This window comes from Armatimonadota bacterium, assembly GCA_023511795.1.
GTDB lineage: Bacteria > Armatimonadota > UBA5829 > DTJY01 > DTJY01 > JAIMAU01.
In genome coordinates this window covers 57,672-99,230 of record JAIMAU010000009.1, presented here as the reverse complement: position 1 = coordinate 99,230, position 41,559 = coordinate 57,672, and the positions used below count along the sequence as shown (strand labels likewise).

The following is a 41,559-nucleotide window of genomic DNA, read 5'->3' as shown; positions in this document are numbered from 1 at the left end:
TAGCGGTGGTCAAGGTAAGAAACGACCTCTGCTAGTGCCGTTTTAATGCGACGGAAGTCGAGGAGTATTCCCATTTCGTTTAGTTCTTTGCCGCGAACACAAACCTGAACTTTGTATGTATGGCCATGGATGTTTTCGCATGGCCCCTGATATTTACGAAGATTGTGAGCGGAATCGAACTGAGATTCCACGCAAAGCTCGAACATTCGCCGCCTCCCAATGCCGCCTCATTATATTAACCTACCAACACAGCTGTCAACGAAGTGAGCCAGCCTATAATCATCAGTCACACAACTGCTGCATATAAAATGCTTACAATTCAGAGTTCATTTCACCCAAGGTTCGCGCCTTGCTCGCGAAGCCTGGATTGAAGAATGGAAATATCAAGATTGCGAGGTGAGACGCCGCTTGTAGCGCATAGTGCTGCTGCAGTACCTGCCGCCTGACCAATAGTAATGCAGATTGGCATGATTCTGAGCGAGGAATGTGCTTCATGGGTCGCTGAGATTGGCCTTCCTGCGATTAGGAGATTCTCGACCCCAAGTGGAACAATACAGCGATAAGGAATGTCATACGACTCTCCTCGGGGGAGGTGCTTTATGATGGTGCCTGCACCAGTTGGATTGTGAATATCTATTGAATACGAGCCACGTGCAATGCAATCATCAAACTTCTTTGCCCCAAGCACATCTTCTGCGGTGAGTACATACTCGCCAATTACGCGTCGAGTTTCTCGAACACCAACTTGAGGACCACTAATTAGAATCTCCGCCTTTTCAAAACCAGGAACATCTTTTCTCAAGAATTCAAGGAATTCCCATGCTTGACACCTGCCCTCGATTTCAGCGCGAGTTAAATCCTCCGAAGAAGTGCCGTCGGCATGAGTAATGCGGGTTTGGTTAAAGTGGATTTCTCCCTCTCTGGTTGTATAGAAAAAGAGAACATTTTCGCGAGGGCACGTCAGCCTTCCCTCCGCCTTTGCTTTTTCATATAAACGATTAAACTCATCACCTCTAGAAGGCATCCGCGACTGGTCTACATTTACAACTCTAAAGTTGAGCGTCATTGGCTGCGTTAGTCCATCCTCCGGCCTCCCTTTTTCACACCTGGCACCCGCAAGAAAAGCGAGGTCGGCGTCTCCTGTGCCATCAACGTAAATTTTCGCTTTTACCAGGAGCTTTCCTGACTTGCCGCAAGTCTCGACAAAGGAAATATAAGAGGAATCAACCTGTGCATCGCTTAGGAAAGTATGGAGGAGCACACGCACGCCAGCTTCTTCACACATGCGGTCAGCAACAAACTTGTATGCTTCTGGGTCGAATGCTGTCCGGCTACCCTTGCCGTATGCACCCAGGGCGGTAAGACGATCAATGATTTCCTGGTGGATGCCATGGATAATCTGCTCTTCTCCTGCCCAGTACGTCATATATGGATTTACTAGGCCTGCAGTCGCCATGCCACCGAGAAAGCCATATCTCTCAATCAGGAGGGTATCTGCACCGTTCCGAGCGGACGCAATTGCAGCAGCCAATCCTCCTGGGCCCCCACCGGCAACAAGTACGTCACATTCAAGCATTGATAGTGGAGTTTTCATATTTAAAAAAGTCCAAGGTCATTCGCTAGCAACGGATAAGCTAAAATCAAAAACTTCATAGCTCAAAGTTGCATTATCTTTCTGATAAGCGCTGAGCAAGGAGCTTGTTGACAAGCTGCGGGTTTGCGCGGCCTTGGGTATACTTCATTACCTGACCCACTAGGAAGCCCATTGGCTTTTGATCGCCGCCTTTTATCTTCGCAACGACATCGGGATTTTCGTCGAGCACGCGGTCAATCACGGGAATGAGCTCTTCCTCGCCAGTAATTTGGGTCATTCCTCTTGCTTGCACGATTTCTTTCGGTGACTTACCGGTCGCAAACATTTCCTCAAAGACTGTTTTTGCAATTTTGCCGCTAATAGTACCATCGGAGATCATTTTGAGCAAAGTGGCAAGGTCTGAAGGCTTGACTTTGGACTCTTGTATCTCAATCCCAGCGGCGTTCAACATGCGAGTGAAGTCGCCCATAATCCAGTTGCTGACAGTTTTGGGTTCGGGAAACATCTTCACAGTTTCCTCGAAATACTCTGCCATTTCGCGCGTATCGGTAAGGATTTCAGCATCATAAGCTGGGAGGCCAAATTCTTCCATAAACCGAGATTTCTTTTGATCGGGAAGTTCCGGCAGAGCCCTCCTTTGCTCCTCAATGAACTCTGGGGAAAAGTACATCGGCACAAGGTCGGGTTCAGGGAAGTATCGGTATTCTTGTTCGTATTCCTTGCCTCGCATTACGGTTGTAATGCCTTGTTCGTCATCCCAGCGCCGGGTTTCGTGAACTATCTTACCGCCCTCCCTTAGTACTTCAATCTGGCGTCTTATCTCATAATCCACACCACGATAAACTGCGCGGAACGAGTTTAAATTTTTGAGCTCGGTGCGCGTGCCAAGCATCTCAGTACCTTTGGGACGGACAGATATGTTTGGTTCGCACCGCATATGGCCCTCTTCCATCTTGGCATCGCTTACGCCAAGATAGGTAAGTATTGCTCGAAGACGAACCAGATACTCCCGCGCCTCTTCAGCAGAATGTATGTCAGCCTCACTAACAATTTCCATGAGGGGAACACCGCTTCGGTTGTAGTCTATGAAGCTTTCATTTCCGCCAGCGTGAATCAGCTTGCCAGTATCCTCTTCGAGGTGAACACGCCGAATGCGAATGCGTTTAGTAACGCCGTTTACTGTTATGTCGATATGTCCCCTTCGCCCAATTGGATAATCATATTGAGATATCTGGTAATTTTTCACTAAGTCAGGGTAGAAGTAATTCTTCCGATGGAAAATGCTGTAACTGGATACCTCGCAATTAAGTGCAAGGGCTGTTCGAATGACGAACTCCACCGCCTTTTTGTTCGCAACAGGAAGCGATCCAGGGAGTCCCAGGCACACAGGACAGGTCCGCGAATTCGGCTCTCCGGCAAAGGCATTCGGACAACTGCAAAACATCTTGCTTTCGGTTAGCAGTTCGGCATGAACCTCCAAGCCGATTACAGGTTCGTACTCTATTGTCATGATGACTTCTTACTCCTATTTCTAAAGGAGTGGCTTCTTTGTATGGTACTCCGTATTCTGCTCGAAAGTATACGCTACGCGAAGAATGGTTTCTTCATCAAATGGCCTGCCCATAATCTGCATTCCGATAGGCAAACCCTCACTAAAGCCACATGGCACTGAAATTGCTGGAATTCCTGCCAAATTTATGGGTATTGTGCAAACATCCGCCAACTTCATTTCAAGCGGGTCATCAACCTTCTCACCAATCCCAAAAGCAACTGTCGGCGAAGTTGGGCTGATTAGCACATCGAATTCTTTGAACGCCTCGTCATATGCTTGGCGTACAAGAGTGCGAACTTTCTGCGCTTTCAGATAGTATGCATCATAATAGCCGGCGCTTAGAACATAGGTACCAATCATTATCCTTTGCTTAACTTCGGCGCCGAAACCCTCTTGCCTTGTCTTTGCGAACATAGTGAGCACATCAGGCGAGTGCTCGCTTCGATAGCCATACCGGACGCCGTCATAACGGGCAAGGTTCGAGCTAGCCTCTGCGGGTGCAAGGATGTAGTAGGTTGGGAGCGTATACTCCATTATTGGCATAGATAGTTCACGAAAATCGGCGCCTAGGCTGCATAACAACTCCACGCCTTTCATTACTGCATCTGCAATTTCAGGGCGAACCCCCTGCGCAAAAAATTCCTTCGGGACGCCGATCTTGAGTCCTCTAACGTCGTTTCTCAGTGCCCTTGTAAAATCGGGCACAGGCAGGTCAACCGACGTCGAATCAAGCGGATCTTTGCCGCAGATGGCATTGAGTAGAATTGCAGTATCGGTGACATCCTTCGTCATAGGGCCAATTTGATCAAGAGATGAAGCGAAAGCTACTAAACCATAGCGAGAAACCCTGCCATAAGTTGGTTTCATTCCAACAATGCCACAGAAAGAAGCCGGCTGGCGTATCGAACCGCCCGTATCCGAGCCAAGAGCTAGAATCGCCTCATCGGCTGAGACTGCAGCTGCCGAGCCTCCACTTGATCCACCGGGAACTTTAGAAAGATTCCATGGGTTCCTTGTTGCAAAAAAAGCAGAATTCTCGGTCGAAGAACCCATTGCAAACTCGTCTAAGTTCGTTTTCCCGATTACGACTGCCCCGCTGTCAATCAGGCGCTTAACAACGGTAGCACCGTACGGCGGAATGTAGTTGTAGAGAATTTTAGAGGAACATGTTGTGAGGACCCCAGCGGTACACATGTTATCTTTGATAGCAGTGGGGATGCCAGCAAGTGGGCTAATCTCTTCCCCGCGAGCGATTTTCTCGTCAACAGCATTCGCCGCCTCGAGCGCCGATTCGCCAACAATTGTTACATATGCCTTAACTTTATCTTCAACCGCCGAAATGCGTTCCAATACCGCCCGAGTGAGTTCAACCGAGCTTACCTTTCGGGCTTTAAGCATTTCGTGCAGCTCATGGGCTGTTAGAGTATGTAGGTGCAAATCGCTCTCCTCCTGTGTAGTACCGCTAGCTCTATGCCTCAGGCTGTCTTTATTTTGCATAGAGACCTTGGCTACACTTACGTCTCTACAACTTGTGGGACGACGAAATAATCATCGCGCGCCTCAGGAGCATTTGAAAGAGCTTGGTCCGCAGACAAACACTGCCCAACAACGTCTTCACGATATATATTTTGCACAGGTATCGAGTGCGAGGTGGGAGCCACTTCATTGGTATCCAATTGTTGGAGCTTTTCAAAGTGGACCATAATCTCATTAAGATGCCCTGTGAGCCGCTGTTTTTCCTCATCGGAAAGCTCAAGCCGCGCAAGCCAGGCAACATGTTCAACCTCTGCCTTGCTTAGCCTCATAATTTCGCCTCCTCACGAATGCGCCCATCCGCTACTTGCGGACGGGCAGACGCGTGAATTATACCACTTGCCAACAGTACATGCAAGACCAGGGAAAAGGATTTATGAGACGCCATTTAACAAAAAATTAGTAAAAGTAATAGATACATCTAATTGCCGCCACCTGCGTTGCCTTCCTGACAAATGCAATCTATAATGCAAATAAGGGGAATGAAATGATTGGGATATTAATGGGGGTGGCGATATTGGCAGCCTTACAGTTGGCAAGCGGGGCGAATATTACGACCGGCGAGATTGTAACTGCACATCGCTGGGCGACGGCGAAGTTCCAAGGCATTGTAGAAAAAGCGAGCCCTAAGTCTGGTTTGCTAGTTCTTGCAAACCACGACCCAGTGCAGAGAAATGCCCGAGCTGGCCGCCCTCTGAACATTGCTGGCACCCAGTACAGCCGAGGCCTTTATTATCATGCTACTAGCAAGGTTGTTGTGCGCCTTCCTGGTCCAGGAGCAAACTTCACAGCATTTGTCGGCGTTGATAGTAACGAGCAAACCAGCGGCGGGCGCGGGAGCATTATATTCTCCGTTAAAGCAAACGAGAAAGAACTCTTCAATTCTGGTATCATGCGGGAGGGCAATGATCCTATCGCTGTCAATGTGCCTTTAAATGGCTCAACCGAGTTCACGCTGGAGGTAAGCGATGCCGGCGATGGAATAGCTTGCGACCAAGCAGACTGGGCCGATGCAAAAGCCACCATGGAGGATGGGTCCGAAATATGGTTAGGAGATTTACCAATTGTAGGAAATGACCAGGCTCAAATGTTCGACTCAGAGCCTCCGTTCTCCTTTACCTACGATGGCAAGCTTTCCTCGGAATTCCTCAAAACATGGACGGTTGAGCGAAAGTCCAAAAATCTCGATAATCATAAGGTTGAGCACACGACCGTCTATAGAGATAAAAAAACTGGTCTGGTTGTTCGGCTTGCGGCAATAGAATATAAGTATTTTCCCATTGTTGAATGGATAATCTACTTTAAAAATACCGGTTCAGCTGACACGCCCATTATTTCAGACTTGAAAGCATTAGATTGTCTATTTATCAGAAGTGGCAGTGAGAACTTTGTCCTCCACCATCACGTTGGAAGCCCATGCCTTCCCAACGACTACCAGCCACTTGCTGACATACTTCCAGCTGGTGCACATAAGCATATTGCTACCTCAGGTGGACGCTCATCTAATAGCGATTTGCCTTACTTCAACATTCAATCAGGCTTCGATGGAGTAATAATGGCAATAGGCTGGCCTGGGCAATGGGCGGCGGATTTCATACGCGAAAGCGAGAAATGTCTTCGAGCGAGGGCAGGCCAGGAGCTGACACACTTCAAACTCCATCCTGGCGAGGAGGTTCGCACGCCCTTAATTGTACTCCAATTTTGGCAAGGTGACCGCCTTCGCGCTCACAACATTTGGCGTCGGTGGATGCTCGAACACAACCTTCCTAAACCTTATGGCAAACAAGTTCAGCCTCAGATGGCTGGATGCAGTTCCCACCAATATGGTGAAATGGTCTATGCAGACAGCGAAAGCCAGAAGTTTTTTATCGACCGATACATAGAGGAAGGCATTCAAATTGATTATTGGTGGATGGACGCCGGGTGGTACGTAAACGAAACCGGCTGGCCCAACACTGGCACTTGGGAAGTGGATACTAAGCGATTTCCAGGAGGGCTCCGGCAAATTAGCGACCATGCTCATGCTAAGGGTGTTAAAACAATAGTTTGGTTCGAACCTGAGCGAGTAACACCCGGAACATGGATTTATGAGAAACATCCTGAGTGGCTTTTGGGGCCCGATGGTAATCAGAAGCTCCTAAATCTTGGCAACCCTGAGGCTTTAAGATGGCTCACGGAACATGTGGATAAGCTTATTGTCGAGCAAGGAATTGATTTGTATCGAAACGACTTTAATATTGACCCACTGCCCTATTGGCGAGGAAATGATTCCGAAGATAGACAAGGCATAACTGAAATTAAATATGTAGAGGGATTTCTTGCATTTTGGGACGAGCTGCGGCGGCGGCATCCGAACATGCTAATTGACACTTGCGCATCTGGCGGACGAAGGAACGACCTAGAGACTCTGCGGCGGGCCGTGCCTCTCCTCCGAAGTGATTATATTTTGGAGCCAATTGGTCAGCAATGCCACACGTATGGAATCTCGTTCTGGATTCCTTTCTTTGGAACAGGTGTAAACCAGTTTGACGCTTACAGTTTCAGAAGTGCCATATGCCCTCATATAACAGGATGTTGGGATATGCGAGTAAAGGATTCTGACTACAAAATTGTCAGAAAACTTGTCGAGCAATGGCGAAAGGTTGCGCCGTATATGCTCGGAGATTACTATCCGCTAACATCCTACAGCTTAAATACCGACGTATGGATAGCTTGGCAATTCGACCATCCCGACCTTGGCGAAGGTATGGTTCAAGCATTTCGCCGTCCAGCTAGCCCCTATGAATCCGCAAGATTCAAGCTTCACGGACTTGATCCAAACTCTGAATATATCATTACAAACCTTGATACAAATCAATCATCAATTAAAAGAGGATGCGACCTTATTGAAAGGGGCTTGCAAATCTTTCTGAAAAACCAGCCCGATTCTGCAATTGTTTCATACAAGCGCAAATCTTCAAAATGAGCGTTAAATCAAAGCTCTTTAGTATAATCTTCATTTCTCAGCAAGCTTACGGTTAATGCCGAAAGGAGGCTTTCCCCAATGGAAGACAAAAGAAGGCGAGTACAAGAAATTCTAGAAATCCTAAAACGCACACACCCCAAGCCTGAAGTAATGCTTAATTTCACGACACCCTTCGAGCTGCTGGTCGCCACAATCCTTGCCGCCCAGAGCACCGATGTGAAGGTCAACGAGGTGACGGCAAGGTTATTCAAAAAGTACAGATCGCCCGAAGACTTTGCAAACGCTGATCCAAAAGAGCTTGAAACAGACATCCACGAGACTGGATTTTTCCGCCAAAAGGCCAAATCAATAATAGAAGCCTCCAAGGAAATCGTCAGCCGCTATGGCGGAAAAGTACCCGACACCATTGAGGAACTAACAAAGCTTCCTGGTGTAGGGCGCAAGACGGCAAACGTCATTCTAGCGCGTGCTTACGGTAAGCCGGCAATAATAGTAGATACGCACGTCCTGCGTGTCTCAGCACGATTGGGGCTGGTGGACCCCATACTTGCCGAGAAAAAGGAAGCGGACAAGGTTGAAATGGCGCTACGGGAAATAGTCCCCGAAGAGGATTGGGTTGCATTCAGCGATGCAATCGTCGCTTTAGGACGTACAATCTGCACAGCTCGGTCGCCAAAACATAGCATTTGTCCCATTTTGCATCTTTGTCCCACTGGCCAAGCTGAAATTAAAGCGAAGAAGGATTGTAAGTGAGCTTTAGCCTTTTATCCTCTCTAAAAATAGCCGTAAGAAGCGGTGGGCGTCTACCTCAGTGCATATTCGCGCATTAGGCGGATTCTCAACCAAAGGTTGAGGACGAAGATCGCAAACAGTCATGCCTGTAGTGATATTTCCTGCCGTCTCAATCTGGACAAAGCCCTCTCTCATCCCAACAATTGTCGGGTCAATTGCCACTCCAACAGCAAGCGGGTCGTGAAGATAGCAACCAGGAAAACCCTCGGTCTTCATGTGATATTGGATATATTCCCTTGTCAAATCCGACAGAAATTCAGACAACTTAGTGCCAAGCGGCTTTATTTCGCGGGTAACGTAGCCCATCTCAAGGCAAACTTGTTCCGTAACGTCGAGCGGTACAAAGGTAATTGGAACACCTACATCTAGCACAACTTCAGCTGCATGAGGATCAACAAAAATGTTGAACTCGGCAACTGTCGTAGTATTTCCATAAACGCGAAAAGCACCGCCCATAATAATAATTTCCTTTAACGAAGCCATCGCCACCGGCTTGTCGAGGATTGCCCTTGCAACGTTTGTCAGCGGGCCTAAAGTAATTAGTGTTAATTCGCCCGCATACTTTTCTGCAAGCTCAGGAAGCAATTGTACAGCTGGGGTTGAAATTGCCATTCTAGAGGGCTTTGGATATTTATATTCACCAGTTTTGACTATTAAAGAATGAAGACCACCAAGCCCATCTACTCCGTGGACCTCAGGCGCGGTTACCAAGCGCTTTACCAATGGCTCGGCCTCTCCCTTTGAGACAGGAGGAGGCTCATCTAGCTCTAGAACATCCAGTACACGCAAGACGTTCTCGGTACAAAGATCAACATGGGCATTGCCGCTCACTGTTGTTATTGCCTCAACGCTAAACTCGGGTGATCTAAGCGCAAGTATGAGGGCTAAGGCGTCGTCGACCCCAGCATCTGTGTCAATAATTACTCGCTTCATTTGTGAAGATGTTCTATGGTAGCCAAGGTTTGTCCTGCACCAACGAAGCAAAACCGCTAAGCAGCAAAAATAAGGGCCCTGTAGCATTCCTCAGGGCCCTCGGAGACTGTCTATTAGTTGGAAGACTATACCCAACCTCTGAGTTTCATCGCTTCTGCAACTCGCTGGATTGCAACCATGTAAGCCGCCGTGCGCATATCCACCTTACGCTCTAGCGACACAGCCAACGTATCGTGGAACGCCTTCGTCATCTTTTTATCTAGCCGCTCGTGGACGTACTCCTCTTCCCAATAGTCGCCTGTAATATTCTGCACCCATTCGAAGTAAGATACGGTCACACCGCCGGCATTGCAAAGAAAATCGGGGATAACAAAACGGTCATTTTTATATAGTATATCGTCTGCTTCTGGGGTTGTAGGACCATTCGCCAACTCACCGATAATCTTTGCCTTAATTCGCCCAGCGTTCTCGCCAGTAATCACGTTTTCCAAAGCACTTGGAAGAAGGACGTCAACGTTTAGCTCCAAAAGACCTTCGTTTGAAACCTGCTGGGTGCCAGGGAATCCGACTACGGAACCAGTCTTATTCTTATGGTCGAGTACTGCCCGCGCACTAAGGCCATCGGGCTTATAGATGCCACCGCGGGAATCGCTTACGGCGACAATTTTTGAGCCGAACATCTGCTCGGCAAGAATTGCCGCGAAAGAGCCTGCGTTTCCAAATCCTTGGATTGCAACGGTTGCCTTTGAAAGATCAATGCCTAGGAATTTCGCAGCTTCACGAAGCGTATACATCCCGCCGCGTGCTGTGGCATCGCCCCTTCCTTCTGAGCCACCAAGTTCCAGTGGCTTGCCAGTTATGACGCCAGGACAATAGTAGCCCCTCAACTTGCTAAATTCATCCATCATCCATGCCATAGTCTGCGGATTTGTATAGACATCTGGTGCTGGAATATCCTTCTCGGGGCCAAGAATTCTACCGACAGCATCGATATACGCTCTGCTAAGCTGTTCGAGCTCGCGCTGAGACATTTCTTTGGGATTGCAAACAACGCCGCCCTTGCCGCCAAGGGGAATATCCACAATTGCGCACTTCCAGGTCATCCATGCCGCCAATGCACGGACGGTATCTATGGTTTCATCAGGATGAAACCGAATACCACCTTTGTTTGGACCACGGGCGTCGTTGTACTGAACCCGGAAGCCCTTAAAAACCTTAGTGCTGCCGTCATCCATCTTAACAGGGAGGCTCACATGCAATTCACGCATGGGCTCCCGCAGCATTGCGTGTACCCCAGGCTCAAGGTTTAGCAACTTTGCTGCACGATCAAGCTGAGCCTGAGCAATTTCAAACGGGTTACGTTCCGCCATCCACTGCCTCCTGTTCTTCAAGTTTTTAAAAATCAAAGATTTTTCTGCTTGGAATTATATAAGCACCTTATGCGCAACCACCTCCTCAAACATTTGTAAAACGAAAACTACAGCACAAACAAAAGCCCGCACGATCGCAATCGTGCGGGTCCAGCGCCAACTATAGTAGGGAAGCGGCTTTGCATCCCTTATTGTGCCAATTTCGGCATCGGGATTATAACAAAACTACAATTCTAAGTCAAGGCAATGCTTACCATCTGAAAGGCCTGGCTAATAAAAACTCAACGCTTAGTATAAATAACATAACTAGTGCGCCAAAGACAGTAATTTCGTATGAAAGATTGGGCTTAAGAAACTTACTATTTTTTTATTCTGACAGTCTTTTTCTCTTGACGAAAAGAAAACTGCTTTTGTATAATGTACTTGTCGAAATAATTGTAGGGCATTGATGCCCATAGAAAATCACAGAAAGATTCTTTCACGCAGAAGTGGTCGCAGAGACACCAAGTGGTGTATCCGCGGCTTTTTTATTTTTAGTCGAGAAAGGAGCTAGTATGAGCAAGAAAGACAAAGAATCCGTACTAAGAATGGCGAAGGAACGCAATGTGAAGTTCATAAGGTTTTGGTTTACGGACATTCTTGGATTTCTAAAGAGCTTCGCCGTTACATTCAACGAACTAGAAACAGCACTTGAAGAGGGGATTGGCTTTGATGGCTCGTCCATCGAGGGATTCGTTCGCATAGACGAAAGCGATATGATTGCAATGCCCGATGTGAGCACTTTTCAGCTTCTGCCTTGGAGGACAAAACCTGACATTGGCGTTGCACGCGTTTTCTGTGATATCTATCTGCCGGATGGAACGCCTTACGAAGGTGACCCTCGGTATGTACTCAAGAAGGTACTTGAACGAGCCAGTAACATGGGCTATACCTTCTACGTCGGTCCGGAGCTAGAGTACTTCTACTTCAAAAACAACAAAGGGACGCCAGAGGGACTCGACGAAGGTGGTTATTTCGACCTGACTCCTGCTGACGTTGCTAGCGATCTTCGACGGGAAACTGTAATGACGCTTGAGGAAATGGGTATTCAGGTCGAGTTTAGCCATCATGAAGTCGCCCCCAGCCAACATGAGATCGATCTTCGGTATACCGATGCGCTCACGATGGCTGACAACGCAATGACCTATCGGTTGGTCGTCAAGGAAATCGCCATGAAATACGGCGTATATGCAACATTCATGCCCAAGCCAATCTTCGGCCTGAATGGTAGCGGTATGCATACTCATCAATCGTTATTCAAGGGCTCGAGGAATGCATTCTTTGACCCAAACGATAAGTACCATCTTTCTAAAATAGCAAAGCATTACATCGCAGGTCTCCTAAAACACGCTCCTGAGATCACCCTTGTAACAAATCAATGGGTGAATTCATACAAAAGACTTGTTCCGGGCTACGAAGCGCCGGTTTATATTTCATGGGCAGTGCGTAATCGGTCAGACTTAATTCGAGTACCAGCCTATAAACCAGGCAAAGAAAAAGCAACTCGAATTGAATATAGGGCACCAGACCCAGCCTGCAACCCATATCTTGCGTTTGCTGTCATGCTCGCAGCAGGTCTCGAGGGAATCGAAAATGAATACCCACTCCCTGAGCCAATCGAGCGCAATGTCTACGAAATGAACGATGAAGAACGAAGGGCACTGGGAATTGGCCAACTACCTGAGAACCTACACGATGCGATTGTCTGCGCAGAAAAAAGTGAACTCTTGCGAAAAACGCTAGGGGACCATGTATTCACAAAATTAATTCAAAATAAAAAGGTTGAGTGGAATAGATTCAAAGCTCAGGTAACGCAGTTCGAATTAGATGAATATCTGCCTGTGCTATAAAGCCTTCTTTGCCTAAGCAGTTAGTCGGTATGTTGGTTGGCAAGTTGTCGAAAGTCATTGTAGATGTGCTCTTGCTTTCTAACATACTGACTAACTGCCGTTTACATTTGCTTCAACCGCGCCCCCAAAAGAAAGCGCTATAAAGAACTTCTACTCATCCCCGCTTGAATATTCTCAGCTTCCCTTTGTAGAATTAGAACGCTAACATGGAGGCTGAGGAGAAATGCTTAGACTGTTTGTGCTACTCATACTAATAACAGCAGGGTATATTACGATGGTTCGTGCTGATTTGACAATACAACAGATTCCAGGCCAAGCAGAGCTTGGGACGGTCGAGATTTTAGGCGTAGGGTCTGGTAAGTTTCGCCCAAAGCTTTGGGAAAAAGGTAACCTAAATTTTGTGCCCGATATTCGCCACCCGCTTATCGAACCTAGAAAGAGGGGATTGTTTCGCAATATTTACGCTCCTTCAGTAGTTGAGACTCCTAATGGCTGGCGTATTTTCTATGGGGCATGGGATGGCGTTGATTCGGGCAATGACAGGATTTATTCTGTATTCACCCAGGATTTTCTTGATTTCCAAGACCGTCAAATAATTATCGAACACGGAAGATTCATACACGTCTGCAATGTAAGCGCCATCAGACTGCCATCAGGTGAGTACCGCTTGATGTGCACTGTCTACCCGGATGCAAAAAAGTTAAATAAGCCAGCCACTTTTCACAGTTATGATGGCATCCATTGGAATGGAAAACGTATGCCTTACCATGCCGAGCTGTCGGACATAATCTCAATTGACGGCTATGATAAGTACGCCGAAGCAGATATAAACGGAATGAATGTACTTCTTTATGAGAATAAACTTTTTCGCTTGTACTTCAACAATTTCAAGGACTTCGGCAAGGTATACCGAGCAACATCACGAGACGGGAAACATTTTGAATTCGATGGAGCCGTGCTTGAAATACCTGCAGTTGTGAACGATGTCAAGAAGTTTGCTGTTGGTAGGCGAGTCTACTACCTAATGGGGCTACATATGAACACTGACAAGCTATGGTATAGCCTATCTCGTGATGGCATTAGCTTTGAACCAGCAAGAATTCTCGCACAGAACTTAGGTGATGCCGATAGATACATAGTTGCAATCGGATGGGTTGTGAAGGGGCAGCGTGTCCTAGGCTTCCTTTACGGCGCAGGCGCAGTTCCGAGTCTGAACCGCAATCGTATTTTTGCGCGCTGGTTGCAAAAGAAAGTCGTTTTTATCGCAGAAGATGGAACTAAATATGAACCGTCTGGAGCACTTGGTCCGGACCGAGCAATAATTAAAGTTCCTGCAGACAAACAAGTAAACGGGCATTTTACGGTTTACGATGAGGATGGTTCCAAAATAATTGTCAGCAAGGCGCCTGCTAAACTGATATCCGGTGCAGTCTACGTTTTAAAGAACGACGACTAGCAAAGGATTTCTTTACTCATAGAGAATTTGTTTATCCTCGAGACTATTCCTAGCTACCGTCCTGGAATTACCTGAACTAGAACATTTCGACTTCGGGGGCCATCGAACTCACAAAAATATATTCCTTGCCAGGTGCCCAAGGCAAGGCGACAATTTTCTATAAAAACGCTAACCGAGAATCCCATTAAACTAGCTTTCACATGGGAGTCGGCATTTCCCTCAATATGGCGGTATCTTGCATCGCGGGGAACTAATCGCTCGAGAGTATCGATTATGTCGCGTACGACATCGGGATCAGCATTTTCGTTAATTGTAATGCCAGCAGTCGTATGGGGAACGTAAACAATGCAAAGTCCGTCTGAGACCCCGCTTGACTTAACTACATCTTGAACTTCTCGCGTTATGTCAACAAACTCTGTTCGGGCCGATGTACGCACGCTGATGCGTTGAATCATACTGCCTGCCTCCTTTTTCGGTTTTGCAGAGTCAAAAGTTAATCTGGGTTGCAAGCTAGCTTCGGCCCCCATTGTAGCAAGTTTGTCCGCTTGCTTATTTCTTTCGCGGCTGACCTGATTTATTGATACATGTTCGAATTTCGACAGAAGATCAAGCGCCTTACTAAAAAGTGGCGTTATGCTTTCCGACCTAACACGATATTCCCCTTTGATTTGCTTAGCAAGTAGCTCGCTATCCGTGGTGATTTCGACATCCCGAAAACCCAGCTTCAAGGCTTCCTCAAGCCCTCTAATCAAGGCAGTATATTCAGCAAGATTATTGGTTGCTATGCCAATGTGCTCGCTGATTTCGCAAAGCACATTGCCTGTTTCGTCGGCGATGACGATTCCAACGCCCGCGGGGCCAGGATTGCCTTTTGCTGCTCCATCAATGGCAACGGTGGCACGTTTCATCTACTACTCTTCCAAAAATAGCAAGCGGCCGCAGTTCTCGCACGTTCTGGATTCGTCGCCTGCCTTTATTTCGCGAAGGACACCCTCCATAATCTGCATACGGCACGCAGAGCACAAAGAATCTTCCACTTTGCTAATATATACGCCGCCGAATCTGCCACGCATAGCCTCATATTTCTTAAGGAGCGCTGGGTCTACCTGACCAACTGCCCTTTCCCGTTCGGCAGTGAGCGCTTCAATGCGAGCAGTAAGAGAAGCATCATCCTGCTTTATCTTCTCTAAAAGAGCCGCTAGCTCAGATTCTTCTTGTTCGAGAGCAGCCTTAGCGTTTTTTACAGCAGCTTTGCGTTCCTCAACTAAGTCCATAAGCTCGAGAATGTTTTCTTCAAGCCTGTCTTTTTGGCGGCCTAGCATTTCGATTTCCTTTTCCATGCTTTCTAGCTCTTTTGGATTTGTTACCATGCCGCCATAGAGTTTATCGCGGAACATTTTCTGCTTTGCCTCGACGCTTTTCAAATTTAGTTCCTTGTCTTGGAGTTCGGCCGATGTTTGATGTAAGAGCTTATCTGCTTGTTCGAAAGTACGCCTCGCACTCTCAACCTTTTGCTTTTTTGCGGAACCATCATCGAGCGAAGCTTTTGCTTTTTGCGTCCTCGCCAATTCGAGATCTATACTTTGCAGTTCAAAAAGCGCTTTCAATCGTGCGCTCATGGTTTTGTCCCTTTCAGCCAAGTATTGCGTTCATCCGATTGCGTAATTCTAGCATCAGTGGCATCATGTGTCAAACGTGGAGCTGCTTATAAGATATTGAAAAAGGCTCAGGCCCGGATCCGAAGACCCGGGCCTGATGCATTGCGCCAACCGGGGGACCAGTACCTCGGTCTAAGGTAGTCTAATTAATGGATGGTGATGTTGCCTCCGCCCAGTTTGCCGCCTTGCTGGTAGCCAGTGTCAAGCAGAATGTTGAACACGTCATCCGAACCTGGCTCGCCATTGTCAGTCACATCAATCCTGAACCAGTGTCCAGGCTGATTATCAATTTCGCATGTGCCATAAATCCAGGCGCGATTGCCAACGATACCCATGGCAACCAGAGAAATACTCTTTACAGTCATACCAGTGTCATGATCCTGGTAGGTCACATTGCCAGCAGGAGCGACAGAACCTTCTACGTATTCGGAAACAAACCCGCATGTCGCTTTCTTGCCTTCCAACTCAATCCACCCACCAGCAGTCGTCTTGCCAACGCTGTTGACAACATTGAATGTCACTGTCTGCGTGGCTGTGTTGCCAAAGATATCGCTCGCAGTGACAGTCAAGGTATGTGCACCAAGCGCCAAGCCGCAAATGTTCTGACCGCTCGTTACAGGTTCGCCGTCTATGTCCGCTGTGATACTTGCAACTGAGCTTAGTTCATCGGTGGCACTGAACTCCACTTTAATACAACCATATGGATAATCAGCCGGTGCAGGAGATACTATTGTGATTACAGGTGGATCAGCATCAACCTGAATTTGGGCTGTGGCGACCTGGCCAAATGCTCCGCCAAATGCACCATCGTTTACCATCCGCCATTCGGTAGTGTATAGCCCCGTAGTGGCGGGACTTATCAGGTTAATCTTGAAGGTTGCCAACTGACCAGGGTAGATTGGTTCTGCATCTGTAATTGGAATCTTGTCGCCGCCAAGTTGGTTATTAGCAGTCGGGGCGAGCTTCCACACGGTATATGGGAAGTAGACTTTATTCACCCACTTGTTGCCCCAACACCATGCCTGGCCTTCGTTTCGCATGACCACAGTGCCCTCAATTGGAGCATTTGGTCCGACTAGTGCTGGGAAGCTAACAGACTGAACAGTCGCTGCCAACCTAGGTTTCGGCGTAACACCAAAGTAATTGCAGATGCCTTCGTACATACCCCATGCCACAGTTGCCGAGAAAATTCGGTCAAGTGAAAACACGTGGTCAGGATAGAACTTCCAGTCATCGTGGAAGAGCAACTCGGTGAGAACTGCAGGCATCAAAGCTTCGCGAATCTCACCAAAGTTTGAAGTTTTCACGCCTCTATTAGCCCACTGTCTTGACGAAGGTGAAGTCTGCGCATATCCAACCCAGTTACCAACGCCAGAAGGCCATTCTGGTGGATTCGCTCCGGTGTATCCATACATTTGAGGATCTTCGGCCCAATAGCCATCGTACTTAGTTCGAATTGCGTTTACAATGGCTGTGTTAAACGCATTTGCCAGTTCGACGGCCTTGGTCTGAAGCCAAGGATATTTAGAAGTATACCAGTATGTTTCAGTGCCCCTTCCCTGGCCACTGCCAGCTGCGTTGGTATGGAGGTGAATAGACACCCAATTTCCCCACAAACCTGGGTTGTTTCTTACCTCTTCTATCTCCCCCGGGGTCAGCGGCCACTTCCCAATCATGTTGTAGTTTGTCCAGTACGGCCGTGCGCGAATATCTTTGTCGGATTCGGCTGTCAACGTTGGCTCATTCCAAACTGCCTCAGGAGCGCCAATTTCTTGCAAATGATACTTTGCGGCCGTTATCCACTTATACAGCGGGAATGAACAATTTGGATAGCCGTACTTGTTGTAGTCGAAGAATCCGGCATTCTTGTCGAGATTCCTTCCACAACACACTATCGCCCCTGAAGATTTCAGATATGCTCTCAAGAACCGTATTTCTTGGTCCGTACGATAATCCTCATAATATGAGCCCCACTGAAAGCCTCTTGTCCAATAATAATAGTTGCTAGGCTGGTATACGCTACCGCTCCACCCCGGCGGACGAGGTGGCTCAGGGTTTGGACCACACAAGGTTCTCATCGCTGGCCGCCAGTACCTATACTGCGAACGCTCATCCCAATATGCTCCATGGCTGTTGTAAAGACCAACGCCCTTGCCTGCTAATTCAGTAGTCAGAACAGGAATGTCAGCACCTTCGCCGCCGCCGCCACCGCGGTCCGGGATTTCAGTAACAATTCCCCCAATCCCCGACAGCGAACTGGCGGTGGAAAGTGTCTGTGCGCTAGCTGTGGAAGCAGCTCCAGCGGCGGCCTGGGGCAGATATGTCCACAGTGGTAGACCACCAACAGTAATTTCCAACGCGGTGACACCAAAGTCGTTTAACGCATTGTTTAAAGCCAGAGACATGGCATCAGCAACCTCTTCGCCCAGACCATTCAATGCCTCAGCACTCAGCTCAACGGTTACTGACTCTCCGTCAACGATAGTGCTCACTACCGTTGTGCCGGCGGGAAATACACCGCTGTTAGCTACACAGTCAGCCACTACTTCCTCTATTGTAGCCTGAGCCCAAGCGGAACCCCAAACAAGCACAAGGCACAAAACCAAAAGTGCCATTAGGTGTTTGCCTGCCAATTTATATACCTCCTTCGTTACATAATCTTCGCCCACTTTGTCCGGGCTTGAGCTGAAAAGTTAATTATTTTTTCGGGCGCATCACTCCTTTCAATCCATCGGCGGAGTTTGGGGGAAGCGATATTACGAATTGGCGCAAAAACGCCGAACGTCGATGTGGCTGGGCCAATCTCGATGCAGAAAGTGCATTGATTAATGTCTTCGCTTTGCTCGAGGCAGTGCATATTCCTATACCCCGATTACAAGCTACCTTCCGGTGCAGGCTACTTTCGGAAAGTAGATTTTTGTGCCAGCCTAAAGAACGGTTTATGTGGCTTCTTCCGCTACAGTAGGTAGGGATTAATACTTGCCCATTTACTAATCCTAGTATAAATGCCAGGTTCTATTTGTCAAGCGATTTTCTAAAAACAAGTATTTTTACTTGCATTAAAATCTGAAACAAAAAACCCGCATAGTTACTAGCATAAAAACCAGCATTATCACGAGGGAAATTATTACCATATGGTATGTTTAGTGCAGCTGTCTTTTATTGAAGAAATAAGAGAGGAGGTATTCGGCATGAATCGATATGGACTATTAGTGTTGGCCGTGGCCCTCCTAGCATATTTTCCATGCACATACGCCTCAGCTGACAACATAAGCTACCTCCAGACCTACTGGAATGAGAATCGCATAAACGTTGTCTTTGTCAACCTTCAATCTCCTGATTTGAAAGTTACTGCCGCGGTTGCAAAACGTGGACCTGGTTCATCTGAACCATTCCAATCAATGATATCTCGGGTGCACCCTTCAGCGGCGATAACAGGCACATTTTTCTGCACCCGCAGTCTGCGCCCAACGGGTGACATTGTGATTGATGGCAAGCTAGTGAACACCGGCAGTGTTGGCACAGCTGTATGCATTACCTATGACAACCAAATCGACTTCATTCCTCTCAAGCGCCTTCGAAACATAGGTTGGAAGGGCTATGAGACTGTACTATGTGCTGGACCAACTCTCATAAGGGGAGGTGCAATTGCTCTTTCACCAAAGGCGGAAGGGTTCTACGATTCGGGGATATATTGCAAGAAACGGCGCGCGGCATTGGGGGTAACTCAAAACAACAAATTGATGCTGGTAACTGTTGACAAACCGATATACCTGCGGACCCTAGCCAAAATAATGCTCCATCTTGGAGCAAAGGATGCCGTTAATCTAGATGGCGGATCATCTGCTGCCTTATATTGTAACGGTAAAGTAATCAGTAGCCCTGGGCGTAAGTTAACTAACCTAATCGTTGTTTATGACAGCATTGAGTCATATCTAGCACACCGGCATGCCCTTGCACCAGGTCTTGAGAAGCCTTCGCTTGAAGCCGAGACCATTGCTCTTAAACCATATTCTCAAGGTAGCACAGCGCCAGCACCAACCAAAACAAAACCCCATGCTTCGGCACTGGACGACATAATGCCGAAAACTAGTCTTTTATTGCCAGCCACCAAGCATGATGGATATTTTATAACCACTAGTAAGCCGTGAACCCAACCTCAGAGTAGCTTTCACAAGTAGCCCTCGCAAAACTCAAAAGCCCAATTGATAAAGATGCTGGGACAAACCTGTAAAGCATTTTTGCCGCAAAACTTTATCCGATGCCTATTTTTAGTGAAGCGTTTGAAATAAGGATTTAGCAAAACAACCAAGCGCAAAAAAAAACAAAAAGGGCGAGCATATTATCAGCCCGCCCATTAGCCTATATCGGCTCTTCTAACGTTTAGCTCACCAGCTCCGGTTCTATCACAGGGGTGAAGACAAACTCGCCGTCCGCATAGTCTACCTTCACGTGCTCACCCTCGCGAATCTCGCCGGAGAGTATCTTCATTGCAAGCGGATCCTGTATGCGCTTCTGGATTGTCCTCTTGAGTGGCCGTGCGCCATATACTGGGTCGAACCCCTCAGACGCAAGCGCTTCCTTAGCCGCTTCCGTTAGTTCGATAGAGAGATGCTTCTCAGCCAGTCGCTTCTTTAGATGCTCTATTTGGATATCCACTATTTGCTTAATTTCCTCGCGGCCTAGTGGATTGAAGATAATTATTTCATCTATTCTATTTAAGAACTCCGGCCGGAATTGTTCGCGGAGCGCATCCATAACGTTTTTCTTAAACTCGGAATCATCTTGGAGGATATTCCCCCGTCGGAAGCCGAGCGTGTGCTCATGGATGTACGCGGAACCAACGTTTGAAGTCATGATAATGACAGTGTTCTTGAAATCAACTGTGCGACCCTGGCCGTCGGTCATGCGTCCTTCATCAAGTATTTGCAGGAGCGCATTGAATACGTCTGGATGAGCCTTTTCGATTTCGTCGAAAAGGATTACGCTGTAGGGCCGCCTTCGAACCATCTCGGTAAGCTGCCCACCTTCTTCATAACCAACATAACCAGGCGGCGCGCCAATCATTCGAGCAACCGAGTGCTTCTCCATATACTCTGACATATCTAGCCTAATTAAAGCCTTCTCATCGTCGAAGAGAAACTCGGCTAGTGCCCTTGCAAGCTCGGTCTTACCAACCCCTGTCGGTCCTAGGAATATAAAGCTCCCTATAGGCCGGTTGGGATCCTGCAAGCCAGCCCTTGCTCGGCGCACTGCATTCGATACCGCCTGAATGGCTTCATCCTGACCTATCACTCGGAGTTTCAATCGCTCCTCCATATGAACAAGCTTTTGCATCTCACCTTCAAGCATTCTTGACACAGGAATGCCAGTCCACTTGCTCACAACTTCGGCGATATCCTCTGCGTCAACTTCCTCCTTGAGCATCTTTTTGTCCTTCTGGACTTCCGCTAGGCGCGCAGTCTGTGTCTCAAGTTCCTTTTCCAAGTTGAGAATAACGCCATATCTAAGTTCCGCCGCTCTTTGAAGGTCTGCATCTCGCTCGGCAGCTTGCAGTTCCGTCTTCGCCTGCTCAATTTGCTCCTTGATTTGCCGAATTCTCTGCACAATTTCCTTTTCCGTCTGCCAATGAGCCTTCATTTCAGCAGACTGTTCGCGAAGGTTAGCTAACTCCTGCTCCAGCTTTTCCAGTCGTTCCCTTGCAGACTTATCAGTTTCCTTTTTAAGGGCTTCACGTTCAATTTCAAGCTGGCGGATGCGTCGCTCGATAACATCTATTTCGGTGGGCATGCTGTCAATCTCCATGCGCAGACGTGCACATGCCTCATCGATTAAATCAATCGCCTTGTCTGGCAGGAATCGGTCGGCAATATATCTATGTGAAAGCGTCGCTGCCGCTACAATTGCAGAGTCATTTATCTTAACGCCATGGTGAACTTCATAGCGCTCTTTGAGACCCCTAAGTATGGCAATTGTATCCTCCACGTTTGGCTCGGAGACAAGTATTGGCTGGAAACGACGCTCAAGGGCAGCGTCCTTTTCTATGTGCTTGCGGTACTCGTCGAGTGTAGTTGCACCGACGCACCGCAGCTCGCCTCTGGCAAGCATAGGCTTTAGCATATTAGATGCATCCACTGCACCTTCAGCTGCGCCCGCACCCACAACTGTGTGCAACTCGTCGATAAATAGAATGATTTCGCCCTCAGATTCGGCAATCTCGCGAAGTACCGCCTTCATGCGTTCCTCGAATTCGCCTCGGAACTTTGTACCGGCAACCATGCCGCCGATGTCAAGTGCGATGATGCGCTTGTCCTTGAGTCCTTCTGGAACATCACCCGAAACAATGCGTTGAGCAAGCCCCTCGACAATAGCAGTTTTGCCGACGCCTGGCTCGCCTATAAGCACAGGGTTGTTTTTCGTCCGCCTGGAAAGAACTTGAATTACGCGGCGAATCTCTTCATCACGTCCAATAACTGGGTCAAGCTTACCCTTTCGTGCTGCTTCGGTAAGGTCGCGCCCATAACGCTCTAGCGCTTGATATTTCTCCTCAGGACTTTGGTCGGTAACACGAGCACTGCCGCGAACCTCAGCCAGAGCCTTGTATATGTTATCCTTTGTTGCACCAAAGCGGCGGAGTATATTGCCAGCCTCGCCCTGTGATTCAGAAAGTGCCACAAGCATGTGTTCTGTGCTAATATACTCATCCTTCATTCGTTGGGCTTCGTCCCACGCTTTATCCAAAACAGTCTTGAGCGTAGGCGAGATGTACTGAGTCCCTGTGACACCACCGACCTTGGGCATTCTATCCAGCACACCCTCGACCTGGAGCTGAACGGCTTTGGGATTCACCCCAATCTTTTGCAAAATAGGCGTGACAATGCCTTCTCCCTGCCTGAGAAGTGCAAGGAGAAGATGTTCTGCTCCTATTTCCTGATGGCCGTTTTCATCTGCGATACTCTGCGCTTCTTGGAGCGCTTCCTGAGCCTTCAGAGTAAACTTGTCTAATCTCATAGTTTTCTCTCCCTAGACTTGCTTGTGTTTGTATTATACCACTTGAGTGTATTATTGTCAAGTGATTTTTCATCATTTTTGAAAACTATCCCACTTTAATTTTTGCCAAGGGAGCGCTTATATAAACGCTAAGAAATACCTCAACCAAGAATACAATTCCTGAAAAATATGTTATTATAGCTTTCAAAGCTTCTCTTGATTCTCTTGATGATATTGAAATCCTATTGCTATATTCTTCACAAACGTGGCAAACCTCCTAAAAGGGGTTGATTCGGAAATGTGATGCGCACAACTTGCAGCGACGATATTGGGCTAAGCAATCGCTTGGGTTACTTCAAGCGGTCGCTCGAGAGTTCTGAGCTCTAGCAATCGAAAAGAAAACGCTCGACAAGCAGCAGCGTAGTATTGTAACTTTTGTCTTAACAAAAGATAATTTAAAAACTAGGAGATAGATAACCATGAAGGTTTTGCTCCTCAATCCACCAATGGATGGTAAGGAACCACCTACCCGCCACACCGAGAGCCTCGGGATGGGATATATCGCCGCTGTGCTCCGCCGTGATGGACATGAAGTCGAAATGTTAGATGCATACCTTAGGCGAATGAATTTGGGTGAAACCATCGCCGAGGTGATCTCTCGCGACTTCGATTGCCTTGGAATCACCGCATATGATGTCCACAGATATAATCTACTCACCATCGCAAAAAAAGTACGGAAAAAGAAAAAGGATGCCATCATCTGTGCGGGTGGCTATCTTCCGACCTTCTCAGCCGAAAAAATCTTGACCGCATGTCCTGAGTTCGACTTCCTTGTAAGAGGTGAAGGTGAGATAACAGCAAGCGAAGTATTTGGGCGGATTTCGCGAGGCGAGGACTGGCATGACACTCCGGGGATAGCTTATCTCAACGGCAACAAGTTAGTGCTAAACCCTATGCCGCCATTAGTCGAGGACCTCGACAGCCTGCCGTTTCCTGCGCGTGACGAGCTTGCGCGGATGACACCGAAAATGCCTGCGCTAATCTCCGGAAGCCGCGGATGCTACCACCGTTGTGCTTTTTGCTCAATCCACAGCTTCTATGGGCTACATGGTGGTCGCGCTCCAAGATACAGGAGCGCCGCCAACATCTTAGACGAAATTGAAAAAGTAATTAGTGAGACAGGTGTTCGGGAGTTCGTGTTCTCGGACGATAACTTCATTGGTCCAGGAGCAAAAAATAAGGAAAGGGTACTTCGAATTATTGACGAGATGAAAGCCCGCAAGCTCGACTTCACCTTTACAATTGAATGCCGAGTGGATGAAGCAGACGAAGAACTTCTTCGAAAGCTCAAAGAAGTTGGCCTTACAAGGGTATTTCTCGGAGTTGAATCTGGGGTCCAGCGCCAGCTGGATACGTATAATAAGAAAATAACGGTCGAGCAAAGCCGGCGCGCCATAGAGCTTGTAAGAAAACTGGGAATCAATATACATGCTGGGTTAATTATGCTTGACCCTTATGTAACCTTAAATGAGCTACTCCAAAATATTGATTTCATTCGCGAGATGAAGCTTCAAGATAGCTTTTCAAAATTACCTTTCTTATATACCACCAAACTCACTCTTTACGGCGGAGTACCCCTAATTGAAAAACTTCGGGAGGAAGGCTTGCTTCGCGAAAAAGGCTTAGACATGGACTATGTATTTAAGGACAAGTGGTTTAGGCTAATCTACGGCATAACCAATGCCATAGGAAAAACCATCGGCTTAGTCAATCGATTCCGTAATTAGTAGTCGGCTTGAAAACAAAAGCATCACTTGACCAAATCAAGTAAATCTGCTAGACTAATTCGGGTTTGCCTGTACATTTTCAAGATGGTGTTAGCGAACCTGTGGAACCGCCTTCGACAGATGGTGGAAGCTAAATTTGCAACGTACATATCACTTCAGGAGAAGCCATATGGCAGTTAATGTTAACGAAAAGCTAAAGAAAATGCCCGAGACCAAGGAACCCTGCTGGCGGGAACTTCCTGAGGCAGGATTGGTTACCGAGAGTGGCACAGCGGCAAAATACAAGACAGGCGATTGGCGCACTCAGCGCCCAGTTTGGGATGCAGAAAAATGCATTCATTGTTTAATCTGCTGGGCATATTGTCCCGACAGCGCAATTCTCGTGAACGAAGAAGGCAAAATAACAGGAATAGACCTAGATCACTGCAAGGGATGTGGAATCTGCGCTGAGGAGTGTCCACAAAAGGTAAAGGCATACAAAATGGTTCCAGAAGCCGAGTTTCGAGGGAAGTAGCGCGGTCTTCCTTCATTGCTTGAGGGCTACCCGGGGCCGGTTCAGCCGGACCCGGCTGGCCCTTTTTCTTTTAAAACAAAAAGGATTCCTTATACCGTCGGAGAAAATTCCTAGGGTGACAATACCATGGTTATAAGAAGGATTGTTTTACCTATCTGCATACTGCTTGCGCTTGCCGAATTCAACATTTGCGCGGAAGAGGTGGAAAAAATGCCCGAAAAGCCAATATTAAAAGTCTGGCTAGCAGATTCGTTGATAAAAATATTTCCGGACACTCCTCCATCGGATACCCTAGCCGCGCTAAAAATAGATGCTGTTCGCAACGAATACGAATCCGCGCAGTTGGTTGTCACGCCGGATAGGAACATAGAAAATCTCACTGTGAAGGTCTCGCAATTCACCGGCCCATCGAAGGTAGCTCCACGCGTTGAAGCGCACTTCGTAGGTTATGTTCACATCGAAAAAGGCACTCCTGAAACACCACCCGAATATCTCATTACCCAAGCGCCGTCGGACATACCAGATGTTCTCCTCGAAGCAAAATCGGTCTCGGTCAAAGCAAGCCAAAATCAGCCAATTTGGTTCACTATCTATGTTCCAAAGAACGCCGAGCCGGGAATCTACAGGGGCGAAATAACAATCGAAGCAGATTCCACCAAAGTCAACACCCCCCTAGAAGTCAAAGTCTACCCTGCAACACTGCCGGATGAACGAACGCTATACCTCACCAACTGGTTTTCCCACAGCAATATTGCTAAGTTTCACGGGCTGGAAATGTGGAGTGAGCCATATTGGAAGATGCTTGAGGCTTATGCAAGATGCATGGCCGAACATCGCCAGAACGTGGTTATTACCCCAATCATGGATTTGATTGCAGTACACTATGACAGTAGTGGCAACCGAACACTTGATTTCTCACGCTTCGATAGGTGGGTCGAGCTTTTTAAGAAAGCCGGAGTAATCGGAACAATCGAGGGTGGTCACCTCGGCGGAAGGAGCGAGTGGGAGGCAAAAGACTTTGATGCTCATTGGCCCCGGATTTATAACCCCGACGGTTCAATTAAGCCAAACCCGAAAATTAAAACTACATCCGAAGAGGAGCAACAGTTCCTCTCCTGGTTTATGCCCGCACTTCAAAAGCATTTGGAAGAAAAGGGATGGATTGGCATTTACATTCAGCACCTTGCCGATGAACCAATTCCAGCTAATGCGGAAAGTTACAAAAAATTATCATCTTGGGTGCGGGAATTTGCACCTAAACTTAGAATCATCGACGCATGCACGGCAAATGAAATTGCTGGCGCAATTGACATATGGGTACCACTGCCCCAGCACTTTGAAAGCCACGTGAAGTTTTTCCGCGAAAGGCAAGCATTAGGCGAGGAAGTATGGTTTTACACTTGTCTTACCCCAAAGGGCAAGTATATGAATCGTTTGCTTGATTTTCACCTCATCAGAACGCGGCTGCTCCATTGGTTGAACTTCAAGTACGGTCTTACCGGCTATCTACACTGGGGGTTCAACTACTGGCGTGGTGATCCGTATACTGACTGGCAGTCGGACTGGCTACCGCCCGGAGATTCACATATCGTATATCCTGGAAAGCGAGGATCTATGAGTTCAATCAGACTCGAGGCGCTCCGCGATGGAGTTGAAGATTTCGAGCTTCTGAAGTTGCTAGAGAAAAAGCACCCTCGGAAAGCACGACAGATTTGCAATTCCGTCGTCCGAACCATGACCGACTATACACTCGACCCATCAGAGTTTCGCGAAGCTCGCAGGCGCTTGATTGAGGAAGTAAGCAAGTAAAACCTAAATGCTTAACCTAAGTCTGTTCGCGCTTCAACACCATTAGAGCAATATCATCCTGTAGAACACCTTGAGAAAAGTCAATTATGCTTTCGTAAATGGCATCAGCAATCTGGCTTGGGTTCTCATTTTTATGGGCAGCTATCACGCTTGCTAATCTCTCGATGCTGAACTGTTCACCATCGCGCCTGGCTTCTATTATCCCATCGGTATAGCATACGAGTATCTCACCTGGCAAAATATCCAATGTTTCATCAACATACGTAATATCGGGGAAGATGCCAAGAGGAGGTTGGCGGTCTGCTGCGGGCAACATTGCAATCTCTCCGGATTCGCGAACAAGCATTGCAGGTGGGTGACCAGCATTAGAATAAACTAACTGGCCATTTTCCACATCGAGTATGCCATGGAACATAGTGACAAACCCCCACTCCTGGGTTGTCCGAACCAAAGCGTTGTTAGTACGAGTAAGCGCTGAACTAGGAAAGGGCTCTTCGGATAGGAACGCTCGGAGCGTATACTTGCCCATTGCTGTGTACACAGCAGCCTCGAGCCCTTTGCCTGCCACATCCGCAATAACTAGTCCCATCTGCCCCCCTGGGAGTGCCAATAAATCATAAAAATCCCCCCCAAGCTCAGCCTCTTCTAAAGCAGGATAATAGCGGCAGGCTAAGCTGAAAACCCCAATGCTAGAAGGAATTGTCGGAAGCATACTGCTCTGAAGTGCTTCGGCTATATTGCGCTGCTTTTGGGAAGCCATTGCATGCTCAATAGCAATAGCGGCAAGGTCTGCAAGTTGCCTGGCACCCTCTAGTTTTTGCTGGTCTAAAATTGGCACCTCTCCCGGATTATCAAGGAATGCAATGCCAACTACATGATGCCTTCTCACTAGCGGGAGCAACAGCCCACCTTTCAAATTCACACTTTTAATAAATTCAATAGGCAAAACACCGCAACTGGTAATATCCTCAATGATGACCGGCTTCCCCGCTAATATGGTTTCTTGTTCCAATTGAGCTGATTCTGAAATATCTATCGTAATGCCATGTACCAACTCAGGATGAATTAATCCCCACCCAGCGCTGGCGATCAACCTGTCGCCACGCCTGAGAAAAATAGTACAACGTTTAAGTTTGCAGAAAGATGCTAGAGATCTCGCAATAATTTCCAGGCGTTCACCAAGATTTGCAGCAACTATAAGTCCTTGGGCTACAGTATACAAAGTAGATGTCTCGGTAGCCCTGTTCCGCTCTGACCTCAAGGCTTCGTGCAACTCGTTTGTGCGCTCCTGGAGCGTCGCCGCCATTCCATTAAAGCTCTGCCCCAAAAGCTGTATCTCATCACCAGTACGAACATCTGCTCGCACGCTCATATCGCCTGCTTGAAAAGCCCGTGCCGCCTTGACCAAATCAAGCAAAGGCTTGCTTAATAAATTACCCAGATAACCCGTAACACCCAGGGCTATCCCAACAAACAGCAGGGTAAGTAATAACCACATTGCAGCTTTGCGGCGCACGGGACCCACCACTTCTTCTCTGGGATAAAACACTCCTACCGCCCAATTAAACTCCCGAATTGGCTCCACCGCTCCAAGCACCACCGGCCCCGAAGGAATCCGAAACTTCTCAACCATCACCGACCTACCTCTAAGTGCCTCGCGTATAGGAGGGTAACGCAACCAGCATTGGCGACCAGGGTAATTTCTACCAATGTTATTCTTAACAGCTATCACACCTTTGGAATCCGTAATAACAACCATCCCAGAGTTCATCATGCGTCCTACTATAGACTGCTTGATTGATTCCTCATCCACCAATGCGCTAATTATGCAAGAGAGTCGTCTATTTCTATCTCGAACTGGAAAAGAAATAGCAAAAACCTCAGAATTTAAAGGTTTCATATAAAAAGAACTACTAAGTGTGACTTTGCGTGTAGGCTCTTGCTTTATTTGCAGAAATTGGAAGATATTCATGCCTTCCATTTGCGAGATGTCACTCGCTATTACTCTACCATTTGGGTCAGCCACGGCTATGTGCTTCACCTTTGGGCAAAAGAGTACAATATCCAACAGGTTGTGCCGAAGTTGGGACGGAGAAATTCCAGGCTGTTCGGTTATCCTTTCGCCGAGAATACTCTCTAATACTAATATTTCTTCCACGTAGCTAGAATATGCTTGTGCGATATCACCTGCAACTTCCTGCTGGTCCTTAATTGCATCATTGACTTCTTCTCTGAAATGGAATATCTGGATGAGGATAATACAAACAACGAAGGGTGTTGCAATTAATAAACCAGCTAAACTAAGTTTATTGCGAAGACTGCTGATGTGCATCTAATTGCATCCTTGCAAGTAAGGAATATTTTTATTAGTAGTTATCTCAGAGGTTTGACTAAGTATTTGCAACTATCGGTTATAAATTTGCTTAAAAAAATCACAAATAAAATACCCAATTAGACTGCTTTTATACCGGTTCACTTAAGAGATTTTGACTTGCGTTAATTGAAAAAACTATAATGGCTAGGAAGGAGTTAAACATCGTTGCGCGAAAACCGGACACCAAGAATAAGTAAAACAGTAATAACGCTAGGCATTGTCAGTCTTCTAACGGATATATCCAGCGAGGGGATATACCCTCTTATACCATTATTCCTTACTGAAACCCTCCATGCGAGAGTTTTGGCTGTGGGGCTGATAGAGGGAGTCGCCGAAAGTACGGCGAGCCTCCTAAGAATAGTTTCCGGCTGGCTGAGCGATGTGCTGCGCAACCGAAAATGGCTCACCGTTGCTGGATACTCTCTGTCGGCGCTTAGTAAACCCTTGCTTGCTCTTGCCACCTCTTGGCACTATGTCTTTGGCATCAGGTTTATGGACCGCCTTGGAAAGGGTATTCGCACCGCCCCCAGGGACGCACTAATCGCTGATGTTGCTTCCGCCGAGGCTCGCGGAATCTCATTCGGCTTGCATAGAGCAATGGATAGCCTTGGAGCAACACTTGGCCCACTGATTGCTTTTCTTTTAATTTTGTATGGCATCAAGAACTATCGCGAGTTATTTCTACTCGCGTTTATCCCTGCTGCGACTGCAGTGCTTATCCTCATTGCCTTCGTGCGCGAAGCCAGGCGGGAAACTTCCGAAAAAGTAGAGATGCCTTCTCTGCGGATTGGCAGGTTTAGCCGCCCATTCAAGTTGTTTTTATTAATTACGACACTTTTTTCTATTGGCAACTCAAGCGACGCATTCTTGATACTGCGAGCAAAAAACGTGGGGGTTACGGCGGCCTCAACCCTCTTAGTATATGTCCTCTTTAATTCTGTTGATTCAATCTTCGCAACCGCAGCAGGAGCACTTTCAGATAAAATCGGACGAAGAAATGTAGTATTATCTGGATATCTGCTGTTCGCCTTGGTCTATACTGGGTTCGCCCTTGCAAGAAGCCCTGTGACTATTTGGCTACTTTTTGGAATGTACGGCCTGTACAACGCCTTGACACACGGGGTACAGAAAGCCTTCGCATCTGATCTAATTGAAGCGGGAGTCCGAGGGACGGGCATGGGAGCATACAACATGCTGACGGGATTGGCGCTATTTCCTGCCAGCCTAATCGCAGGTTATCTATGGGACAGCATCAGCCCATCGGCACCTTTTTATTATGGTGCCGCAACCGCACTCATCTCTGCACTATTATTGGCAATCTGTTTCCGAAGCACTGATGTCATTTATAGCGGTAGGTAATGCGGCCACGGGTAAGGTCATAAGGCGACAGCTCAACTTGCACTCTATCTCCTGGAAGTATTCTTATAAAATGCATGCGCATCTTTCCAGAGATGTGCGCAAGTACCTCATGACCATTGTCAAGCCTGACCTTAAACATAGCGTTTGGGAGCGCCTCTTCTACGACTCCGTCCACCCGAATGCCTTCCTCTTTTGCCATACTTCAAATCACCTCCTCACTAGAAAAAATAAATCAATTCTCGAATTGCTATCAATTCATTTACCCTGCTTTCTCGGCGGCGATGACATGTTCAACACCAATCGACCCTTCTCCTCCCAAATAACTTAATATTTTGGCACCTTGACGTTGGAACTGCATGAATGATGTAATTTATTAGGAGTGGGAATATAAACTTCCGAGGCACAAAAAATGTTTAGAATTGTCACATACAACATAAAAGCTGGGCTTGGCATGGACGGAATTCGCTCCATACGCCGTGTTGGGGACGTTTTGGCGCATCTCAGGGCGGACGTGATTTGCCTACAGGAGGTTGACCAACACATAGCCAGAAGCTGGCTGGCAAACCAACCAAAGCTCCTCGGCATTCGCCTCGACATGCATCCTGTATTCCAACGCAACCTTAGGCTGGATTCCGGCTGGTACGGAAACTGCATACTTGTAAAACCACCAGTCATCCACTGCAGATTTCACCAACTTCCTGGCGGAGGAGAACCCCGCGGTCTCCTTGAGGTGACTACATCCCTCGATGGCTCAGAGGTTACAATTTTCTGCACTCACCTTTCCACCGAAGAACCAGTTAGAGTGGAGCAGGCTCTTAAAGTGGCGGAAATCACACGTTCCGTCCGCAGACCCAAAATTCTTTGCGGCGATATGAACGACGTGAGAGGCTCAAAAACATTGGCTAATTTGCTTAGCGATCCAGTTCTATGGGATGTTGCACTTGAATTTGAGCAAGATCATGCCGCAACTCTAATTGGACCAATCCCTTCTCGAATTGACTTTATTCTTGCAGACTTAAGGTTTAAAGTGGAATCTTATTATGTTGTTGACTCCAATGCTTCCGACCACCGACCGGTGGTTGCCGACTTGACACTTGCTTAGAAGCCTACTTCGTGGACCCAGAATATAATTACGAGAAGGCTATGCTGGTGAGTTTACTAGCCGAAAGTAACCTGTTACTGGAACAAGCACCAATTTACGCTAGTTAGCCATAAGCAAATAGGAAAGGCTAGGGATGCCCTAGCCTTTCTACATACCAACCACAACTTCTTTGATATTAGCTAAGTCCTATAATCACCGCCCTGCTGGTTCTGGAACTTTCTCTTCCTTTTCAAGCTCCTTTTCTATCTCTTCTGCGCTTTCGATTCCGCCGCGCTTGCTCCAAAGAACCGCACCCGCCAGGGCGATCGCCGTTACTATCACGATTGCAGTTCGAACACCACTGCTTATGTTGGTAATAGCTATGGGAGCGATTAGGATTGCCACCAGGTTCATAACTTTAATCATTGGGTTAAGCGCTGGGCCAGCTGTATCTTTAAATGGGTCACCAACGGTATCGCCAACGACTGCCGCTTTGTGCTCTGCTGTGCCCTTACCACCAAACATACCATCTTCAATCTTCTTTTTTGCGTTATCCCAGAGGCCGCCGGTGTTCGCAAGCAATACCGCCATAAGCTGGCCGGTAAGTATTGCACCAGCCAAGAAACCGCCAAGCGCCGCGGCACCTCTCAAGGGGTCTCCATAACCCAAGCCAAACGCAACGAGAATCGGGGCACTCACTGCTAAGATTGCCGGACTCATAAGCTCTTTTTGTGCTGCCGCTGTTGAGATAGCGACACATCTCTGATAATCAGGCTTGCCCCTGTCAGACCCGCTCCGCGGGTCGTAATCCATAATACCTGGGATTTCACGAAATTGCCGTCGAACCTCTTCCACCAGCATGAATGCCGCACGGCTAACCGCATTGATAGCAAATGAACAGAATAGGAATGGCACAGCACCGCCTATCAAAAGTCCAATGAAGACTTGTGTGAAATCGACACGGATGCCCACATTGAGCAACCCAGCATCAGCCATAAAAGAGCGGAAAAGTGCCGTCGCCGCTATCACTGCTGTGGCAATCGCAAGCCCTTTGGTTAGAGCCTTGGTTGTATTACCTACCGCGTCTAGTTTGGCGACAATTTTATGGGCATTGCTCTCTTCTCCTACATCTTTCAGCGCCCCAGACATTTCGAAAATGCCGTTGGCATTGTCGGAAATCGGGCCATAGGTGTCCATTGCCAGCATGAAACCGGTGGTTGAAAGCAAACCAAGTCCCGCGAGCGCAATTCCATAAGCAGAAAATTCTGGATTGCCCTTAAATAGAAGCATAGCCGCAAGAATTGAAAGGCAGATAGCCACTATACCCCACACACTTGATTCAAGACCAGAGGCAAATCCGCTCAATATTATTGTCGCCGGACCTGTCTTCGCCGCTCTGGCGGTCTCGGTGACAGGTTTCTTATCTATGGCAGTGAAGTACTCGGTCAACTTATCAATAATTAATGCCAGGATGATACCGCTAAGGTTGGCAGCTGCAAATCTCCACCATTCAAACCCAGCAATTGGAACCTTGACCGCGAAAATATAGTAGGAGATACCAAAGAACCCTATGGTTGCGAATAAGGCAGACATAAAGAACCCGACATTGATTGGATGCATTGGGTTCATTGCCATGTCATCTCTTCCCCGAACGGTATACACACCTATGATTGAGGCGATAACGCCCACTGCGCGGATAAGCAACGGATAAACAACGAGTGCCAACACAGCTGCAACCGCATTCAGCCCTGGCACGGTTTGCAAGAAGGGGTATGCCGCCGCACCCAGGATAATTGCCGCAACAAGTGTAACTTCATAGGATTCGAAGACGTCCGCCGCCATTCCGGCGCAGTCACCTACATTGTCGCCCACGTTGTCGGCTATCGTGGCTGCATTCCTCGGGTCATCCTCAGGGATGCCTTTCTCAACCTTACCGACGAGGTCGGCGCCAACGTCGGCAGCTTTTGTGTAAATACCACCGCCAATTCTCATAAACAGTGCCGCCAAACATCCGCCAAACCCGAAGCCAATTAGCACCTTCATCGACTGCTCGCGGAACATGAAGAATACCAGACATGCTCCAAGAAGCCCAAGCCCCACTGTTGCCATTCCAGAAACGCCGCCCGCGCGAAATGCAACATAGAGCGCACGCTTAAAGCTGGATAAGGCGGCATTGGCGACGCGGACATTTGCTCGAACGGCCATCATCATGCCGACTAAACCAGCCAGATATGATGCAGCCACACCCATAATGAAAGCTATGCCAACGCCAACGTATACAGGAATGCCGCCTGCCCCTCTATATTGAAATTCTGGCAGCCCTTTGTACAGAAATATAAGTCCAATGGCGATGATGATAACAAACCAAATCATTGTTTTTATCTGCCGCTTCAAATAAGCCCATGCGCCCTCTTGTACAGCTCTAGATACAGCTATCATTCCTTGCGAGCCAGGGCTCTCTCTCATAATTGCGGCAAACCACCATGCGCCGAAGAGTAGGCCTATAATCGCGCAAATAAACACAGCCCAAACAGAAGGCCACACGAGCTCAAGTTCGTTAAATTCTGGCAATTCGATTGCCTCAGCTGCTTGGGCAACGCCGCTCAAACTCAGACCTACAAGCACCAATACTGCAAGCAAACTAAGCCTCCTGAGCATTTTCAATGCTCGCTCAGAATCACGAAGCATTTTTGATGAATCCCCTTTCCTAATAATAGCTACTCAGCATATGTTAAGAACCCTTCAGATTATAGTGAGCCATTACCTGATTGTCAACCTTTCCCCTACCTTGGGAAAGAATCCAAATTAGCTTGGCGCTACATTGCTCTTCCAACTGCAATTATGCGGGGTTCAGGCGGGTAGTAGTTTCGCGAAATTAATTCCCTCCGCACAATTTTGCCGCCGACTTTGGTGATGCGATATACTTCCACGCGATGTCCCTCCCTACCAGGTTGTTCTACAACACTTTCACCCGGCTTTAATCGGCTTTCTTGACGCTCATAGACATTCGGAGGTATTAATTTGTGCCCTGACGTGAGAATTTCTACTTGCTGGTTGCTCCTCCTGCCAAAAATATTTATGGTTACGCGGCCATTTTCTGCGGATGCTGATATGTATATCGGAGCTTTAGTAGTATTCTCAAACTTTAGGTCAAGCAATCCATATTCCACTGTCGCGTCACGTCCGAGAGGAACATAAGCAACGGGCCGAGAGTGATGACTTCTTTCTCGAATTTTCAAATTCGCAAGTAATGCCGCATTATATAATGTGGTTGAAACTTGACATACACCCCCACCTATACCTTCTACTATCTTACCCCTTACGAACTGCGGCGCATCCAAATAGCCATTCTTGCGCAATCTTGGGCCAACCACAGCATTGTAGCTGAACACTTTCCCAGGCTTTAGCAGGAATCCGTCAATCGCACGGCACGCTCTTTTTATATTGTGTGCCCTGGATCGTTCCCAAGTCTTATAGGAGGTCGAATAAGAGGCGATAATGGCGTCTATTCCACTGAAGTCAGCGGCCTTAAGCATTGGGGGCACCACCTCAGTTATTAGCCGAATATAAGTGGCGCCGGAATTTACCCCTTTTTTGATATGAGATGCATTTTCCGCCAAGTTTAGACGCAAGCCTGGCTGTTCTGGTACCACTCGCACCGAACCTGAATTGAGGCTGAGTCTAGCATCTACCGGTGGACGGTTAATTCTTCTAGCGATGGGGGTAAGGTAAGATAAGAGCACTGCATCATCAAAAGCAAAGACAAGGGGCAAATCTCTGCCTTTATGTCCAGCAGAAATTATTTCTTTGAGTCGCTGAATTATGTTCCCGCGTCTTCCAACTGCAAGGGCCGCCCGGACGCATGCATCAACATCCAACCTACCACCTAGTTCACCAATGGTGGCAGTCCTTTCTAGGTCTTTAAACGCAAGCACCAGCCTTGCTGAGACAATCTCTTCACTCCTCCGAGAAAGTGCATCTCGTGCCTGCTGGACCGTGCAACCACCTAAATCTAATCCTGCAACACTAACACCAGAATAGACTACCTGGCTTTTAAGCTGAAGTGCAGCCCATGCCGCCCCCAATACCGCCAGCACGATTATAAATAAGCAGAATAAAAACCCAACCCTCAGCCTTGCCAACTTCATTGTAGAAAGAAAAGACCCTTCGCCGTTCTATACGGAGAAAGGTCTCTAGTTTTTAAAGCTACTCAAAATATACCAGAATTTACGCTTCGCTACAAGAAAGTCAAACCATATAAGATTACAAATGCCTCCAGCTCAAAATTTGCGCAGTTACTATTCGGATGTCACCACCTGGCATGCCAGGCGGTAGATTTCTTGATAACGCAGGTACTTGGTAGATGTTGGGAACATTTGTGCCCATATCAAAATAGTTCGCAACATACGTACCTGCAAACTGGCTTTGCTTGGCGCTCACAATCTTACGCTGAGCAAACCATGCGCCTGCGGCATAAAGTTGCGACTCGCCCACACCAGTGGCGAAATTTATGTCACGCCCAGCAATACAACCTAACGCCGAGGTTGTGGGGAAAGTGCCTAGCGGAAGCACGTTACCATGTACCATAATGTCATTTTCAACAAACAAAGTTCCTTTACCATCAAATATCACCGAACCATCTTTCCTGCTCAAATCCAGATTGCCATTAATGCGGACTATTCCGGTGATGTTGAGTCGTCTTGAAATTGGATCCCAAGAAATGGAATTAGTCCCATCCGAAAATGAAAAAGCTGGTACCGTCGAATCTATTTTATTTATTGGTATAGTGAGGGCTTTTGCTCTTAGATAGTCGGCATATGTAGTATAAGAGATGCCAGTGCTAGGATCAGTATAAGGATCCAACAAGCTTGGAAATGAAACCCTGTCGCCAAGGTCATAGCGCTGACTAGACCCATTATCAGAGTAAACATTCGCCGCCCCAGCGGTTCCGCCCCATCCATCGGATACGTACGTGCCGTCAATGGTCTCTTTAACGGAATTTCCAAAAATATTAGGATCTCCAACCGTCGCCGTGCCCGAAAGGTTTATCTTGCCATGCTTGACCCTGACTTCCGCGTTTAATGTATACACCATCTCGCCAGCAACTGGTTCGGGAGTTAGTGGAGGTATCTTGGATTGAAGAAGCACTGGCATGCCAGCATAGTTATTCCCTATGAACGCTCGCCCACTTAAATCGCCAGCCAAGTCGGTTACGGTCAGCGGCTGGTCATATACGCCATTTAGGTTGTTATCTTGGAATGGCTCGGCATCACTCCATATTCCATTGCCATCGGTATCTACAAAAGGCTCACCCGCGTCATACTTTCCGTTTCCATTATCATCTGTAAAAGTTTCAGCCGAATCCCGCCGTCCGTTGCCATTAAGGTCGGAGAACGGCTCACCATCGCCAAGGATGTGGATAGAACCGCGAATATCGACATTTCCATTGATGCCCTTGCCTGACTGGCCAATTCCTGCAAATATAGCGTTGTCCCAGACACCAACCGAACGGATTTTTACTCTAACGCGAATAGTTTCTGTAATCCCGCGATATGTTGCGCTGGAGGTTATCGTGGCAAATGTATTCAGCCCAGCATCTGGAACCACATTTATAACGCCTGTTGCACCACTAACAAGTTCCGACAGAACAGGCGTGCTGTTGTAGTTCACTTTTGCGACAATTGTACCACCGTTTGTCTGAGCCTCGCTGATTATCTTCTCTATCATGTAGTCTAAGCCAGCCTCAGCTAAATGGAAAGCCGTGGCACGCCGCTCATCACGACCGGCACGAACAAGGTTTGTAGTAGTGAGAGCAATATACGAAATTCCCAGCATTGATACCAGCATCATTACTATAATACTGGTCATCAACGCACTACCTTTGTTTGACCTAAAAACTGCAGAGATAAGGTGCATTACTTACCGACCCCTCGCCTATGAAAAAATTCATCCGTTTCGCAGCTTTACACTTTGCTGAAGAAGGTTCGGACTAACAGCTCCGCCTTCTTGATCCCTCCCCGTAATTGTAATTCGAACGAGTTTATTTGCCGTAACCGAAACAACCATACTTTCGACATTTCGTGCGAGGCGAGTCTTCTTAGTACCCACCTGTTTCCAAAGATAGGTACCGCTTGATTCGCTACCGGTGGGGCCTGAGATATAGTAGGTCGCTGTAACCCCACTGAGACCCTTTATATACTGGCCAGTGGCAACACTGTAATATGGAAAGTTTACAACCAAATTGCCGTTTACCACCTGTGCGCTACTGCCTTCTTGTATATCAAGAACAAGCCTGCGCATTGCCAGGCTTGCATACATGTTTGCTCCGGTCCCGCTTGAACCTTTCATCCAGAGGCTAAGCATAGTGTTTAACAGACCCAGTGTTGAAATTAGAGCTGCACTAAGCAACCCTGTTGCAATGAGCACCTCAAGCATTGTCATTCCGTTACGTTTGGAAGGAACAAACTTTCTCATTGTTATCCTCAGCTATGGTCAGATATTAGCGTAACCAAGTTCGTGCTACCTTGAACTTGGCGATACCCTCCCCAAGTAATACTTACCTCAATCTTTTTTATATTTGGAGCATATTGGCTGACCGTGATGCGCTGAACACCATTAGGAAGCTCTGGTAAAGGAGTTTCAACGGTTGGGCTTACGAGAACTCCGCTGTAACCTGCAGATCGAAGCTCCTCTACCTTCTGATGTGCCAAGCTTACAGCATAAGAAAGATGTGCAGCTTTAATTCTAGAAACCTGCGATGATGGGAACACCGCTGCAAGAATTAGGGCTGTCAGAGCTAGGACAAAAACAACAAGAAGCACCTCTACCAATGTGAAGCCGCCTTGCTTGTATAACTTCCGTTTCAACGCTTTTGTAATCACGGAATTACCTCCAATCAAGCGAATGTCTCCCGCCAATTGAACATGTTGGGTCTTCATTCACAGCGCCAATGGTATATGTCCCACCTGCTGGGCATTCGGGCTTACTTTTGAGATAGGTTGGATAAAGGTCATCGAGAGAGGGCATGTCATCTGCTCTTTTATGGTTATCCATAGCCCAGCTTTCCTTTGCATACTTAATCTCTCTAAGCTGGCCCTGGCACGTTCGTGCTTGTGATCTTTCTCGTGCACCTAACCACGATGGCACTGCAACTGCCAAGATGACACCTATAATCAAAACAACAATCATAATCTCAACAAGCGTAAAGCCCTTCCGCCCGCGAATTGTTTTAAAATATGCGGTCATGATCTAACCCCCTTAATGGAAGGCAGAGGCGGTAGATTTAGTAGAATTAAGATTGCAAAGCCCCCGGAAACGGGTGACGCTGCCAAGGTCCACCGTAACCGCGGGCGCCGGTTGATTTGGCGAGATTGAAGGGTAGGGGTCCATGCAAACCCCTACCCGACTTGTTTATCCTTATGGTAAGACGTGCGGCGGAGTTGACGAAGCACCGATGCTGCATGCCGGGTCGGTGCCGATTGGATTGCATGTGTATGTGCCGCCTGATGGACACGTGGGCTCATTACCCTTGATGTATTTGTTAGCGCCCACCAAATCACTTGGCCATGCTGGCTCGTCACCAGTCGTCTTCTTGTTGTCCATAGCCCACTGCTCTTTGGCAGCGTCAATCTGCTTTAGATTTGCAATGCAGCTCTTCGCCCGGGAGGTTTCTCTCGCCTTGATAAAGTTCGGAACTGCAATCGCAAGCAAGATTCCGATGATCAGGACTACGATCATAATCTCGATTAATGTGAAGCCCCTCTCACCACGTTTCATCTTTCTGAGTGCCTTCATGTACTTTCGTACACCTCCTTGAAAATTTTTGGTTCTCGCCAATCAGATACCGGCTGCGGCTCCTGACAAAAAGGAACGTCCCTTGCCGGAGGCCCGCAAATCTCCGCTTCTACAGGTTTATTCCATACATTTGCCATGCCTTTCACACACAATTTGTTTGCGGCAAACGGTTGGAGATAACGCCTGCTATTCTGATTATCGGCAATTTGGGGTGATTTTCTCTAGAAAAGTTAATAACTTTATGGCCAGAAGGCGTAAGTCTGAACATGAAGGGCGATGCCTATGATTGTCCACAGGCTGCCCATCACGCATTCGCCGAGGATAACGCCGAGGAAAAGGGGAACGGCTTGGCGGTAAAGCTTCAAACCACCATAACGCAAGAGAATTAGTTTAATCGCCCATGCGATGAACATGCACATCCACAGCTGATTCATCGACCAACTACTAGATACTGCATAGCCGACAGGATGAAATGGAAACCAAGGCAGCCGCATTCTTAAAGAGTTTAATATTATAGTTAAAAGAAGCCCAATTGTAATTGCCCAAGCAATATTTCCGCTTGGTGGTGGCGCACCTTTCAGCCATGCATCTAAGCGATTATATGGTTCGCTCCCGAAAATTAACGGCACGTTTGGAGGACCCATCTTGGCACCTGCGCCAACCTGATAGTAGATATGCAATTCAGACCAAAACGCAGCAATAGCTCCAAACAAAGTGGCTAGTATGATAGCTCCAAAAAGCCTTCGGTAACTCATTGACGCACGCTCTGCCATCTTGAACCCCTCAAGCTGAATTGGCATTGGGTGTGACCGGTAAGCACGGTTGAACCAAAACATCATTGAGAGAACAACGAGATTTGGAGTGCCAAGCTTGGAAGGCCCGATAATTGATGGCAGAATTGTATCTGGCCCAGCGGCGTGCAGGTCATGAGCAGGTGGACCTAGTTCAGCCCGCATGCGGGTAATGGCAATAGACATGGCAAAATATATTAGGAAGAAAGCAACAATGAGCCACCACGACATCCCCATTGCCCGGACAAATATCATCAAAACAGCTAGTCCGATAAGTGCACCGATGCTAGCTGTGCGGTACCTGAGTGGTTCTCCTTCATCATCCACTTCCTTTTTTAGAAAGAGGCTCGATAAAACGCTGGCAACATGCTTTCTGCTAGCCCATATTGCGAATAAGCAAATGCCCATGTATGCACCAAACGACTGTTCATTGATATAAGGAAACCTAGGAATTTGGTTCCACCCAAATGCTGCCGCCGCAACTATTTGCATTTTCCAAAAAAGGAAGAAAAACCAAGACGAGAAAGAAAGGTCCAGGGGAAGCAGTGTTCCTAGACCAATGCCGAACGGGTAGAAATGCATAGGTGTCCAGCCTATGGCATTCCAAGGGGGGTTGACAATGTACTCTCCGATGTTGATGCCCTTTATTCGCAATCCAGGAATTGATGGATATAACACATGGAGACCCTGTAGCATATCAATAGCGACTGCTACTGCCACCCCGGCCCAAAAAAGCTTGTTGCGAAAGAAGCTTGTTTTCTCGGTTGAAAGATCCATTGGAAGGTGCACAAGGGGATATGTCAGCTTCTCACGCTCAGTCCATTGCTTTCGAAGCAGAACGGTAAGGCAAAGCATAACCCATATTAAAGCCATCAGGAAAAGCAACCACATCGTCACTGGAACTGCCCAAGCTAGGAGGGTTTTCTTTGTATATAGAGTGCTTGCTCCCTGATAGAATCCATTTAGCACTTCTTTGTCGCTAACCGACAGCCACTTTGGTATTTTGTCGAGGAAAAGACTTGCCCAGCGGTTCTCTGGCGTGGCAAACCTGAATGGGTAACTCATGCCCGGAACAAGAACCTGGATCATGTCGTGGCTTGCCATTGCCGAAGCAAGGTTTATCATCACATAGATTGTCAGCAGCTCTCCTTGCGAGAAAACCCAGCGAGGGACGAATCGTCTGAGGAGCATGTTCAAACCAACGAGCACCAGAAGAAGAAACACAGCATTATAGAAAAGCGATATGGTTGTTGGATGGCCTGCATAGCGGACGATTTCGGTGAGGAAAATCCAGTAATTATTAAAAGGAATGAGAATC

General features: G+C 47.5%; 32 protein-coding genes (1 of these 32 cut by a window edge). 10 read left to right on the top strand and 22 right to left on the bottom strand.

The features are described from left to right. From K6T99_09260 to gatC, 5 genes are all read right to left on the bottom strand, one after another. Positions 1–206 (bottom strand): 6-carboxytetrahydropterin synthase (locus K6T99_09260; protein MCL6520010.1); only part of this gene is annotated, 206 nt, incomplete at its 3' end. 125 nt (positions 207–331) lie between these two features. After that, entirely contained in the window at positions 332–1,576 is a 1,245-nt protein-coding gene (locus K6T99_09255; protein MCL6520009.1) for an FAD-dependent oxidoreductase, read from the bottom strand. Between the two features lie 91 nt (positions 1,577–1,667). Beyond that, entirely contained in the window at positions 1,668–3,098 is a 1,431-nt protein-coding gene (gene gatB / locus K6T99_09250; GenBank protein MCL6520008.1) for an Asp-tRNA(Asn)/Glu-tRNA(Gln) amidotransferase subunit GatB, read from the bottom strand. A 27-nt stretch (positions 3,099–3,125) separates the two neighbouring features. Beyond that, positions 3,126–4,643, bottom strand: coding sequence for an Asp-tRNA(Asn)/Glu-tRNA(Gln) amidotransferase subunit GatA (gatA, locus tag K6T99_09245; GenBank protein ID MCL6520007.1), 1,518 nt, complete (start codon positions 4,641–4,643; stop codon positions 3,126–3,128). A 17-nt stretch (positions 4,644–4,660) separates the two neighbouring features. Next, on the bottom strand, positions 4,661–4,951 hold the full coding sequence (gene gatC, locus K6T99_09240; protein ID MCL6520006.1) for an Asp-tRNA(Asn)/Glu-tRNA(Gln) amidotransferase subunit GatC: 291 nt from the start codon (positions 4,949–4,951) through the stop codon (positions 4,661–4,663). A gap of 215 nt (positions 4,952–5,166) precedes the next feature. On the opposite strand from gatC, the gene K6T99_09235 reads away from it, so the two are divergent. Both K6T99_09235 and nth read left to right on the top strand, forming a co-directional pair. After that, positions 5,167–7,644, top strand: a complete 2,478-nt coding sequence (locus K6T99_09235) for an alpha-galactosidase (protein ID MCL6520005.1) — start codon at positions 5,167–5,169, stop codon at positions 7,642–7,644. A gap of 78 nt (positions 7,645–7,722) precedes the next feature. Further along, a complete protein-coding gene (nth, locus tag K6T99_09230; protein ID MCL6520004.1) occupies positions 7,723–8,397 on the top strand; it encodes an endonuclease III in 675 nt (224 codons plus the stop codon). A gap of 3 nt (positions 8,398–8,400) precedes the next feature. Here nth and K6T99_09225 read toward each other — a convergent pair whose 3' ends face one another. Together K6T99_09225 and K6T99_09220 are read right to left on the bottom strand one after the other, a co-directional pair. Then, positions 8,401–9,369 carry a nucleoside hydrolase gene (locus K6T99_09225; GenBank protein MCL6520003.1) on the bottom strand — a complete coding sequence of 323 codons (969 nt, stop codon included), beginning with the start codon at positions 9,367–9,369 and terminating at the stop codon, positions 8,401–8,403. Positions 9,370–9,494: 125 nt separating this feature from the next. Further along, positions 9,495–10,739 (bottom strand): Glu/Leu/Phe/Val dehydrogenase, encoded by a 1,245-nt coding sequence (locus K6T99_09220; protein ID MCL6520002.1) that lies wholly within the window; start codon positions 10,737–10,739, stop codon positions 9,495–9,497. Between the two features lie 554 nt (positions 10,740–11,293). On the opposite strand from K6T99_09220, the gene K6T99_09215 reads away from it, so the two are divergent. Both K6T99_09215 and K6T99_09210 read left to right on the top strand, forming a co-directional pair. Continuing rightward, positions 11,294–12,628, top strand: a complete 1,335-nt coding sequence (locus tag K6T99_09215) for a glutamine synthetase family protein (GenBank protein ID MCL6520001.1) — start codon at positions 11,294–11,296, stop codon at positions 12,626–12,628. Between the two features lie 223 nt (positions 12,629–12,851). Continuing rightward, positions 12,852–14,084: a hypothetical protein gene (locus K6T99_09210; protein MCL6520000.1), complete on the top strand. Its 1,233-nt coding sequence runs from the start codon at positions 12,852–12,854 to the stop codon at positions 14,082–14,084. A 53-nt stretch (positions 14,085–14,137) separates the two neighbouring features. Here K6T99_09210 and K6T99_09205 read toward each other — a convergent pair whose 3' ends face one another. From K6T99_09205 to K6T99_09190, 4 genes are all read right to left on the bottom strand, one after another. Next, positions 14,138–14,992 carry a secondary thiamine-phosphate synthase enzyme YjbQ gene (locus tag K6T99_09205; protein MCL6519999.1) on the bottom strand — a complete coding sequence of 285 codons (855 nt, stop codon included), beginning with the start codon at positions 14,990–14,992 and terminating at the stop codon, positions 14,138–14,140. Between the two features lie 3 nt (positions 14,993–14,995). After that, on the bottom strand, positions 14,996–15,703 hold the full coding sequence (locus K6T99_09200) for a hypothetical protein (GenBank protein ID MCL6519998.1): 708 nt from the start codon (positions 15,701–15,703) through the stop codon (positions 14,996–14,998). Between the two features lie 185 nt (positions 15,704–15,888). Next, positions 15,889–18,375, bottom strand: a complete 2,487-nt coding sequence (locus K6T99_09195; GenBank protein MCL6519997.1) for a hypothetical protein — start codon at positions 18,373–18,375, stop codon at positions 15,889–15,891. Positions 18,376–18,392: 17 nt separating this feature from the next. Then, positions 18,393–18,599 carry a hypothetical protein gene (locus K6T99_09190; GenBank protein MCL6519996.1) on the bottom strand — a complete coding sequence of 69 codons (207 nt, stop codon included), beginning with the start codon at positions 18,597–18,599 and terminating at the stop codon, positions 18,393–18,395. A 334-nt stretch (positions 18,600–18,933) separates the two neighbouring features. Between K6T99_09190 and K6T99_09185 the strand changes: the two genes are divergently transcribed. Beyond that, positions 18,934–19,893 (top strand): phosphodiester glycosidase family protein, encoded by a 960-nt coding sequence (locus tag K6T99_09185; protein ID MCL6519995.1) that lies wholly within the window; start codon positions 18,934–18,936, stop codon positions 19,891–19,893. 232 nt (positions 19,894–20,125) lie between these two features. Here K6T99_09185 and clpB read toward each other — a convergent pair whose 3' ends face one another. Next, a complete protein-coding gene (gene clpB / locus K6T99_09180) occupies positions 20,126–22,753 on the bottom strand; it encodes an ATP-dependent chaperone ClpB (protein ID MCL6519994.1) in 2,628 nt (875 codons plus the stop codon). 458 nt (positions 22,754–23,211) lie between these two features. Between clpB and K6T99_09175 the strand changes: the two genes are divergently transcribed. From K6T99_09175 to K6T99_09165, 3 genes are all read left to right on the top strand, one after another. Next, positions 23,212–24,519: a B12-binding domain-containing radical SAM protein gene (locus tag K6T99_09175; GenBank protein MCL6519993.1), complete on the top strand. Its 1,308-nt coding sequence runs from the start codon at positions 23,212–23,214 to the stop codon at positions 24,517–24,519. A gap of 202 nt (positions 24,520–24,721) precedes the next feature. After that, on the top strand, positions 24,722–25,033 hold the full coding sequence (locus K6T99_09170; GenBank protein MCL6519992.1) for a 4Fe-4S binding protein: 312 nt from the start codon (positions 24,722–24,724) through the stop codon (positions 25,031–25,033). A 126-nt stretch (positions 25,034–25,159) separates the two neighbouring features. Next, positions 25,160–26,842, top strand: a complete 1,683-nt coding sequence (locus K6T99_09165; GenBank protein MCL6519991.1) for a DUF4091 domain-containing protein — start codon at positions 25,160–25,162, stop codon at positions 26,840–26,842. Positions 26,843–26,858: 16 nt separating this feature from the next. Here K6T99_09165 and K6T99_09160 read toward each other — a convergent pair whose 3' ends face one another. Next, a complete protein-coding gene (locus K6T99_09160; GenBank protein ID MCL6519990.1) occupies positions 26,859–29,174 on the bottom strand; it encodes a SpoIIE family protein phosphatase in 2,316 nt (771 codons plus the stop codon). Between the two features lie 207 nt (positions 29,175–29,381). On the opposite strand from K6T99_09160, the gene K6T99_09155 reads away from it, so the two are divergent. Beyond that, positions 29,382–30,575 carry an MFS transporter gene (locus K6T99_09155; protein ID MCL6519989.1) on the top strand — a complete coding sequence of 398 codons (1,194 nt, stop codon included), beginning with the start codon at positions 29,382–29,384 and terminating at the stop codon, positions 30,573–30,575. Here K6T99_09155 and infA read toward each other — a convergent pair. Next, positions 30,556–30,774, bottom strand: a complete 219-nt coding sequence (infA, locus tag K6T99_09150; GenBank protein ID MCL6519988.1) for a translation initiation factor IF-1 — start codon at positions 30,772–30,774, stop codon at positions 30,556–30,558. The two genes, K6T99_09155 and infA, sit on opposite strands and share 20 nt — an antisense overlap. Before the next feature lie 210 nt (positions 30,775–30,984). On the opposite strand from infA, the gene K6T99_09145 reads away from it, so the two are divergent. Next, complete coding sequence (locus K6T99_09145; protein MCL6519987.1) at positions 30,985–31,677, top strand: endonuclease/exonuclease/phosphatase family protein; 693 nt, start codon at positions 30,985–30,987, stop codon at positions 31,675–31,677. A 192-nt stretch (positions 31,678–31,869) separates the two neighbouring features. On the opposite strand, the gene K6T99_09140 is transcribed toward K6T99_09145, so the two are convergent. The 8 genes from K6T99_09140 to K6T99_09105 form a co-directional block, all read right to left on the bottom strand. Beyond that, the gene (locus K6T99_09140) at positions 31,870–34,314 is read right to left on the bottom strand and encodes a sodium-translocating pyrophosphatase (GenBank protein MCL6519986.1); all 2,445 of its coding nucleotides are present in this window, start codon (positions 34,312–34,314) and stop codon (positions 31,870–31,872) included. A 158-nt stretch (positions 34,315–34,472) separates the two neighbouring features. Next, positions 34,473–35,804, bottom strand: a complete 1,332-nt coding sequence (locus K6T99_09135; protein ID MCL6519985.1) for a VanW family protein — start codon at positions 35,802–35,804, stop codon at positions 34,473–34,475. A gap of 115 nt (positions 35,805–35,919) precedes the next feature. Continuing rightward, entirely contained in the window at positions 35,920–37,524 is a 1,605-nt protein-coding gene (locus tag K6T99_09130) for a hypothetical protein (protein MCL6519984.1), read from the bottom strand. 78 nt (positions 37,525–37,602) lie between these two features. Beyond that, complete coding sequence (locus K6T99_09125) at positions 37,603–38,130, bottom strand: hypothetical protein (GenBank protein ID MCL6519983.1); 528 nt, start codon at positions 38,128–38,130, stop codon at positions 37,603–37,605. 8 nt (positions 38,131–38,138) lie between these two features. Continuing rightward, the gene (locus K6T99_09120) at positions 38,139–38,537 is read right to left on the bottom strand and encodes a prepilin-type N-terminal cleavage/methylation domain-containing protein (GenBank protein MCL6519982.1); all 399 of its coding nucleotides are present in this window, start codon (positions 38,535–38,537) and stop codon (positions 38,139–38,141) included. Between the two features lie 4 nt (positions 38,538–38,541). Further along, the gene (locus K6T99_09115) at positions 38,542–38,901 is read right to left on the bottom strand and encodes a prepilin-type N-terminal cleavage/methylation domain-containing protein (GenBank protein ID MCL6519981.1); all 360 of its coding nucleotides are present in this window, start codon (positions 38,899–38,901) and stop codon (positions 38,542–38,544) included. A 171-nt stretch (positions 38,902–39,072) separates the two neighbouring features. Beyond that, positions 39,073–39,432: a prepilin-type N-terminal cleavage/methylation domain-containing protein gene (locus K6T99_09110; GenBank protein ID MCL6519980.1), complete on the bottom strand. Its 360-nt coding sequence runs from the start codon at positions 39,430–39,432 to the stop codon at positions 39,073–39,075. 257 nt (positions 39,433–39,689) lie between these two features. Continuing rightward, on the bottom strand, positions 39,690–41,559 hold the 3' portion of the coding sequence (locus tag K6T99_09105) for a hypothetical protein (GenBank protein MCL6519979.1). It continues 65 nt past the right edge of the window; 1,870 of the gene's 1,935 nt are visible here — the last part of the coding sequence; its start codon lies off the right edge, out of view; the stop codon is at positions 39,690–39,692.

What these genes read in the sequence shown, in the direction of transcription:
- clpB (MCL6519994.1), bottom strand. Translation starts at nt 22,753, where the DNA reads ATGAGATTAGACAAGTTTACTCTGAAGGCTCAGGAAGCGCTCCAAGAA.
- K6T99_09135 (MCL6519985.1), bottom strand. Translation starts at nt 35,804, where the DNA reads ATGAAGTTGGCAAGGCTGAGGGTTGGGTTTTTATTCTGCTTATTTATA.
- K6T99_09200 (MCL6519998.1), bottom strand. Translation starts at nt 15,703, where the DNA reads ATGAGCGCACGATTGAAAGCGCTTTTTGAACTGCAAAGTATAGATCTC.
- K6T99_09140 (MCL6519986.1), bottom strand. Translation starts at nt 34,314, where the DNA reads ATGCTCAGGAGGCTTAGTTTGCTTGCAGTATTGGTGCTTGTAGGTCTG.
- K6T99_09185 (MCL6519995.1), top strand. Translation starts at nt 18,934, where the DNA reads ATGAATCGATATGGACTATTAGTGTTGGCCGTGGCCCTCCTAGCATAT.
- infA (MCL6519988.1), bottom strand. Translation starts at nt 30,774, where the DNA reads ATGGCAAAAGAGGAAGGCATTCGGGTGGACGGAGTCGTAGAAGAGGCG.
- K6T99_09255 (MCL6520009.1), bottom strand. Translation starts at nt 1,576, where the DNA reads ATGCTTGAATGTGACGTACTTGTTGCCGGTGGGGGCCCAGGAGGATTG.
- K6T99_09225 (MCL6520003.1), bottom strand. Translation starts at nt 9,369, where the DNA reads ATGAAGCGAGTAATTATTGACACAGATGCTGGGGTCGACGACGCCTTA.
- K6T99_09145 (MCL6519987.1), top strand. Translation starts at nt 30,985, where the DNA reads ATGTTTAGAATTGTCACATACAACATAAAAGCTGGGCTTGGCATGGAC.
- K6T99_09210 (MCL6520000.1), top strand. Translation starts at nt 12,852, where the DNA reads ATGCTTAGACTGTTTGTGCTACTCATACTAATAACAGCAGGGTATATT.
- gatC (MCL6520006.1), bottom strand. Translation starts at nt 4,951, where the DNA reads ATGAGGCTAAGCAAGGCAGAGGTTGAACATGTTGCCTGGCTTGCGCGG.
- nth (MCL6520004.1), top strand. Translation starts at nt 7,723, where the DNA reads ATGGAAGACAAAAGAAGGCGAGTACAAGAAATTCTAGAAATCCTAAAA.
- K6T99_09125 (MCL6519983.1), bottom strand. Translation starts at nt 38,130, where the DNA reads ATGAGAAAGTTTGTTCCTTCCAAACGTAACGGAATGACAATGCTTGAG.
- K6T99_09170 (MCL6519992.1), top strand. Translation starts at nt 24,722, where the DNA reads ATGCCCGAGACCAAGGAACCCTGCTGGCGGGAACTTCCTGAGGCAGGA.
- K6T99_09235 (MCL6520005.1), top strand. Translation starts at nt 5,167, where the DNA reads ATGATTGGGATATTAATGGGGGTGGCGATATTGGCAGCCTTACAGTTG.
- K6T99_09160 (MCL6519990.1), bottom strand. Translation starts at nt 29,174, where the DNA reads ATGCACATCAGCAGTCTTCGCAATAAACTTAGTTTAGCTGGTTTATTA.
- K6T99_09175 (MCL6519993.1), top strand. Translation starts at nt 23,212, where the DNA reads ATGAAGGTTTTGCTCCTCAATCCACCAATGGATGGTAAGGAACCACCT.
- K6T99_09190 (MCL6519996.1), bottom strand. Translation starts at nt 18,599, where the DNA reads ATGCACTGCCTCGAGCAAAGCGAAGACATTAATCAATGCACTTTCTGC.
- K6T99_09220 (MCL6520002.1), bottom strand. Translation starts at nt 10,739, where the DNA reads ATGGCGGAACGTAACCCGTTTGAAATTGCTCAGGCTCAGCTTGATCGT.
- K6T99_09110 (MCL6519980.1), bottom strand. Translation starts at nt 39,432, where the DNA reads ATGAAACGTGGTGAGAGGGGCTTCACATTAATCGAGATTATGATCGTA.
- K6T99_09130 (MCL6519984.1), bottom strand. Translation starts at nt 37,524, where the DNA reads ATGACCAGTATTATAGTAATGATGCTGGTATCAATGCTGGGAATTTCG.
- K6T99_09215 (MCL6520001.1), top strand. Translation starts at nt 11,294, where the DNA reads ATGAGCAAGAAAGACAAAGAATCCGTACTAAGAATGGCGAAGGAACGC.
- gatA (MCL6520007.1), bottom strand. Translation starts at nt 4,643, where the DNA reads ATGCAAAATAAAGACAGCCTGAGGCATAGAGCTAGCGGTACTACACAG.
- K6T99_09205 (MCL6519999.1), bottom strand. Translation starts at nt 14,992, where the DNA reads ATGAAACGTGCCACCGTTGCCATTGATGGAGCAGCAAAAGGCAATCCT.
- K6T99_09115 (MCL6519981.1), bottom strand. Translation starts at nt 38,901, where the DNA reads ATGACCGCATATTTTAAAACAATTCGCGGGCGGAAGGGCTTTACGCTT.
- K6T99_09165 (MCL6519991.1), top strand. Translation starts at nt 25,160, where the DNA reads ATGGTTATAAGAAGGATTGTTTTACCTATCTGCATACTGCTTGCGCTT.